The organism is Bacillus sp. FJAT-27225 (assembly GCF_001685025.1).
Taxonomy (GTDB): Bacteria; Bacillota; Bacilli; order Bacillales; family Cytobacillaceae; genus Bacillus_D.
The window spans coordinates 1-55,651 of sequence record NZ_MAYU01000026.1 but is presented as its reverse complement, the minus strand read 5'-3'; the positions used below and the strand labels follow the sequence as shown (position 1 = coordinate 55,651).

Here is a 55,651-nt window from a genome sequence, read left to right as displayed (position 1 = left end):
TTTGGATGGGAGCCGCCTGTATTCGGCCACATGACATTGATTGTCAATGAAAGCAGGAAGAAATTGAGCAAGCGGGACGAATCGATTATTCAATTTATTGAACAGTATGAGGAGCTGGGGTATTTGCCGGAAGCGCTCTTCAACTTTATCGGCTTGCTTGGCTGGTCTCCGGCGGGGGAAGAGGAGATTTTCTCAAAAGCAGAATTCATTGAGAAGTTCGATCCTTCCAGACTGTCAAAGTCACCGGCCCTTTTTGACAAACAGAAGCTGGCATGGATGAATAATCAGTATATTAAAAAAGCCGAACTTGAAAGAGTTGTTAATGTCACCCTCCCGCATCTTATAAAAGCAGGGCGTGTTAGTGAGAACCCAGAAGGCGCTGAAAGAGAATGGGCCATAAATCTAATAGCCCTTATGCAGGAAAAGATGAGCTATGGAGCAGAGATTGTCGAATTATCCGATATATTCTTCCGTGACGGGATCGAACCTGATGAGGAGGCAAAAGCAATTCTTTCCGAAGAACAGGTGCCGGAAGTACTCAAGGCTTTCCTTGATGAACTGGATCAATTGGGAGAGTTCAAAGCTGAGGGTATACAGGCTGCGATGAAGGCGGTACAAAAATCAACTGGGCATAAAGGTAAAAAGCTGTTCATGCCAATTAGAATTGCAGCAACCGGCCAAATGCACGGACCGGATCTTCCAAAGACACTTGAACTGCTCGGCAAGGAAAAAATTCAAAAAAGATTGCTTTCAATTATTAATTCTTATAGTTAACAATTTGAGGGAAATGGTATATAGTAAGAGTAATTAACAAAAGCGCAAGTGCCTGGTGACAGGCAAGTACGCCTGTCTCTGCGACGATCAAGCTGCCGTAGCTTTCTTTGCGGAGCTAGACGTAGACAGACTGGTGGAAAAGCTATTATAGTCTCGAAGTTTAAACTTTCTTATAATCAAATAGCATGAAATCTAAGACGGGGAAAAGTAGAAAATCGATGCTTTTTAGAGAGAACCATCACCGGCTGAAAGTGGTTTAAGCCTCTCGGTTTTTGAAATGCACCCCTGAGTCCTGTTTCGAACCGGCTAAGCTTAGTAGAAACAGGCGGCACCCTTGCCGTTATAAGGTTTAAGTTGGGGCAGCTCCAGTTGTTTTTGGAATGCCCAAACAGAGTGGAACCGCGCACAAAGCGTCTCTGTCTATATGGCAGGGGCGTTTTTTTATTTTTATTTTAGGTAAGACTTCTGGGGATTTATGATAAAAAGGTACACCGTTTGCCGCTATCCATTCCCATTAAATAAACGGGATGTTCAGAATCGTTGGGAGGGAGAACAGTTGTTTGAGACGCTAAAGGAAGATATTAAAGTTGTATTTGACCAGGATCCTGCTGCCAGAACCACATTTGAAGTGGTGTTGACATACTCCGGTTTGCATGCGATATGGGCCCATCGATTTGCACATGCTTTGTTTAAAAGGAAATTTTTCTTTTTGGCTAGAGTCATTTCGCAGGCAAGCCGATTTTTTACAGGGATAGAAATCCATCCAGGAGCGAAAATTGGCCGGCGTTTTTTTATTGATCACGGAATGGGTGTTGTGATTGGTGAAACCTGCGAAATCGGGAATAATGTTACAGTATACCAGGGCGTTACTCTTGGAGGAACTGGAAAGGAAAAAGGCAAGCGTCACCCAACAATTAAGGATGGGGCATTAATTGCCGCTGGGGCAAAAGTGCTTGGATCGATTACAATTGGCGAGCATGCCAAAATTGGGGCTGGATCAGTCGTCCTGAAGGATGTACCTGCCCATTCCACGGTTGTGGGAATACCGGGCAAGATTGTTATCCAAAACGGTGTGAAAGTCGGCAGAGAGCTAGATCACACTGATTTACCTGATCCGACCGCTGATCGATTTAGAGACCTAGAGAATGAAATTGCAAAGTTGAAGCAAGAATTGGAAGAAACGAAAGTGAAGGGAGCCCAATAATATGGCCATTCAGTTATACAATACACTTACCCGGAAGAAGGAAACCTTCATTCCGCTTGAAGAAGGAAAAGTAAAAATGTATGTTTGCGGTCCAACCGTATACAACTATATTCATATTGGCAACTCTCGGCCGGCCATTGTGTTTGATACAGTAAGAAGATATTTTGAATTTCGCGGTTATGACGTGAATTTTATTTCAAATTTTACCGATGTCGATGACAAGCTAATTCGGGCAGCTAAAGAGCTGGGCGAAGATGTGCCAACCGTAGCCGAACGATTCATCGATGCTTATTTTGAAGATGTAACAGCACTCGGCTGCAAAAAGGCAGATCATCACCCACGCGTGATGGAAAATATGGATATTATCATCGACTTTATTTCGGAATTGATAGCTAAGGGTTACGCTTATGAATCTGGAGGAGATGTATACTTCAGGACCAGAAAGTTTGATGGCTATGGCAAGCTATCACACCAGTCGATTGATGAATTGAAAGTCGGAGCTCGCATTGAGCGCGGGGAGAAAAAACAGGATGCATTGGACTTTGCTCTCTGGAAGGCAGCAAAGGAAGGTGAGATTTACTGGACGAGTCCATGGGGCAACGGCCGCCCGGGCTGGCATATTGAATGCTCGGCAATGGCAAAAAAATATCTTGGAGATACGATTGATATCCATGCCGGTGGACAGGACCTGGCTTTCCCCCATCATGAAAATGAAATTGCCCAATCGGAAGCACTCAATGAAAAAACATTTGCCCGCTATTGGATGCACAATGGCTATATTAATATCGATAATGAAAAAATGTCGAAATCACTAGGTAACTTTGTGCTGGTCCACGATATAATTAAGAGACATGATCCACAGGTGCTTCGGTTCTTTATGCTATCTGTTCATTACCGGAACCCAATTAACTATAGCGAAGAATTACTAGAAAATACAAAGGCTGCATTCGAAAGGTTGAAGACGTCGTATCAAAATTTGAAGCATAGGCGCGATATGAGCACGGATTCCACCACAAATAATACTGAATGGATTGCTGAGATTGATTCACTAAGGGACCAGTTTATCAGGGAAATGGATGATGACTTCAATACGGCCAATGCAGTATCAGTTCTGTTTGAACTGGCCAAGCAGGCAAATCAATATCTTCTTGAGAAGAACACATCTGTAGAAGTAATTGATCGATTTACTACTGAATTCGAACAGCTTTTTGATGTACTGGGCCTAATAATTGCATCTGAAGAACTGCTTGATGAAGAAATAGAGGCATTAATCGAGAAGCGAAACCAGGCAAGGAAGGACCGTAATTTCAAGCTTTCGGATGAAATACGGGATCAGCTAAAAGAAATGAATATCATTTTGGAAGATACGCCTCAGGGTACAAGATGGAAAAGAGGCTGACCCATGCTTGACTATGAAAACAAGATTGATGAAAAACAGCTTAATAGTCTGGCCCTTGCTTACATGGGGGATGCGGTGTTTGAAGTGTATGTCAGGCAACACCTCCTTCAGGCTGGGACCGCCAAGCCGCATCGCCTCCATGTGGAAGCGACCAAATATGTATCAGCTAAAGCGCAATCCCAAGTTTTGTTCTATTTTATTGAAAGAGGTTTTCTAACAGAGGAAGAACTGGCCGTTGTAAAAAGAGGCCGCAATGCGAAGTCGGGATCTATCCCCAAAAATACGGATGTTGTCACATACCGTCATAGCACTGCATTTGAGGCATTACTAGGCTATCTGTTTCTGGGGAGAAATATAAATCGTCTCGAGGAATTAATAAAAGCAGCATTTGGCTATGTAGAGGACATGAAAGGGAGGAAGTAGGATGAGTGAGGATACAATCATTGGCAAAAACCCCGTCCTTGAAGCATTGAGGTCACATCGCGATATCAACAAAATCCTCATAGCAGAAGGCTCCCAGCGCGGGCAGATGAACCAGATTACGCAGCTTGCTAAAGAAGCGAATGTTATTGTCCAATACGTTCCGAAGAAAAAGATTGACCAGCTGACAGAGGGAAACCACCAGGGAGTTCTTGCTTATGTGGCGGCATATCAATACGCTGAGGTGGATGACCTTTTTGAAGTTGCCAGAAAAAAGGGCGAAGAACCATTCTTTCTTATTCTTGATGAGATTGAGGATCCTCATAACTTAGGATCCATCATGCGTACGGCAGACGCAGTTGGGGCACATGGCATCATCATCCCGAAGCGCCGTGCGGTCGGCCTTACTTCTACAGTTGCCAAAGCTTCAACTGGGGCAATTGAGTATATTCCAGTAGCGAGGGTAACCAATTTAGCCAGAACGATCGAGGAGTTAAAGGAACGAGGCGTCTGGATAACGGGAACCGATGCGAAGGGAAGCAAGGATTATAGGGAGCAGGATTTTACTCTTCCTTTGGGTCTCGTTATCGGCAGTGAAGGGAAAGGGATGGGCAGGCTTATCAGGGAAAAATGTGATTTTCTTGTTCATTTGCCAATGGCGGGCAAGGTTACCTCCCTTAATGCTTCTGTAGCTGCTGCTTTGCTGATGTATGAGGTTTACCGTAATCGTCATCCACTTGGAGATTAAAAATGGATATCCTTCTTGTGGATGGCTATAACATTATCGGGGCATGGCCTGAATTAAGAAACTTGAAAAATAATGACCTTCCTGCGGCTAGGGACAAACTTGTTGAATTGATGGCAGAATATCAAGGCTACACTGGTTATCGGGTTATTGTCGTTTTTGATGCCCATTATGTCCAGGGGAACGAAAAAAAATATAAAAATCATAAGGTGGAAGTTATTTTCACCCGAGAAAATGAGACAGCTGATGAAAGAATTGAAAAAATGGCAATCGAGCTTAGTAATCGCAGAACGCAAGTACATGTTGCTACGTCTGATTTTACAGAGCAATGGGCCATTTTCGGACAAGGAGCCCTAAGAAAGTCAGCCCGTGAGCTTTTAATTGAGATGAGCGTTCTTTCCCAAAAGATTGAGAGGAAGGTTCAGAGGATTCAAGAAAAGAAGCCTCCTATCCGCATTCCAATCAATGATGAAATGGCAGAAATATTCGAAAAGTGGCGCAGAGGCCAAAAATGAACATTGACGCTTGAAAAAACAGTACTGTATAATATTTCTATCTATGCATGTGCATGCGGAGGGATTTCAGTGGATGTGGATGTAAGGGCGAGGGCAGGCAACAGTTTTCTGGCAATGGAAGACGAAGAGATTGTGTATTTAGTGCATAGTGGAGACAGTGATGCCCTGGATTACTTAATCCACAAGTACCGCAACTTTGTCAGGGCAAAGGCACGTTCGTATTTCTTGATTGGAGCAGACAAGGAGGATATCGTCCAGGAAGGGATGATTGGCCTCTATAAGGCAATCCGCGACTTCCGTGACGATAAGCTGACATCCTTCAAGGCATTTGCTGAATTGTGCATAACAAGGCAAATCATCACAGCAATCAAAACAGCGACAAGGCAAAAGCATATCCCACTGAATTCATATGTTTCTTTGGACAAGCCTATTTTTGATGATGAAAGTGACCGGACACTTATGGATGTCCTAAGCGGAGCCAAGGCGATGGATCCCGAACAACTCATTATTAACCAGGAAGAATTCGACCATATTGAAGTGAAAATGGGTGAGCTTCTAAGCGATCTTGAGCGCCAGGTACTGGCTTTGTATTTGGATGGCCAATCGTATCAGGAAATTTCAGAAGAGCTAAACCGCCATGTGAAGTCGATTGACAATGCCCTTCAGCGTGTTAAAAGAAAGCTGGAGCGCTATCTTGAAATCCGTGAATACTCACATTTAGAACGATAAATGAATTGTCGATTTAATATGAAACCAAATTGAAGCCATATTGACAGGCATGGGCCATCGTGTTACAGTTTTAATGACAAAAAAATGGCAGCAGGTGTCGATATGGCGAAAAAAGCAGTTCTTGCCTGTTCCGTTTGCGGATCCCGGAATTATTCTGTTTCCGCAAGCAGCAAGGTTAAAACTGAACGTCTTGAATTAAAAAAGTTTTGCAAAACCTGCAACGCTTCGACGGTTCACAAGGAAACCAGATAGCGGCGCTCAGGATTGCTATACAGGATAAATGGGGGTTACAAACTATGAATTTTTTCCGTGGAATTCCTAAGTTTTTCCGTGAAGTCGCCCGTGAAATGAGAAAGGTCAGCTGGCCGAAGCGCAGGGAGCTTACACGTTACACAATTACGGTCATCACGACTGTCACCGTTTTTGCTATTTTCTTTGCAGTTGTCGATTTAGGAATTTCAAAGGTTATTCGGTTAATTCTTGAATAAGCACAGTCTGTTCATGGTATAATGGAAAATAATGCAGGAAATTTCTACAAAGCCCGGTAAAAACGGGTTTTTTCATTTGTCCTGAAATTGGTTTTAATGGCTGGGGGGCGTCCGCATCCCTGCCTTAAAGATAATGATGGCAAAAATTAGTATAAGAAAACAAGCAGGGAGGGACGGACGTTAAGTCCTTAGCGATGGAAAAGAACTGGTATGTGGTCCATACTTACTCCGGCTATGAAAACAAGGTGAAGGCAAACCTGGAGAAACGAGTAGAATCAATGGGAATGCAGGATAAGATTTTTCGCGTTGTTGTGCCGGAAGAAGAAGAGACAGATATAAAAAACGGCAAGAAGAAGATCGTTAAAAGAAAAGTATTTCCAGGATATGTTCTTGTTGAGTTGGTCATGACAGACGACTCATGGTATGTTGTGCGAAACACTCCGGGAGTAACTGGATTTGTCGGTTCGGCTGGATCAGGTTCCAAACCAACGCCGCTCTTACCGGAAGAGGTAGTTGTCATCCTGAAACGTATGGGTGTTGAAGAAAAGCGGGTTGACCTTGACTTTGAAATTGGTGAAACAGTTAGAGTCAAGGAAGGTCCTTTTACAGACAAAACCGGTACTATTGAAGAAATGGACAAGACCAAGTCCAAGCTTCGCGTACTTGTCGATATGTTTGGCCGTGATACTCCAGTTGAACTGGATGTATCCCAGGTTGATAAATTATAGAATAACCACTTTTTGGCGTTTATTTTAACGCGTGTTAGGTTTCTATAAAAGAGGAACTAAAGAAACCTTAATTTGATTGATGCGGAAGGCGTGAAGACCCGTTCGAAAATGCAAGGAACGCATTTTCTCCTGTGATGATTATTCTAGGAAGCTTCCCCTTGTGGAGAGAAAATTAAAAGATTAAACTTAAAAATTCCTCTTATATAATAAAAAGTTCAATCCTTTTGCGATAAAAACAAATTGGATTTGTAAAAAAACTTGAAATCAGCAGTGAAAAGTGGTAACATTTCAAAGGTCAGTATGTCTTGGACAATAAACCGGACATTTGCCATGCCTTCCAGCTATGTATGGAGGCTTTTATATGAGTGGGAGGGGATTACCCCTATTACCACATCACGGACTTTTTAAGGAGGTGTGTCTCGTGGCTAAAAAAGTAATTAAAGTTGTTAAATTGCAAATTCCTGCTGGTAAAGCTAACCCAGCGCCACCAGTTGGTCCTGCATTGGGTCAAGCGGGTGTAAACATCATGGGATTCTGTAAGGAATTTAACGCTCGTACTGCAGACCAGGCAGGTCTGATCATTCCTGTTGAAATTACGGTTTTTGAAGACCGTTCCTTTACATTTATTACGAAAACCCCTCCAGCTGCAGTTCTTTTGAAAGTAGCAGCCGGAATTCAGTCTGGTTCAGGCCAGCCTAACCGTAATAAAGTAGCAACAGTTAAGCGCGACAAAGTGCGCGAGATTGCTGAACAGAAAATGCCTGACCTAAATGCGGCAAGCGTTGAATCAGCAATGCGCATGGTTGAAGGTACTGCGCGCAGCATGGGTATTACCATCGAAGATTAATCCCTGCTGGTTTCTGTTTTTGGATGTTGGGGGTTGCGTAGCTGATTGGCACACGCAACCTTTGTTCTGTCCGGAAGACGGTGTACCTGAAAAAGGAAATCCTTAGATTTCTCGTCGAACAAAGCTGTGTTCTAAAAAGGTGTATTGCACCTTTTGAAAGTGGGAGGTCCAATTCCGTTAAAACCACAAATCAAGGAGGAAATATAAAATGGCTAAAAAGAGCAGGAAGTATCAAGAAGCTGTTAAGCTTGTTGACCGTACTAAAGCTTATCCGGTTGCTGAAGCAATCGAGCTTGCTAAGAAAACTAATTTTGCAAAATTCGATGCAACGATTGAAGTTGCTTTCCGTCTTGGCGTAGATCCTAAGAAAGCTGACCAGCAAATCCGTGGAGCGGTTGTGCTTCCAAATGGAACTGGTAAAACACAGCGTGTCCTTGTTTTCGCTAAAGGCGAAAAAGTGAAGGAAGCTGAAGCTGCTGGTGCAGATTATGTAGGAGATTCTGAATATATCGCGAAAATCCAGCAAGGCTGGTTTGACTTCGATGTTATCGTAGCGACACCTGACATGATGGGTGAAGTTGGTAAGCTTGGCCGTGTCCTTGGACCTAAAGGCCTAATGCCAAACCCTAAAACAGGCACTGTTACTTTTGATGTAGCTCGTGCGATTAACGAAATCAAAGCTGGTAAAGTTGAATACCGCGTTGATAAAGCTGGAAATATCCATGTTCCAATTGGAAAAGCTTCTTTCGAAGACGAAAAGCTTGTTGAAAACTTCCAGACTGTTTTCGAAACAATGGTGAAAGTAAAGCCGGCTGCTGCAAAGGGGACATATATGAAGAACGTAACAGTTGCTTCTACAATGGGCCCTGGCGTAAAAGTTGATCCTGCTTCTGTTTAAAAATAAATTATTGACAATTAGTTTACAGTCTGATAAGATTGTTTCTGTTGTTTGAATTTCATACATTTGTACCGAAGACAGCAGGTGCCAGAAGGCTTAATATCCTGCCGAGGGAATACGATAGAATGAGCCGTTAATTGGCTATTGTATTATGCCTCCATGTCTTCCGGGATATGGGGGCTTTTAAATTGCCCGGTATAAATGCACAAAGTCTATAGGAGGTGTAATTATGAGCAGCGCAATTGAACAAAAGAAAGTAATCGTTGACGAGATCGCAGGTAAATTCAAAAACAGTGTAACCTCTGTTGTTGTTGACTACCGCGGCCTAAACGTTGCGGAAGTTACTGAACTTCGTAAGCAGCTTCGTGAAGCTGGCGTGGAATTCAAAGTTTACAAAAACTCGATGACTCGCCGTGCAGCTGAAGCTTCTGAGCTTGCAGGACTGAACGAAGCACTAACTGGCCCTAACGCCATTGCATTCAGTGCTGAGGATGTAGTCGCTCCTGCAAAAATCTTGAATGATTTTGCGAAGAAACACGAGGCTCTTGAAATTAAAGCAGGTGTTATCGAAGGAAACGTTGCAACTGCAGATGAAGTAAAGGCTCTTGCAGAACTTCCATCCCGCGAAGGTTTGCTTTCCATGCTACTCAGCGTGCTTCAAGCACCTATCCGCAACTTGGCTCTTGCTACAAAGGCTGTTGCAGAACAAAAGGAAGAACAAGGCGCGTAAGCTGATCGTTTTCGCTTTACCATAATCCAAACAAATTCGAGGAGGAAATACCACAATGACTAAAGAACAAATCATTGAAGCAGTTAAGTCCATGACTGTATTGGAACTTAACGACCTTGTAAAAGCTATCGAAGAAGAATTCGGCGTAACTGCAGCTGCTCCTGTAGCAGTAGCTGGTGGCGCTGCTGGCCCAGTTGCTGAAGAGCAAACTGAATTTGATGTTATTCTTGCAGGCGCTGGCGACCAAAAAATCAAAGTTATCAAAGTTGTTCGTGAAATCACAGGCCTTGGTCTTAAAGAAGCAAAAGACCTTGTTGACAACACTCCAAAAGCTCTTAAAGAAGGCGTTTCTAAAGAAGATGCTGAAGCAATCAAAGCTAAGCTTGATGAAGTTGGAGCTAACGTCGAAATTAAGTAATTTTCCTGAAAGAAAGCTCGCTGCATAAGCGGGCTTTTTTGTATAGAAAAGTGAAGGGCACCTTACCAAGGGGCGACAAGTACTGGAGGGCCTGAGAAGGAAGTCGCACTATGACTTCACCTGAAGGACCGAAGCGACCTCGAGCCCATATCTGCTCCTCGAAAAGGCTAACGCTTATTCTTCGTGCGGTGTTAAGCTTAGAAGCGCGGTTCTTGTGCAGCTAGACTAATAGAAAAGCGAAGGCGCCCGTGACAGACAACGGCGTCTGTCCTGTGTGTTAATTCCCAGGAGCTTTCCTAACCGGAAGGTTCCAACCGGCTATTTTGCTTTTTGTGTCTCGTGGGGCTATAATACGTTCCTGGAGAAGTGCAGTGCTATTCCTGGAGGTGGAAATTATGGCGGATCATTATTATTCCAAAAAGCCAAGTGTAGAAAGCGCTCCAAAGTATTGGGATTTTACCTTGAGAGGACAACGGTTCCGATTTAAGACGGACAGCGGGGTTTTTTCGAAGGGTGAAGTGGACTTCGGTTCAAGGCTTTTAATAGAAACTTTTGCTGTTCCCGATGTGAAAGGTCCTTTACTTGACGTTGGCTGCGGATACGGCCCTATTGGATTGGCGTTAGCCAAAACGTATACAGACCGGCTTGTACATATGATTGATGTAAATGAACGGGCACTTGGACTTGCTGAGGAAAATGCGAAAAACAATGCTGTTGAAAATATCAGGATCTATGAAAGTGACCGGTTGGAAGGTGTTAAAGAAACGGGATTTTCGGCAATCTTGACAAACCCGCCTATTCGGGCTGGCAAAAAGACTGTCCATGAAATTTTTTCTCAGAGTCGGGAGAGATTGGCTGACGGGGGAGAATTATGGGTGGTTATTCAAAAGAAGCAAGGAGCGCCATCCGCAATTGAGAAATTGAACCAACTTTTTGGCGAAGTTGAAGTCGTTGATAAAGAAAAAGGCTACTTCATTATTCGGGCAAAAAATATTTGACTCACAAATCCTACTATGTTAATATTATAAAATGCCATCATCATCTTTATTATACCGTTTTTAAAAGTCAAGCTTTTTTTGTAAAATAGGTTAGATTCCTGTTCAGCTAGACTTATTTTGTATAAAAATGGTATGAAAAGGAAAGGATGACAAAATAATAGGTAAAAATGTGAAAAATGTGGTTTTTTATAGTGAAAACCCTTTTTCTTTTTTGTCCACTGTCCGGGCTTTTCTTGGCAGCGGGCAAAGATAGATTTACAATAACGCTTGATTTGAGGGGTGAATCAGTTGACAGGTCAACTAGTTCAGTATGGACGACACCGCCAACGAAGAAGTTACGCGCGAATCAGTGAAGTTTTAGAATTACCAAATCTAATTGAAATCCAAACCTCTTCTTATCAATGGTTTCTTGATGAGGGACTGCGTGAGATGTTCCAGGACATTTCACCGATTGAAGACTTTACTGGTAACCTATCTCTAGAATTTATTGATTATAGCCTTGGCGATCCGAAATATTCCGTTGAGGAATCAAAAGAGCGGGATGTTACATTTGCAGCTCCGCTGCGTGTAAAAGTCCGTCTCGTCAACAAAGAAACAGGGGAAGTTAAAGACCAGGATGTTTTCATGGGCGATTTCCCGCTGATGACAGAAACTGGCACGTTCGTCATCAATGGTGCGGAGCGTGTTATCGTTTCCCAGCTTGTGCGTTCCCCGAGTGTTTACTACAGTGGGAAAGTTGATAAAAATGGGAAGAAAGGTTTCACTGCCACCGTTATTCCGAACCGCGGCGCCTGGCTTGAGTATGAAACAGATGCAAAGGACGTCGTATACGTCAGAATAGATCGTACACGGAAACTGCCAGTTACGGTTCTTTTGCGTGCACTTGGGTTCGGCTCTGATCAAGAAATCATCGACCTCATTGGCGACAATGAGTATCTCCGCAATACACTGGAAAAAGACAACACAGACAGCATTGAAAAGGCGCTGCTTGAAATCTACGAAAGACTTCGCCCTGGCGAACCGCCTACCGTAGACAATGCAAAAAGCCTTCTTGTTTCGCGCTTCTTTGACCCTAAACGCTATGATTTGGCCAGCGTAGGCCGATATAAAATCAACAAGAAGCTTCATATTAAAAATCGCCTGTTCGGCCAACGCCTTGCTGAAGCATTGGTTGATCCTGAAACTGGAGAAATTATTGCTGAAGCAGGGACTCTGCTTGACAGAAGGAATCTCGACCGGATTTTACCGGCTCTTGAAAAGAATATTAATATGTATAGCTACCAGCCTGGAGGAACTGTTATTGAAGGAGATGTTGTTCTTCAAAGCATAAAGATCTTTGCTCCGACAGATGACAATGAAAAAGTTATCAATATTCTAAGCAATGCTTATGTACCAGAGCAGATCAAGAATATTACTCCGGCAGACATTATTTCGTCAATCAGCTATTTCTTTAACTTACTCCACGGAGTAGGTGATACGGATGATATTGACCATCTAGGAAATCGCCGTCTGCGTTCTGTAGGGGAGTTGCTGCAAAACCAATTCCGTATTGGTTTATCAAGGATGGAAAGGGTTGTCCGCGAACGGATGTCCATTCAGGATACAGCAACAATTACGCCGCAGCAGTTGATTAATATCCGTCCGGTAATTGCTTCGATAAAAGAGTTTTTCGGAAGCTCGCAGCTTTCACAGTTCATGGACCAAACAAACCCGCTGGCTGAATTGACGCACAAACGGCGCCTTTCTGCACTTGGACCAGGCGGTTTGACTCGTGAACGGGCTGGCTTTGAAGTCCGCGACGTACACTATTCCCACTATGGGCGTATGTGTCCAATTGAAACGCCTGAAGGTCCAAACATCGGCTTGATTAACTCACTTTCTTCTTTTGCAAAAGTGAATCGGTTTGGTTTTATAGAAACACCATACCGCAGGGTTGATCCTGAAACAGGTAAAGTGACAGACAGGATCGATTATCTGACTGCAGATGAAGAAGACTTATATGTTGTAGCGCAGGCAAATGCACGCCTGGATGATGATGGCTCGTTCCTTGATGAGGACGTTATCGCGCGTTTCCGTGGTGAAAACACAGTTGTCGCCCGTGAACGCATCGATTATATGGATGTATCGCCTAAACAGGTCGTTTCCGCGGCAACTGCTTGTATCCCGTTCCTTGAAAATGATGACTCGAACCGTGCCCTGATGGGAGCGAATATGCAGCGCCAGGCTGTTCCGTTGATGCAGCCCGAAGCGCCGCGAGTTGGAACAGGTATGGAGCACGTGTCGGCCAAGGATTCAGGTGCTGCAGTAATCTGTAAGCATGAAGGAATCGTTGAACATGTCGAGGCTAGGGAAGTCTGGGTTCGCCGTGTGAAGGAAATCGACGGTAAAGAAGTCAAGGGTGACCTTGATAAATACCGGATGCTGAAGTTTGTCCGCTCCAACCAAGGTACTTGCTATAACCAGCGCCCGATTGTTACTGTGGGTGACCGTGTAACAAAAGGCGAAATTCTTGCTGATGGCCCTTCCATGGAAAAAGGCGAGCTGGCTCTTGGCCGGAACGTGCTTGTAGCCTTTGTTAACTGGGATGGCTACAACTATGAGGATGCTATCATCATGAGTGAGCGCCTTGTTAAAGATGATGTGTATACATCGATTCACATTGAAGAATATGAATCTGAGTCCCGTGATACAAAACTGGGACCTGAAGAAATTACTCGTGATATCCCGAACGTAGGGGAAGATGCGCTTCGCAATCTAGATGAGCGTGGAATTATCCGAATCGGTGCTGAGGTTAAGGATGGAGATTTGCTTGTTGGTAAAGTAACTCCTAAAGGGGTTACCGAACTAACAGCCGAAGAACGTCTTCTTCATGCAATCTTTGGCGAGAAGGCTAGAGAAGTACGGGATACATCTCTCCGTGTACCACACGGCGGTGGTGGTATCGTCCATGATGTGAAAGTCTTCAATCGTGAAGATGGCGATGAGCTTCCTCCAGGTGTAAACCAGTTGGTGCGTGTGTATATCGTTCAAAAACGTAAAATTCACGAAGGCGATAAGATGGCCGGCCGCCACGGTAATAAGGGGGTAATCTCCCGTCTCTTGCCTGAGGAGGATATGCCTTATTTGCCAGATGGCACGCCAGTCGATGTCATGCTGAACCCACTGGGCGTTCCATCTCGTATGAATATCGGACAGGTGCTTGAACTCCATCTTGGAATGGCCGCGAGAGCCCTCGGTATCCATGTAGCATCACCAGTATTTGACGGTGCTACCGAAGAAGATGTGTGGGCTACAATCGAGGAGGCCGGAATGGCGCGCGATGCCAAAACCGTCCTCTATGATGGCCGTACAGGTGAGCCTTTCGATAACCGTGTTTCTGTAGGTGTCATGTATATGATCAAATTGGCACACATGGTTGACGATAAGCTGCATGCTCGCTCCACTGGACCATACTCTCTCGTTACGCAGCAGCCTCTTGGCGGTAAAGCCCAATTTGGAGGCCAGCGTTTTGGCGAGATGGAAGTTTGGGCACTTGAAGCATATGGTGCTGCTTATACATTGCAGGAAATCCTCACAGTCAAGTCCGACGATGTCGTTGGCCGTGTGAAGACGTATGAGGCAATTGTAAAAGGTGAAAATGTACCTGAACCAGGTGTTCCAGAATCATTTAAAGTGTTGATTAAGGAACTTCAAAGCCTTGGTATGGATGTTAAAATTCTATCTGGCGATGAAGAGGAAATAGAAATGCGCGATCTTGAAGATGACGATGAAATGCAACAGGTAGAAACATTGACGATTGCGCCTGAGTCTCAAAATTTTGAGTCTGAAAAAGTTGGATCAAAAGAGTAATATAGAAAAGCGGAGGCGCTAGGCGTCGGTGCTAGACAATTCTCAACGAGAATATGCTTTTCTGGTATTAACCATAGCTGCCCGGGCTTATTGTTTTAACCGCCCGGGAAAGCAGCTATGTCTAGCTACAGGGTAAAACCTGGAGATTAAAAGGGAGGTAGGCCCCTTGCTGGATGTTAATAATTTTGAGTATATGAAAATCGGCCTTGCATCACCTGATAAAATCCGTTCGTGGTCATTTGGTGAAGTAAAAAAGCCGGAAACGATTAACTATCGTACATTAAAACCAGAAAAAGACGGTCTTTTCTGCGAAAGGATTTTCGGGCCAACAAAGGACTGGGAATGCCATTGCGGAAAATACAAACGCGTCCGTTATAAGGGTGTCGTCTGTGACCGATGTGGCGTTGAAGTTACACGGGCAAAAGTACGACGTGAACGAATGGGCCATATCGAACTTGCAGCACCTGTATCTCATATTTGGTATTTTAAAGGAATTCCTAGCCGTATGGGCCTTGTCCTTGACATGTCACCGCGGGCTTTGGAAGAAGTCATTTATTTTGCGTCCTATGTTGTGACTGAATCTGGTGAAACCAGCCTTGAAAAGAAACAACTTCTTTCTGAAAAGGAATACCGCGCATATCGCGAGAAGTACGGAAATAAATTTCAGGCATCCATGGGTGCTGAAGCAATTAAAAAACTTCTTCAGGATATCGACCTCAACAAAGAAGCTGATACGCTAAAGGAAGAATTGAAAACTGCCCAGGGGCAGAGGCGCACACGTGCAATTAAGCGTCTTGAAGTAATTGAAGCTTTCCGTGGATCAGGTAATGACCCTTCATGGATGATTCTTGATGTACTTCCTGTTATCCCGCCGGAACTTCGGCCGATGGTCCAACTGGATGGCGGACGCTTTGCGACATCCGACCTGAACGATCTGTACCGCCGCGTAATAAACCGGAACAACCGCCTGAAGCGCCTTCTCGACCTTGGTGCTCCAAGCATTATTGTTCAAAACGAAAAGCGGATGCTCCAGGAAGCTGTTGATGCTTTGATTGACAACGGCCGCCGCGGCCGACCTGTAACTGGACCAGGCAATCGTCCATTGAAATCTCTTTCTCATATGCTGAAAGGGAAACAAGGTCGTTTCCGCCAAAACTTGCTAGGTAAGCGTGTTGACTATTCAGGCCGTTCGGTTATCGTTGTTGGCCCGAACCTTAAGATGTATCAATGTGGACTTCCTAAGGAAATGGCGCTTGAATTGTTCAAACCTTTTGTCATGAAGGAATTAGTTGAGAAGGGCCTTGCCCATAACATCAAGTCGGCAAAACGCAAAATCGAACGCGTTCAACCCGAGGTTTGGGATGTACTTGAAGAAGTAATCCGTGAGCACCCCGTTCTCTTGAACCGTGCCCCGACTTTACACAGGCTTGGTATCCAGGCTTTTGAACCGACATTGGTTGAGGGCCGTGCCATCCGTCTCCATCCGTTAGTATGCACAGCGTATAACGCTGACTTTGATGGTGACCAAATGGCTGTACACGTTCCGCTATCTGCAGAAGCACAGGCAGAAGCACGCCTGCTAATGCTCGCAGCGCAGAACATTTTGAACCCCAAGGATGGAAAGCCGGTTGTTACACCTTCCCAAGACATGGTTCTAGGTAACTACTACCTGACTTTGGAACGTGAAGGAGCAATCGGGGAAGGCATGATTTTCAAGGATACGAATGAAGCCTTGATTGCCTACCAAAATGGGTACGTTCACCTGCATACACGAGTCGCTGTACATGCAGGCTCACTGAACAATGAAACATTTACCGAGGAACAAAACAGCCAATTGCTGTTAACAACTGTAGGGAAATTGATTTTCAATGAAATATTGCCAAAATCATTCCCTTACATTAATGAACCAACAAAAGATAACCTCGAAGTGAAAACTCCTGAAAAGTATTTCGTTGAAAAAGGGACTGACATTCCGGCGCGAATTAAGGAAATGCCATTGGTAGACCCATTCAAGAAAAAAATACTTGGAAACATCATTGCCGAGGTATTCAAGCGATTTAAGATTACTGAAACCTCAAAAATGCTTGACCGCATGAAGGATCTTGGCTTTAAATATTCGACAAAAGCCGGCATTACCGTCGGTGTTGCAGATATTGTCGTTTTGGGCGAGAAAGAAGAGATTCTGAATGATGCCCAGAAGAAAGTGGATAACGTACAGAAGCAGTTCAGACGCGGCCTGATTACCGAAGATGAGCGCTATGACCGTGTCATTTCTATCTGGAGCCAGGCAAAAGATACTATTCAGGGCAAGCTGATGGGCTCCCTAAGTAAAACAAATCCAATTTTCATGATGAGTGACTCCGGAGCGAGGGGTAATGCATCCAACTTTACTCAGCTTGCTGGTATGCGTGGACTGATGGCGAACCCGGCTGGTCGTATTATTGAATTGCCAATCAAGTCATCCTTCCGCGAAGGTTTGACAGTATTGGAATACTTTATCTCTACCCACGGTGCCCGTAAAGGTCTTGCCGACACGGCCCTTAAAACTGCTGACTCCGGATATCTAACACGCCGTCTTGTTGACGTTGCCCAGGATGTAATCGTCCGAGAAGATGATTGCGGAACCGACCGCGGCTTGCACATCAGTGCACTCAAGGATGGGACCGAGGTCATTGAAGGTCTTGACGAACGACTAATCGGCCGTTATGCAAGAAGGAATATTAAACACCCTGAGACAGGTGATATAATTGTTCCTGAAAACGGATTGATTACAGAGGATCTTGCAGTTGAAATCGTTAATTTGGGAATTGAAGAAGTTCAAATCCGTTCTGCATTTACATGTAACACTCGCCATGGTGTATGTAAGAAGTGTTATGGCCGCAACCTGGCAACAGGCCAGGAAGTAGAGGTAGGCGAAGCGGTCGGGATTATTGCCGCCCAATCTATCGGTGAGCCAGGAACTCAGCTTACAATGCGTACATTCCATACAGGCGGTGTTGCTGGAGACGATATCACACAAGGTTTGCCGCGTATCCAGGAATTGTTCGAAGCCCGTAACCCTAAAGGGCAGGCAGTTATCTCCGAGCTCGAAGGTGTCGTTGTTGGCATTAACGAGGGAAGGGATCGCCAGCATGAAATTGTGATTCAAGGTGAGGTTGAATCAAAAACATACTCCGCTCCATACACTGCAAGGCTAAAAGTGGCAGTGAATGACAGAGTTGCACGAGGCCAGGAACTGACTGAAGGTTCAATTGATCCTAAGGAATTGTTGAAAGTAACCGATGTTGGCTCTGTTCAGGAATACTTGCTGCGTGAGGTTCAGAAGGTTTACAGAATGCAGGGGGTTGAGATCGGTGACAAGCATATCGAAGTAATGGTCCGCCAAATGCTTCGTAAGGTTCGCGTCATTGATGCCGGTGAGACAGATGTTCTTCCTGGTATGCTCCTTGATATCCATCAGTTTACCGATGCAAACGAAAAGGCGCTGTTGAACGGGAAAATGCCGGCAACTGGCCGCCCGGTACTCCTGGGGATTACCAAGGCATCTCTGGAAACAGATTCATTCCTTTCTGCGGCTTCCTTCCAGGAAACAACGAGGGTACTTACCGATGCCGCAATCAAAGGTAAACGTGATGAATTGCTCGGCCTGAAAGAGAATGTCATTATTGGTAAGTTAATCCCAGCTGGAACAGGCATGCAGCGTTATCGTAAAGCAGAGCCAGTCCTTCAAGCTGGACAAACTGAAGAAGTGACAGTGGAATAGGGAAACAAAAGGAACGTTTTAAAAACCAGGCATCAGCTTGAAGAAAGCTGATGCCAGTTTTTGGAATGCATTTTCCTGTTAAAAAACTATAAGTTTTGTTGACAAATGAATTACTAGGGTGGTAATATAGCAAAGGTGCTCCTATTAACCAGTACTTTGGAGGATATGTTAAATGTCTTATGAAAAAGTATTGCAAGCGAGGAAACTCATAATAGGAACTAAGCAAGCAGCCAAAGCTCTCGAAAATGGAAGTGCAAAAGAGCTGGTGATCGCCACTGATGCTGAACCAAAACTTACAGCACCAGCGGTGGAAATCGCTGAGAAGCTTGGGATTCCCGTGTTGCAAGTCGATTCCATGAAGAAACTCGGAAAGGCAAGCGGCATAAAAGTTGGAACCTCGGCTGTCGCTATAATCCGTTAAAAACTGTTTTTGCAGATGCTGCTGCAAGAACTTTGTTTTTGCTAAAAAAAGAACCACCTGGATGTGTGGGACTACAAAAGATGTGAAGGGAGGAAAAATACAATGCCTACAATTAATCAATTAGTGCGCAAGCCTCGTCAATCTGTAGAGGAAACGTCAAAATCCCCTGCATTGAACAAAGGCTATAACAGTTTCAAAAAAGCTCAAACCAACGTATCTTCTCCACAAAAACGCGGTGTTTGCACCCGTGTTGGGACGATGACTCCAAAGAAACCAAACTCAGCGCTTCGTAAATATGCTCGTGTGCGCTTGACTAACGGTATCGAGGTAACAGCTTATATCCCAGGTATCGGCCATAACCTGCAAGAACACAGTGTTGTTCTTATCCGTGGCGGCCGTGTAAAAGACTTACCGGGTGTACGTTACCACATCGTGCGTGGCGCTCTTGATACAGCTGGTGTTAACAACCGTATGCAAAGCCGTTCCAAGTATGGAACGAAGCGTCCTAAACCTGCTAAAAAATAAACGTGAACACTAAATAGAAGATTTTCTGAAAGGAGGAAAAAACATGCCTCGTAAAGGTCCTGTTGCAAAAAGAGACGTATTGCCAGATCCGCTTTACAATTCAAAGCTAGTAACTCGTCTGATCAACAAAATGATGATCGACGGTAAAAGAGGTACATCCCAAGCAATTCTTTACAATGCATTCGATATCATTCGCGAACGCACTGGTAAAGAACCTATGGAAGTGTTCGATGCTGCACTAAAGAACATAATGCCTGTTCTTGAAGTAAGAGCACGCCGTGTTGGTGGTGCAAACTACCAAGTACCAGTAGAGGTGCGCCCTGATCGCCGCACAACTCTTGGTCTTCGCTGGCTAGTAAACTATTCCCGCCTTCGTGGTGAGAAAACGATGGAACAGCGTCTTGCTGCTGAAATCATGGATGCAGCCAACAATACTGGCTCATCTGTCAAGAAGCGCGAAGACACTCACAAAATGGCAGAAGCCAACAAAGCATTCGCCCACTACCGCTGGTAGGATGAAAGGCGAAAGCGCCTTGAACAGCCACGAAGAGCGTTGGATGGCCTTGAAGGGGAAGTCGAAGTTTGACTTCCGCAGAGGGGCCGAAACGACTCGAGGGGCTAGGCGCTGCAGCTGGACAATGAAAGGCGAAAGCAACCGTTTAGCGGCGTAAGGCCTTAAAAACGGTGTTCTTCTCAAGTAAGACAAGCTATTATAATGCCTGAGCCGGGTTCTCCCGGCTTTACGGGCAACCGTGGTACATAGCTGCCGACGGATCTTTTATATACTCTCAAACAAGGAAGGAGAAAGACCCAATGGCAAGAGAGTTCTCCTTAGAAAATACTCGTAATATCGGGATTATGGCCCATATCGATGCGGGTAAAACAACCACCACTGAACGCGTACTGTATTATACCGGGCGTATTCACAAACTTGGTGAAACTCACGAAGGTGCATCTCAGATGGACTGGATGGAGCAGGAGCAGGAGCGAGGTATTACAATTACTTCCGCTGCTACAACTGCACAATGGAAAGGCCATCGCGTAAACATTATTGACACACCGGGACACGTAGACTTTACAGTTGAAGTTGAGCGTTCCCTCCGTGTACTCGATGGTGCAGTTGCTGTGCTGGATGCTCAGTCAGGCGTTGAACCGCAAACTGAAACAGTATGGCGCCAGGCAACTACTTATGGAGTACCACGTATCGTATTCGTAAACAAAATGGATAAGATCGGTGCAGACTTCCTTTATTCAGTTGGCACATTACATGACCGCTTGCAGGCGAATGCCCATGCAATTCAGCTTCCGATTGGTTCTGAAGATCAATTCAGCGGCATTATCGATCTTGTTGAAATGAAGGCAAGATTCTATGGTAATGACCTTGGGACAGAAATCACTGATGGTGATATTCCTGAAGAATACATGGAACTAGCTGAGGAATACCGTGAAAAGTTAATTGAAGCGGTAGCTGAACTTGATGAAGAACTGATGGAAAAATACCTTGGCGGTGAGGAGCTGACGATTGAAGAAATCAAAGCTGCAATCCGTAAAGGTACCCTTAATGTAGAATTCTACCCAGTTGTCTGTGGATCTGCATTTAAAAATAAAGGTGTTCAATTAATGCTTGATGCTGTAATTGACTATCTTCCATCTCCGCTGGATGTTCCGGCAATCAAAGGTACTCTTCCTGATACTGATGAAGAAGTCGAACGCCATTCAGATGATGAAGAGCCGTTCTCAGCACTAGCGTTTAAGGTTATGACCGACCCTTACGTGGGTAAACTTACATTCTTCCGTGTTTACTCAGGAACACTCGAATCTGGATCCTATGTCCAGAATTCGACGAAAGGGAAGCGCGAACGTATCGGCCGTATCCTTCAAATGCACGCGAATCACCGCCAGGAAATTTCAAAGGTTTACTCCGGTGATATAGCAGCTGCTGTTGGGTTGAAAGATACAACTACAGGGGACACTCTGTGCGACGATAAGAGCCCTGTTATTCTTGAATCTATGCAGTTCCCTGAGCCAGTAATCCAGTTATCTGTTGAGCCTAAATCAAAAGCTGACCAAGATAAAATGGGCCAAGCGCTTCAAAAGCTTCAGGAAGAGGATCCAACCTTCCGTGCTTATACTGACCAGGAAACTGGCCAAACAATTATCGCCGGTATGGGTGAACTTCACCTGGATATCCTCGTTGACCGTATGCGCCGTGAATTTAAGGTAGAAGCAAATGTGGGTGCACCACAGGTTGCCTACCGCGAAACTTTCCGTCAATCTGCACAGGTTGAAGGTAAATTCGCCCGCCAATCTGGTGGTCGTGGTCAATACGGACATGTTTGGATTGAATTCTCTCCAAACGAGGAAGGAAAAGGCTTCGAATTTGAAAATGGCATCGTCGGTGGTGTTGTTCCTCGTGAATACATCCCTGCTGTTCAAGCTGGTCTTGTAGATGCTCTTGATCGTGGTGTTCTTGCAGGCTACCCGCTTGTAGACATTAAAGCACGTCTATTCGATGGTTCTTACCACGATGTTGACTCCTCGGAAATGGCGTTTAAAATCGCTGCTTCCATGGCTCTTAAGAACGCTGCGTCAAAGTGTGCGCCAGTCATTCTTGAGCCAGTCATGAGGGTTGAAGTTGTTATTCCTGAAGAATACATGGGTGATATCATGGGTATGCTTACAGCTCGTCGCGGACGGGTTGAAGGTATGGAAGCCCGCGGAAACGCTCAAGTAGTTAAAGCGATGGTTCCACTTTCGGAAATGTTTGGTTATGCAACTTCCCTTCGTTCTGCAACGCAAGGACGTGGAGTATTCTCGATGCACTTTGATCATTACGAAGAAGTTCCTAAATCTGTTTCCGAAGAAATCATCAAAAAAAATAAAGGTGAATAATTGATTTTCATCTTTCAATCAAGTATAACTACTATGTAAGCATAGGCTGGGAATCCTGTATTCCCAGCCGCTCAAAATACTTAAATCTTTTAAAATTAAAGGAGGAAATTCCTAATGGGTAAAGCTAAATTCGACCGTTCCAAGCCACACGTTAATATCGGTACAATAGGTCACGTTGACCATGGTAAAACTACTTTGACTGCTGCAATCACTACTGTGCTTTCTAAAGCTGGCGGTGGAGAAGCGCGCGGTTATGACCAAATTGACGCTGCTCCAGAAGAAAAAGAGCGTGGTATCACAATCTCAACTTCCCACGTTGAGTATGAAACTGCTAACCGACACTATGCACACGTTGACTGCCCAGGTCACGCTGACTACGTTAAAAACATGATCACTGGTGCAGCTCAAATGGACGGCGGTATCCTTGTAGTATCTGCTGCTGACGGTCCAATGCCACAAACTCGTGAGCACATCCTTCTTTCCCGTCAGGTAGGCGTTCCTTACCTTGTTGTATTCATGAACAAGTGTGACATGGTTGACGACGAAGAACTTCTTGAGCTAGTTGAAATGGAAATCCGTGACCTTCTTAGCGAATACGATTTCCCTGGCGATGACACTCCAGTTATCAAAGGTTCTGCTCTTAAAGCTCTTGAAGGCGATGCAGCTTGGGAAGAAAAAATCATTGAACTTATGGATGCGGTTGACGCTTATATCCCAACTCCAACTCGTGACACTGAAAAGCCATTCATGATGCCTGTTGAGGACGTATTCTCCATCACTGGCCGTGGTACTGTTGCAACTGGCCGTGTAGAACGCGGACAAGTTAAAGTCGGTGACGTTGTTGAAATCGTTGGTTTCACTGAAGAACCAAAATCTACTACTGTAACAGGTGTAGAAATGTTCCGTAAGCTACTTGACTATGCAGAAGCTGGTGACAACATCGGGGCACTTCTTCGTGGTGTAGCACGTGAAGAAATCGAGCGTGGACAAGTTTTGGCGAAGCCAAAATCCATCACTCCACATACAAAGTTCAAAGCGGAAGTTTACGTTTTGTCTAAAGAAGAAGGTGGACGCCATACTCCATTCTTCTCAAACTACCGTCCACAATTCTATTTCCGTACTTCTGACATTACAGGTATCTGTAACCTTCCAGAAGGCGTAGAAATGGTTATGCCTGGCGACAACATTGAAATGACAGTTGAGCTTATCGCTCCAGTTGCGATCGAAGAAGGAACTAAGTTCTCTATTCGTGAAGGTGGACGTACAGTAGGCGCTGGCGTTGTTGCTTCTATCCAAGAATAATTAAATTTGTTTTAAAAACAGGCGGGTGACGATCCGCCTGTTTTTTATTTGTCTAATAAACCAACTCGAAAGTCGAGTTTCTTCTATATAGTAGGCATTATTTTTATGGAATTCGAGATGGAAGAAAGAGGATATATGGATCTGGATCTCATTATGAATAAAACATTGCATTCTATCTGTTGTGCCGCTATAATAGTAAAAGTGTGCGAAACATAAAAAACCTTAAAATCATATTGATTTTGGGCGCTAATTTATGTATAATAGACAATGTTGGTCTTTGACTGCGATGATGTGAGAGGTTGCTGACACACCCGGCCGCTTTGCCATGGCGAGTGTGCTTAGGAGATTTTCACGGAGAATGTCTATTTTGAAAATAGGCGAAAAGGAGGGAAAAATAATGGCAAAACAAAAAATTCGTATCCGTTTAAAGGCGTATGATCACAGGATTCTGGATCAGTCAGCTGAAAAAATTGTTGAGACAGCCAAGCGTTCCGGAGCAGCAGTATCTGGTCCAATTCCGCTTCCAACTGAGAAGGCTGTCTACACGATCCTTCGTGCGGTGCATAAGTACAAGGATTCTCGTGAGCAATTCGAGATGCGTACACACAAGCGTCTTATCGACATTGTGAACCCAACTCCACAAACAGTTGATTCGCTGATGCGTTTAGACCTGCCATCCGGCGTTGACATTGAAATCAAACTTTAATACAAAAATACATTATTTATTTATCAGGAGGTGTGACGAATGACCAAAGGAATCTTAGGAAGAAAGATTGGTATGACTCAAGTATTTGCTGAAAACGGCAACCTAATCCCTGTAACTGTAATCCAGGCTGCTGGAAACGTTGTGCTTCAAAAGAAGACTGCAGAAAGCGATGGCTATGAAGCGGTCCAAATCGGTTTTGAAGACAAACGCGATAAAGTTTCCAATAAGCCTGAAAAGGGACATGCCGCAAAGGCTAATACTGCTCCTAAGCGCTTCGTTCGCGAGTTCCGCGGAGTAGACTTGGCAGCATTTGAAGTTGGTCAGGAAGTCAAAGTTGATATATTTGCAGAAGGCGACATCGTGGATGTAACCGGAGTATCTAAAGGTAAAGGATTCCAAGGCTCAATTAAACGCCATGGACAATCCCGCGGACCTATGACTCATGGTTCCCGTTACCACCGCCGCCCAGGCTCCATGGGACCTGTTGCCCCTAACCGCGTATTTAAAGGCAAGGCATTGCCAGGCCGTATGGGTGGGGAAGTTGTAACTGTCCAAAACCTTGAAATTGTAAAGGTTGATACAGACCGCAATCTGCTTCTTGTTAAAGGCAACGTGCCTGGACCAAGAAAATCACTAGTTAAAATCAAAACCGCGATTAAAGCATAGAGACTTCGTTAGAAAGGAGGAACAAACGAATGCCTAAAGTAGCATTATTTAACCAAAACGGTTCACAAGTTGGTGAAATCGAACTTAATGATACAGTGTTCGGCATTGAGCCTAACCAGCATGTTCTTTTTGAAGCAGTGCTGATGCAAAGGTCTTCACTTCGCCAAGGAACACACAAAACTAAAATCCGTTCTGAAGTGGCTGGCGGCGGACGCAAGCCGTGGAGACAAAAAGGAACAGGCCGTGCGCGCCAAGGATCAATCCGCTCACCACAATGGAGAGGCGGCGGCACAGTATTCGGTCCAGTACCTCGGAGCTACAGCTATAAGCTGCCTAGAAAAGTACGCCGTCTAGCAATTAAATCTGCGTTATCCTCAAAAGTTCTTGAAGAAAATGTATTGGTTCTTGAAAGCCTGGCTTTCGATGCTCCGAAAACAAAAGAATTCAAGAGTGTCCTTAAAGGACTTTCTGTTGAAAAGAAGGCACTTGTTGTAACAGCTGACCTCGATGAAAATGTAGCATTGTCTGCAAGGAATCTTCCTGGCGTTACAGTAGTAACTGCCAACGGCATAAATGTCTTAGATGTCCTTAATCACGACAAGCTGATTATCACCAAAGCTGCTGTTGAAAAAGTAGAGGAGGTGCTTGCATAATGGATGCACGCGATGTCATTAAGCGCCCCGTTATCACCGAACGTTCTACAGATTTAATGGCTGAAAAGAAGTATACGTTCGAAGTGGACGTTAGAGCCAACAAGACTCAAGTTAAAGATGCTATCGAGTCAATCTTTGGTGTTGATGTTGAAAAAGTAAACATCATGAACTATAAAGGCAAATTCAAGCGTATGGGCAAGTTCGGCGGTTACACAAACAAACGCCGTAAGGCCATCGTTAAATTGACTGCTGATAGTAAAGAAATCGAAATTTTTGAATCCTAGAATATAACTAGAAGAGGAGGGAAATCAAATGGCGATTAAAAAGTACAAACCTACCTCTAATGGTCGTCGCGGCATGACTGTTTCTGATTTTGCTGAAATCACAACGAGCACTCCGGAGAAGTCTTTGTTAGCTCCGGTTACAAGAAAAGGCGGCCGTAACAACCAGGGTAAGTTGACTGTTCGTCATCAAGGTGGCGGCCATAAGCGTCAATACCGTCTAATCGACTTTAAACGCGATAAAGATGGCATTCCAGGACGCGTTGCTACTATCGAATACGATCCAAACCGTTCAGCAAACATTGCTTTGATTAACTATGTGGATGGAGAAAAGCGTTACATTCTTGCTCCTAAAAATCTTAAGGTCGGCATGGAAATCATGTCTGGCACTGAAGCAGACATTAAAATAGGAAACGCACTTCCACTTGCCAACATCCCTGTTGGTACAGTTGTTCACAACATTGAACTAAAGCCTGGAAAAGGCGGGCAATTAGTCCGTTCGGCTGGAACTTCAGCACAAGTTCTTGGTAAAGAAGGCAAATACGTTCTTGTTCGTTTGAACTCTGGTGAAGTACGCATGATCCTTGCTACTTGCCGCGCGAGTGTTGGCCAGGTAGGCAATGAACAACATGAGCTTATTAACATTGGTAAAGCAGGACGTTCACGCTGGTTAGGCAAACGCCCAACTGTCCGTGGTTCTGTTATGAACCCGAATGATCACCCGCACGGTGGTGGTGAAGGACGTACTCCAATCGGACGTAAATCACCTATGTCACCATGGGGCAAGCCTACACTTGGCCGTAAAACTCGCAAGAAAAAGAATAAGTCTGACAAATTCATTGTACGACGCCGCAAAAAATAACGTGATTGAACTACGGTTCGAATACAGAACCGTAGAACGGTCTCGAAGGGAGGTACCCACATGGGTCGCAGTTTGAAAAAAGGGCCTTTTGTTGATGAGCATCTAATGAAAAAGGTGGAAAGCCTTGGTGCAGACAGCAAACAGGTAGTGAAGACATGGTCACGCCGTTCTACTATTTTCCCACAATTCATCGGCCATACAATCGCTGTATATGATGGACGCAAACATGTACCAGTTTACGTGACCGAGGATATGGTAGGCCACAAGCTTGGAGAATTCGCTCCAACTCGTGCTTATAAAGGTCATGCCGCTGACGATAAGAAAACCAGACGTTAATGAGAGGAGGGCATCCTAATGCAAGCAAAAGCTGTTGCTAGAACAGTTCGTATTGCTCCTCGTAAAGCTCGTTTAGTCGTAGATTTAATTCGAGGTAAGCAAGTTGGTGAAGCTGTAGCGATTCTGAATTTGACTCCGAAAGCTGCTTCCCCAATCGTAGAAAAAGTTTTGAAATCTGCTATGGCAAATGCAGAACACAATTATGAAATGGACGTTAATAACCTTGTTGTTGAACAGGCTTTCGTTGACGAAGGTCCAACTCTGAAGCGTTTCCGTCCACGTGCACAAGGCCGTGCAAGTGCGATTAATAAACGCACTAGCCACATCACAATCGTTCTATCAGAAAAGAAGGAGGGATAATTAGTGGGTCAAAAGGTAAATCCAGTCGGCATGCGTATTGGTATTATCCGTGATTGGGAATCAAAATGGTACGCAGGCAAAGACTTTGCTGATCTTCTTCATGAAGATATTAAAGTTCGTGAATATATCCAGAAGCGCCTAAAAGACGCATCTGTATCTAAAGTGGAAATCGAACGCGCTGCTAACCGTGTTAACGTTACTGTTCACACTGCTAAGCCAGGTATGGTAATCGGTAAAGGCGGTACAGAAGTTGAAGCGCTCCGAAAAGCGTTAAACCAACTTACAGGCAAAAGGGTCCACATCAATATCCTTGAAATTAAGAAAGCAGACATCGATGCTAAGCTTGTTGCTGAAAACATCGCTCGTCAACTTGAAAATCGGGTATCTTTCCGCCGTGCTCAGAAGCAAGTTATCCAACGCGCTATGCGTGCAGGTGCAAAAGGTATCAAAACCATGGTATCCGGCCGTCTTGGCGGTGCAGATATCGCTCGTTCTGAACATTACAGCGAAGGAACTGTTCCCCTTCATACACTTCGTGCAGATATTGACTATGCTACTGCCGAAGCAGATACAACTTACGGCAAACTTGGCGTAAAAGTTTGGATCTACAAGGGTGAAGTCCTTCCAACGAAGAAGAAATCCGAGGAAGGAGGCAAATAAACATGTTATTGCCTAAACGTGTAAAATACCGCCGTCAACACCGTGGAAAAATGCGCGGTCAAGCAAAAGGTGGAACTGAAGTAACTTTTGGTGAATACGGCCTCCAGGCTGTTGAAGCCTCTTGGATCACAAACCGTCAAATTGAATCTGCCCGTATTGCGATGACTCGTTATATGAAACGTGGCGGTAAAGTATGGATTAAGATTTTCCCACACAAGCCATACACTGCAAAGCCACTTGAAGTACGTATGGGTTCCGGTAAAGGTTCTCCTGAGGGCTGGGTCGCTGTTGTAAAGCCTGGCAAGATTATGTTTGAAGTTGCCGGTGTACCTGAAGAGATTGCTCGTGAGGCTCTCCGCCTTGCCGCCCACAAACTGCCAGTTAAATGCAAGTTTGTAAAACGAGAAGAAATTGGTGGTGAATCAAATGAAAGCTAATGAACTTCGTGACCTTACCACTGCCGAACTTGAGCAAAAAGTCAAATCATTAAAAGAAGAACTTTTCAACCTTCGCTTTCAATTGGCGACTGGACAGCTTGAAAACACTGCCCGTATCAGGGAAGTGCGCAAGTCCATCGCGCGCATGAAAACTGTTGTCCGCGAAAGGGAAATCGGCGTTAACAATCGATAATTGAGAGGAGGTCCGCCTAATGAGCGAACGCAACCAACGCAAAGTTTACACCGGACGCGTTGTGTCTGACAAAATGGATAAAACCGTTACTGTTCTTGTCGAAACACACAAAAAGCATCCTCTTTACGGTAAACGCGTTAAATACTCTAAGAAATTCAAGGCTCATGATGAGCAAAACCAAGCAAAAATCGGTGACGTAGTACGCATTATGGAAACTCGCCCGCTTTCAGCTACAAAACGCTTCCGCCTTGTAGAAGTCGTTGAAAAAGCAGTTATTATCTAATTGTTCGGATAAGCTTTCATCCGAAGGGAGGTTACACGAATGATCCAACAAGAATCACGTTTAAAAGTTGCTGACAACTCTGGTGCTCGTGAAGTACTGACAATTAAAGTCCTTGGAGGTTCCGGCCGCAAGACTGCAGGTATCGGCGATGTGATCGTCTGCACAGTCAAACAAGCAACACCAGGTGGCGTTGTTAAAAAAGGCGATATCGTTAAAGCGGTAATCGTACGGACTAAGAGTGGCGCACGCCGTCCAGACGGTACTTACATTAAGTTTGATGAAAACGCATGTGTAATTATCCGCGATGACAAGAGTCCACGAGGAACTCGTATATTTGGACCTGTTGCACGCGAACTGCGCGACAGCAACTTTATGAAAATCATTTCACTTGCTCCAGAAGTACTTTAATTAGTACTTGACATAACACAAACTCAAATGCCTTTAAGGAGGTGCGCACAGATGCACGTAAAAAAAGGTGACAAAGTAATGGTCATCTCTGGCAAGGATAAGGGCAAGACAGGAACAATCCTTGAAGCTTATCCGAAGCAAAACCGCGTTTTGGTTGAAGGTGTGAACATTGTTAAAAAACACTCAAAACCTTCCCAGGCCAATCCGCAAGGTGGCATCAATAGCCAGGAAGCACCTGTCCATGTATCGAACGTAATGCCTGTTGACAAATCCGGCAAACCAAGCCGTGTTGGACATAAAGTTGTTGACGGCAAAAAGGTACGCGTTACAAAATCCGGTGAAGTATTAGATAAGTAGTCCATTGAGAAAGGAGGTACTATAGATGAACCGCCTAAAGGAAAAGTATGTAAAAGAAATTACTCCTGCTCTCGTGAGCAAGTTTAACTATAAATCTGTTATGCAGGTTCCAAAAGTAGAAAAAATCGTTGTAAATATGGGTGTTGGCGATGCAGTAGCGAATGCAAAAGCCCTAGACAATGCTGTTGAAGAACTTACTACGATCACTGGCCAAAAGCCTGTTGTGACACGTGCGAAGAAGTCTATCGCCGGTTTCCGCCTTCGTGAAGGCATGCCTATCGGCGCAAAGGTAACTCTTCGCGGTGAACGTATGTATGAATTCCTAGACAAATTAATTTCAGTCTCTCTTCCGAGGGTTCGTGACTTCCGCGGGATTTCCAAGAAAGCATTCGACGGCCGCGGCAACTACACCCTTGGTGTGAAAGAACAATTGATCTTCCCTGAAATTGATTACGATAAAGTTAGCAAAGTCCGTGGTATGGATATCGTTATCGTAACGACAGCCAACACTGATGAAGAAGCACGTGAGCTATTAACTCAGTTTGGAATGCCATTCCAAAAGTAATCTAAAAATAAGGGAGGCGAAAACGTGGCTAAAAAGTCAATGATTGCGAAGCAAAAGCGCACGCCTAAATACAAGGTGCAAGAGTATACCCGCTGCGAACGCTGCGGCCGTCCACACTCTGTTTACCGCAAATTTAAGCTTTGCCGTATTTGTTTCCGTGAATTAGCATACAAAGGCCAGATTCCTGGTGTTAAAAAAGCAAGCTGGTAAACCCCAAGTCTGGGAAGGAGGTAAAATTAATGGTAATGACAGATCCAATTGCAGATATGCTTACCCGCATCCGTAACGCGAACATGGTTCGCCATGAGAAGCTGGAAGTACCTGCTTCCAATATCAAAAAAGAAATTGCTGAAATCCTTAAGCGTGAAGGTTTCGTCCGTGATGTTGAACTAATTGACGATAATAAGCAAGGCATCATCCGAATCTTCCTTAAATACGGTGCTAACAACGAACGTGTAATAACCGGCCTTAAGAGGATCTCTAAGCCTGGTCTTCGTGTTTATGCTAAGTCCAACGAAGTGCCGCGCGTATTGAACGGCCTTGGCATCGCACTTGTTTCTACATCTCAAGGTGTCATCACTGATAAAGAAGCTCGTGCTAAGCAAGTTGGCGGAGAAGTTCTAGCATACGTCTGGTAATAATGTTTTGAATGAATGGAGGTGCACTAAATGTCACGTATAGGTAAAAAACCAATCGAAATTCCTGCTGGAGTTACGGTTACTCTTGATAAGAACACAGTTACAGTAAAAGGGCCTAAGGGCGAATTGACCCGTACTTTCAATCCTGAGATCGGAATCGAGGTTGAGGGCAATACTGTAACAGTTACACGCCCTTCCGATGTGAAAGAGATTCGTGCTTTGCACGGTACAACTCGTGCGCTTATCTCTAACATGGTAGAAGGTGTATCAACTGGCTTCCAAAGGAATCTGGAACTAATTGGTGTTGGTTACCGTGCTTCCAAGCAAGGCAACAAGCTTGTGTTAAACGTCGGTTATTCCCACCCAGTTGAAATCGAACCTGAAGCTGGACTTGAAATCGAAGTTCCTGCAAATACAAAAATTAGTATTAAAGGCTATGATAAGGAACGTGTAGGCGCACTTGCAGCAAACATCCGTGGCGTCCGTCCTCCAGAGCCTTACAAAGGCAAAGGGATTCGCTATGAAGGCGAAGTTGTCCGCCGCAAAGAAGGCAAAAAAGGTAAGTAATGCCGCATAGTAATACGAAAGGAGTGACGTAAATGATTACGAAGCTTGATAAAAACGCGAGCCGTAAGAAGAGGCATGCACGTGTCCGTTCCAAGCTTACCGGAACTGCAGCCCGTCCACGTTTGAATGTGTTTCGTTCCAATAAGCACATGTATGCTCAGTTAATCGACGATGTGAACGGAGTTACTCTTGCAAGTGCTTCGACTATCGAAAAAGATTTCGGTCTTGAATCTACCAATAATATTGAAGCTGCGCAAAAGGTCGGCGAATTACTAGCTAAACGCGCAGTTGAAAAAGGTATCAGTTCCGTTGTTTTTGACCGCGGAGGATATCTATATCATGGCCGAATCCAGGCTCTCGCTGATGCGGCTCGTGAAAACGGCCTGCAATTTTAATAGACAAAGGAGGGACACATAAAAATGCGTCGCATTGACCCAAACAAACTAGAACTTGAAGAACGCGTAGTTACCATCAACCGTGTAGCAAAGGTTGTTAAAGGTGGACGCCGCTTCCGTTTTACTGCACTTGTTGTAGTTGGTGACAAGAATGGCCATGTAGGCTTTGGAACAGGAAAAGCACAGGAAGTTCCTGATGCCATTCGCAAGGCTGTAGAAGATGCCAAGAAAAACTTGATTTCAGTGCCAATGGTTGGAACGACTTTGCCTCATGAGGTAATCGGCCGTTTTGGAGCTGGTGAAGTACTTTTGAAACCAGCTTATGAAGGTACAGGTGTTATCGCTGGCGGACCTGTCCGTGCAGTACTTGAACTTGCAGGTGTCGGAGACATTCTATCCAAATCCCTTGGAACAAACACTCCAATCAACATGGTTCGCGCAACACTCGATGGCCTAAAGCAGCTTAAGAGTGCTGAACATGTAGCTAAATTGCGCGGAAAATCAGTAGAAGAACTGTTAGGTTAAGGGAGGGAAATAAAATGGCTAACAAATTGCAAATTACCCTCACTAAAAGCGTAATTGGTCGTCCGCAGGACCAGCGCGAAACAGTTAAGGCTCTCGGATTGCGAAAAGTGAACCAAACAGTTGAGCAGCAAGACAATGCCGCTATCCGTGGTATGATTAACAAGGTTGCTCACCTTGTAACGGTTAAAGAACAATAAATGATTTCTTTTCTTTCATAAGGAGGTGCCCAAATGAAACTTCATGAATTACAGCCTGCAGAAGGTTCCCGTAAAGAACGTAAGCGACTAGGCCGTGGTATCGGTTCTGGCCAAGGTAAAACTGCCGGTAAAGGTCATAAAGGCCAAAAAGCTCGTTCCGGTGGTGGGGTGCGTGTTGGTTTCGAAGGTGGTCAAACACCTTTATTCCGCCGTTTGCCTAAGCGCGGTTTTACTAACATTAATCGCAAGGAATACGCTATCGTGAACCTTGATGCCCTGAACAGCTTTGAAGATGGTACAGAAGTTACTCCAGAACTTCTTATTGAAGCTGGCCTTGTTAAAAGCGAAAAAGCAGGAATTAAAATTCTTGCAAAAGGGAACGTTGAGAAAAAATTGACTGTGAAAGCTCATAAATTTTCCTCTGCTGCCAAGGAAGCAATCGAAGCTGCTGGTGGAAACACTGAGGTGATCTAATGTTCCGGACAATCTCCAATTTTATGCGCGTGGCTGAAATAAGGAATAAAATCCTATTCACCCTATTAATGCTATTGATATTTCGTATCGGAACGTTCATTCCGGTACCGAATGTCAATGCCGATATCCTAGCAGCCCAGGATCAGTTTAGCGTATTTGGAGTTCTGAATACGTTTGGCGGGGGCGCGCTGCAAAACTTCTCCATTCTTGCTATGGGGATTATGCCTTACATTACTGCATCAATCATCATTCAACTATTACAGATGGATGTTGTCCCGAAGTTTACTGAATGGGCAAAACAGGGGGATGTTGGCAGGCGCAAGCTAGCACAGTTCACCCGTTATTTCACTATCGTGCTTGGATTTATCCAGGCATTAGGTATGTCGTACGGTTTTAACAATATGACTCAAAGCCAGTTGATTGTTGATCCGGATATCCCAACCTACTTGTTGATTGCAACTGTATTGACAGCAGGAACAGCTTTCTTGATGTGGCTTGGCGAACAGATTACTGCAAAAGGAGTCGGAAATGGTATTTCAATTATCATCTTTGCTGGTATTGCAGCGGGAATTCCGACAACTGTTAACCAGATTTACATTCAGCAGTTCCAAAATGCAGGCGATAAATTGTTCATTAACATCCTGATTGTCATCCTGTTGCTTTTGGCTGTAGTCGCTATTGTCGTTGGAGTTATCTTTGTCCAGCAAGCAACAAGGAAAATTCCGATCCAATATGCAAAGCGAATGACAGCTGGCCGTACTCCTGTAGGCGGACAGTCAACACATATGCCGCTAAAAGTAAATGCTGCAGGGGTTATTCCGGTCATCTTTGCAGTTTCCTTTATTATCACACCAAGGACCATTGCATCGTTTTTTCCTACAAATGATGTAACGCTGTGGATCCAGCGGGTATTTGATTATACACATCCTGTTGGAATGATTATGTATGCAGCATTGATTATCGCGTTTACGTATTTCTATGCGTTTATTCAGGTAAATCCAGAACAGGCAGCTGAAAACCTGCAGAAGCAGAGCGGCTATATACCTGGGATACGCCCTGGTAAACCAACACAGGAATACTTCACTCGCGTTTTGTATCGACTCACATTTGTTGGTGCAATATTCCTTGCTGTCATAGCGATACTTCCAATCATCTTTATTCAAGTTGCCAACTTGCCTCAGTCTGCGCAAATTGGTGGAACCAGTTTGTTAATCGTAGTTGGTGTTGCACTTGAAACAATGAAGCAATTGGAAGCTCAATTAGTAAAACGCCATTATAAAGGCTTTATCAAGTAAACTTGGTTTTGGGGACGTCTGTTCCCTGAAACCACTTAATCCCTAAGGGGGTAATTACGTGAACTTAGTATTAATGGGCCTTCCTGGTGCGGGCAAAGGCACTCAGGCGGAAAAAATAGTAGAGCGCTACAACATTCCTCATATCTCAACTGGAGATATGTTCCGTGCAGCGATGAAAGAAGGCACGGAGCTTGGTTTGAAAGCGAAGGCTTATATGGATGAAGGGGCGTTAGTCCCAGACGAAGTAACGATTGGCATTGTACGTGAACGCTTAAGCAAAGATGATTGCAACAACGGTTTCCTGCTTGATGGTTTTCCAAGGACTGTACCTCAGGCAGAAGCACTTGAGGGCATTCTTTCAGAATTAAGCAAAAAAATTGATTATGTCCTTAACATAGTAGTGGACAAATCGATTTTGATGGAAAGGCTGACTGGACGCCGTATTTGCAAATCCTGCGGGGCAACGTATCATCTTGTTTTCAATCCCCCTAAAAAAGAGGGAGTCTGTGACCGCTGTGGAGGCGAGCTTTATCAAAGGGCTGATGATAATGCTGAAACAGTTCAAAACAGGCTTAACGTAAATTTAGCTCAATCGAAGCCGCTGCTTGATTTTTATTCCGAAAAAGGTTACCTGCGCAATATCGATGGCCAGCGTGAAATCTCAGAAGTTTTTGCTGACATTGAATCATTGCTTGGGGGCAATCGCTAATGATCATCTGCAAGACACCGCGTGAAATTGATATAATGCGGAGGGCGGGCAGAATTGTGGCACTAGCCCATGAGGAGCTTAAGAAACATATTGCACCTGGGATAACCACAAAAGAACTGGACCGCATTGCAGAAGAAGTGATCTGTAAGCATGACGCAACTCCTTCCTTTAAAGGCTACAATGGTTTCACCGGAAGTATTTGTGCTTCAGTGAATGAAGAGCTTGTACATGGTATACCGGGCGGCCGTGTTTTAAAAGAAGGGGATATTATCAGCATTGACATTGGAGCCAAGTACAATGGCTATCATGGTGACTCAGCCTGGACGTATCCTGTCGGTGAAATAGACGAGGAAACCAGTCGTCTATTGCATGTTACAGAACAGTCGCTATATAAAGGACTGGAAGAGGCAAAGCCAGGCGAGCGTCTTTCAACTATCTCGCATGCGATTCAGGTGTATGTGGAGGAAAACGGTTTTTCCATTGTACGCGAGTATGTTGGGCATGGAGTAGGGCAAGACTTACATGAGGACCCTCAAGTCCCACATTATGGTCCTCCCAACAAAGGTCCACGGCTCAGGCCTGGAATGGTGCTGGCAATTGAACCGATGGTGAATGCGGGCAGCCGGTATGTGAAAACACTGGCTGATGAATGGACGGTTGTAACAGTAGATGGCAAAAACTGCGCCCATTTTGAACACACAGTTGCAATTACAGAGGAAGGCTTTGAAATCCTCACAATCCTGTGATGATTTTAAATAACTCCTGGTTAATTGTACTATTAAGAAGGACGCGGCGGGAGCCATTATGGTATAATCAAAAAGTTGGTTGATGAGCAATTAGTTCTGGTGGCTGATGGTAAGACGCGATAGAATGATTGCCCGAATAATCTTTTCTCAGGCATCTCCAACTACTGGACCGCATAGCTCCAGACGTTTATACAGTATCAGGGAAGAGGCAGCGGCACAATTGGAGAGCTGCGCTTCGCCATAATGAAGTTTTCAAACGAACGCCTGTCCGATCTAGAGAAGGGAGACGAATTCGATGGCTAAAGATGATGTAATTGAAATTGAAGGCAAAGTAACTGAAACTTTGCCGAACGCCATGTTTAAGGTAGAATTAGAAAATGGCCATACTGTGCTTGCTCATGTTTCAGGCAAAATCCGTATGCATTTCATCCGAATTCTGCCTGGCGATAAAGTGACAGTGGAGCTGTCTCCATACGACTTAACACGCGGCAGGATTACCTACCGCTTTAAATAAGCCGATTGCACTCCGAACTGCTAAGGAGGTTAGGATAATGAAAGTAAGACCATCTGTAAAACCGATCTGCGAAAAGTGCAAAGTTATCCGCAGACGCGGAAGAGTAATGGTTATTTGTGAAAACCCTAAACACAAACAAAAACAAGGTTAATAAAGAAGGAGGTGCTCTAAATTTATGGCACGTATTGCTGGTGTAGATATTCCTCGTGAAAAACGTGTAGTTATCTCATTAACTTACATTTATGGTATTGGTAAAAATACAGCTCAAAAAGTTCTTGCTGAAGCAGGTGTTTCTGAGAACACTCGTGTTCGTGATCTGACTGAAGATGAACTGAACAAAATCCGTGACATCATTGACAGGCTAAAAGTAGAAGGTGATCTTCGCCGTGAAGTATCGCTTAACATCAAGCGCCTGATGGAAATCGGAAGCTACCGTGGTATTCGCCACCGTCGTGGCCTGCCTGTTCGCGGCCAAAACACCAAGAACAATGCACGTACACGCAAAGGTCCACGTAAGACTGTAGCGAACAAGAAGAAATAATCAGTAAAGGAGGTACTTACAAATGGCACGTAAAACTAATACTCGCAAACGCCGTGTGAGAAAGAATATTGAAGCAGGTATTGCACATATTCGTTCAACTTTTAACAATACAATCGTAACCATCACTGACGTTCATGGTAATGCAATTTCTTGGTCTAGTGCAGGTGCGCTTGGATTCAAGGGCTCCCGTAAATCCACTCCATATGCTGCACAGATGGCTGCTGAAACTGCTGCTAAAACATCAATGGAACATGGATTGAAAACTCTTGAAGTAACTGTAAAAGGCCCTGGTGCAGGACGTGAAGCTGCGATTCGTGCTCTTCAGGCTGCTGGTCTTGAAGTTACTGCAATTAAAGACGTTACTCCGGTTCCTCACAATGGTTGCCGTCCGCCAAAACGCCGCCGTGTTTAATTTTTCTGTATAGAAATTGTATCCATGTCTATAATGGGATATGATACTATCTTTTCGTTCTAGCAGAATCAATATTCCAGTTGTTGTGCACAAACAGGGAACGAATACATGGGGGAATTTCGGCCGAAAGAATAGGCCGGGTTTTCGACGTTTTGAAGGAGGGTATATTTGATGATCGAAATAGAAAAACCAAAAATCGAAACGGTTGAGATCAGCGATGATGCCAAATACGGGAAGTTCGTCGTAGAACCACTTGAGCGTGGATATGGTACAACTCTGGGTAACTCCTTACGTCGTATCCTACTATCTTCACTCCCAGGTGCAGCAGTCACATCGATCCAGGTCGATGGGGTACTACATGAGTTTTCAACAATTGAAGGCGTCGTTGAGGATGTTACATCCATTATCTTAAACATTAAGAAAATCGCATTAAAAATATACTCCGATGAAGAAAAGACGCTTGAAATCGATGTACAGGGCGAAGGTACGGTCAAAGCCGGCGACATTACTCATGACAGTGATGTTGAAATCCTGAATCCTGATTTGCATATTGCTACATTGGGTTCAAACGGAAATCTTCGTATGCGCCTGACTGCTAAGCGCGGACGTGGCTATACGCCTGCGGACCAAAACAAGAGAGAAGACCAGCCGATTGGTGTTATTCCAATTGACTCGATTTTTACTCCTGTTTCCCGTGTATCCTATCAAGTTGAGAATACTCGTGTTGGGCAAATGACCAATTATGATAAACTTACTTTGGATGTTTGGACTGACGGCAGCACCGGGCCTCAAGAAGCTATCGCCTTCGGAGCCAAAATCTTGACAGAGCATTTGAATATCTTTGTCGGCCTTACCGATGAAGCACAAAATGCTGAAATCATGATTGAAAAAGAAGAAGATCAAAAAGAAAAAGTCCTTGAGATGACAATTGAAGAACTTGACCTTTCCGTCCGTTCTTACAACTGCCTGAAGCGCGCGGGAATCAATACTGTCCAGGAACTTGCCAACAAGACCGAGGAAGATATGATGAAAGTGCGAAATCTTGGCCGTAAGTCACTTGAGGAAGTGAAAGCAAAATTAGAAGAGCTTGGACTGGGACTTCGCAAGGACGACTAATCGTTCCGTGCCCCAAATAAGCCTTCATGACTTCAACAAAGGAGGGAACCCTTCATGGCATACAGAAAATTAGGCCGCACAAGCGCACAGCGTAAAGCAATGCTTCGTGACCTTACAACTGACCTAATCATTAATGAACGTATCCAAACTACTGAAACACGTGCGAAGGAATTGCGTTCTGTTGTAGAGAAAATGATTACTCTTGGAAAGCGCGGAGACTTGCATGCACGCCGCCAGGCAGCAGCTTACGTCCGTAATGAAGTAGCAGATGCGGAAAACAACACTGACGCAGTTCAGAAGTTGTTCGGTGATATCGCACCACGCTATGCAGAGCGTCAAGGTGGTTATACACGCATTATGAAAATTGGTCCGCGCCGCGGTGATGGTGCACCAATGGTCATTATCGAACTCGTTTAATAGATTCAAATATGAGGGCAGGAAAATTTTCTTGCCCTCTTTCATAAGAGAGTCCTTTTTGGACTGCTCTTTCCTATAGTGGAAGCGCCTTCGGTGGCTTTTACAATCGAATAAGATTTACCGCACAAGCCAAAAAGAGCGTTACGATGGGCAGGAATATCGCCTAAGATAACCGGTCAGTTTGGATAATTGCCATAAAATCCGGAAGAAGTGCAGAATTACCTTGCCTTCTTATCCTGTCCCGTCTAGCTCATGCATCCCTCCCATTTTCTTTTAAGAAAACCCTGTTTCACAGCGCTTAAGACAAGTCTGTAGGGGGGCGGGATGCAGGCTTTTTTTGTATTATTAGAGAGTTAGCAGAGAGAAGATGAGATGAGAGGAGATTGACCAGCATGGCTGAACCCATCATAAGTCTTGAGCATGTTACGTTTCAATATCCCACAGCGAACGATTATGCAGTTAAAGATATTTGCATTGATGTACTTAAAGGCGAATGGCTGGCAATTGTAGGCCACAATGGGTCAGGTAAATCAACGCTAGCCAGGCTGTTAAACGGCCTTCACTATCCGCAGGCAGGGACTGTAAAAGTGGATGGCTTCGTCTTGAATGACGAAACCGTATGGGACATCCGAAAAAAAATTGGAATGGTCTTTCAAAATCCTGATAATCAGTTTGTTGGCACAACAGTTAAGGATGATGTGGCTTTTGGTCTGGAAAACAACGGAATTCCTCAAGAAGAGATGGCAGTCAGGGTGCCGGAAGCATTAGAAAAAGTGAAAATGGGAGAATTTCTCGATCAAGAGCCGCACCATCTATCAGGAGGCCAAAAACAGCGGGTTGCTATAGCTGGTGTACTAGCTTTAAGGCCATCGATCATTATCCTTGACGAAGCGACCTCCATGCTAGACCCAAAAGGCAGGGAAGAAGTACTCGAGACAGTGAGACTGTTGAAAGAGGAGAAGACAATGACTGTTGTTTCAATTACCCATGACCTGGATGAAGCCGCTAAGGCAGATAGGATCATTGTGATGAATAAAGGCAAGGTTTACCGGGAGGGAAATCCTGAGGAGATTTTCGCCTTGGATGAAGAATTACTATCATTGGGACTTGATATTCCATTTTCAGTAAAAATGGGCAAAGCATTGAAAGAACGAGGAATTGAACTGAGCAAGAACTATTTGGCTGAAGAAGAGTTGGTGAGGGAACTATGGATATATCACTCAAAAAGATAGAGTTTAGATACCAGGCTGGTACGCCTTTTGAACGATTGGCGATCCATGACGTCTCACTCGACATTCCTCAAGGCACATACTTGGCTATCATTGGCCACACCGGTTCTGGGAAATCAACAGTTCTTCAGCATCTCAATGCGCTTCTTCAGCCAACATCAGGTACAGTTAAAATTGGTGAACGTGAAATTGTAGCTGGAAAAAAGGAGAAGAACCTCAAGGATGTCCGTCAGAAAGTCGGAATCGTGTTTCAATTTCCCGAACATCAACTGTTTGAAGAAACAGTGGAAAAAGATATTTGCTTTGGTCCGATGAACTTTGGAGTTTCTGAGGCTGAAGCAAGAAGGATGGCAAGAGCGGCCCTCAGTCAGGTGGGTCTCCATGAGGAAGTGTTGCAAAAGTCGCCTTTTGAGCTTTCTGGCGGGCAAATGCGCCGTGTAGCGATTGCAGGCGTACTTGCGATGGAGCCTAATGTACTAGTCCTTGACGAGCCGACTGCTGGACTTGACCCTCGAGGCCGGAAAGAAATTATGGATATGTTTTATAAGCTCCATAAGACACGAGGCCTTTCTACTGTACTCGTAACTCACAGTATGGAAGACGCTGCCCGCTATGCCGACCAAATCGCCATCATGCACCAGGGAAGGGCAGTGAAGTCCGGGACACCCAAGGAAATCTTTTCGAATCCCGACGAACTAGTTGAATTAGGGCTGGATGTTCCAGAATCAGTACGTTTTCAGTTGAAGTGGGAACGCCAGATGGGGATTAAACTTGGAGAAACTTATTTAACGATTGAAAAACTGGCTGAAGCGATCGCCCGTTCTGAAGGGGGCAATCGCATATGATGGATAAAATCATTTTCGGACGGTATGTTCCTGCAGATTCAATTATTCACAAAATGGATCCGCGGTCCAAGCTAATACTCGTTTTTTCTTTTGTTGTCATTGTCTTTCTCGCAAATAACGCCATAACCTATGGGCTATTGGGTGTTTATACTTTTTACCTGCTTGGGATGTCAAAGATACCTCCTAAATTTCTTTATGAGGGATTAAAGCCAATCCTCTGGCTTGTTGTATTTACTCTCCTGCTTCATTTGTTCCTGAACCGGGAAGGCGACTTAGTCGTAGATGCTGGCTGGATAAAAATCTATGAAGAAGGGATTCGGCAGGGGATTTTTATTTCCTTAAGGTTCTTTTTCCTGATACTTGTAACATCCTTGCTTACGTTAACAACCACACCTATCGAAATAACAGATGGGCTTGAAATCTTGCTGAATCCATTAAAGAAAATCAAATTCCCTGTCCATGAGCTTGCTTTGATGATGTCTATTTCCCTTAGGTTTATACCGACTCTTATGGAAGAGACGGATAAAATTATGAAGGCCCAGATTGCACGTGGAGTAGAATTTGGCAGCGGTCCAATCAAAGATCGTATTAAAGCAATTATTCCTTTATTAATTCCTTTATTTGTTAGCTCATTCAAACGGGCTGAGGATTTGGCCACTGCAATGGAAGCGAGAGGGTATCGAGGCGGAGAGGGAAGGACAAGGTTCAGAAAGCTTGAATGGAAGCAAGCGGATACTATCCAAATTCTTTTATTGATTGTCTTGGCTGTTGTCCTGGCACTATTGCGTTCTTAATGGAGGGGAAAGTATGCAGCGCTATAAATGCATTATTTCTTATGATGGGACAGGCTTTGCCGGGTACCAGGTTCAACCGGGAAAACGTACCGTTCAGGGAGAGCTGGAGGCTGCCCTCTCTAAGCTTCATAAAGGTGAACATGTGAAGGTAACCGCATCGGGTAGGACGGACGCGGGGGTCCATGCAAAAGGGCAGGTTATTCACTTTGACTCACCACTCTCTATTCCTGAGGACCGCTGGGCAGTTGCGCTTAACTCGTTACTTGGAGGGGAAATCGCTGTGCTCTCAGTAAAAAAGGCCGCCCACGGGTTTCATGCAAGGTTTGACACGATAGGGAAGGAATATCGTTACGTTCTCCACCTTGGCAGACAAAGAGATCCTTTTAGCCGAAATTATGCTTATCATTTTTCCTATCCCCTGGATATTGAGGTGATGAAGGCAGGAGCGCGGCAATTATGCGGAACACACGATTTTTCAAGTTTTTGTGCTTCGAATACAGATGTTAAAGATAAAGTAAGGACAGTAACGGATATTGGTTTTTCGGAAGAAGAGGAAAAGCTTGTGATTTCTTTCAAGGGGAACGGTTTTCTATACAACATGGTAAGAATCATGACGGGGACACTTCTGGAGGTAGGGACTGGTGCGAGGAAACCAGAAGAAATGAAGAGCCTGATTATGGACAGGGATCGAACCCAAGCTGGTAAAACCGCACCTGCCCATGGCTTGTATTTGTGGGAAGTCTACTACTGATATTTTTCTCTGACAACTAAACCTGGTGTATAATATTTTCTTGACATCTGCCCTATAAGCGTTTATCATATCATATGTGTGTATTTTAATCCCACGATAAAGCCCCGGAAAGCCTCATCGTGATTAAGAATATATGAACTTGACACTTGATGCGCAAAACCACTCCGGCGCCGCTCCCGGAACAGAGCAGGAAGCCTGGCAGCTGACATAAAGCGCGATACTATCTTTTTGATTTAATTAGGAGGGAAACTCATGCGTACAACATTTATGGCGAATGCCAACAATATCGAGCGTAAATGGTACGTGATTGATGCAGAAGGCAAGACTCTTGGACGCCTTGCTTCCGAAGTTGCAGCAATCCTACGTGGCAAAAACAAACCAACTTTCACACCGCATGTCGACACTGGCGATCATGTTATCATTCTTAATGCTTCTAAAGTAACTCTTACAGGCAACAAATTGAATGACAAGATTTACTATCGCCACACCCAGCACCCAGGCGGTCTGAAGCAAAGAACTGCGCTTGAAATGCGCACAAACTACGCTGAGAAAATGATCGAGCTTGCTGTTAAAGGCATGCTTCCAAAGAATTCTCTTGGCCGTCAAATGTATAAGAAGCTGCATGTATATGCTGGCAGCGAGCATCCGCACCAAGCACAAAAACCAGAAGTTTACGAACTTCGCGGATAATAAAGGGAGGGTATTAACTTGGCACAAGTTCAATATATCGGCACAGGCCGTCGTAAAAGCTCTGTTGCCCGCGTACGCCTAGTACCAGGCAATGGCCAAATCACAATTAACGATCGTGAAATTACTAGCTATATTCCATTCGAAGCACTGCGTGAAGTAGTTAAGCAGCCGCTTGTAGCGACTGAAACTCTTGGCAGCTACGATATCCTTGTAAACGTAAAAGGCGGCGGCTACACTGGCCAAGCTGGCGCAATCCGCCATGGCATTGCACGTGCATTGCTGCAAGCTGATCCAGAATTCCGCCCAACTCTGAAGCGTGCAGGTCTTCTGACTCGTGACGCGCGTATGAAAGAGCGTAAGAAATACGGTCTTAAAGGCGCTCGTCGTGCACCTCAGTTCTCAAAGCGTTAATTTTTGCTTATCAAAGACTCTCAACCATTTGTGTTGGGGGTCTTTTTGCGTTTTCCAGACTCTTCGGGAGGTGCCTATTATTCACCGTTTTTTTTGATTACATTTATATTTTAGTGATTGTTGGCTAATGTGAAAAGTCCCAAACACCTAAACTTAGTTGGTTTACTACCAATGTAGATTTTTGTAATCATTTTTGTTTCTTTGTCGCCTTCCATGCTGGGAGTAGAGTAAGTAAACGGGGAATAGTATAATGGGTAAAAGTATTCTAACAATTCGGAAAGTTGGTGCCGAATGATTATCCAAAATTGCAGAGCTATAGCAACGGGCGGCGCTTCGGGGCTTGGAGAAGCGACTGTCCGTGCAATTATTGAGAAAGGAGGAAAGGCTGCGATACTTGATTTAGATGAACAACGAGGTAGTGCTTTGAGCGAAGAGCTAGGGCCGAACGCAATATTCATCAAAACGGATGTGACGGAAGAAGAGAGCTTTTTACAAGCAGCAGCTTTGGCAGCTGAGGAATTTGGTTCTATTAATACAGCAGTAAATTGTGCCGGTATCGCGCCCGCAGCAAAAGTAATTGGAAAAAAAGGGCTGCATGATCTTGAGCTCTTTAAGAGAGTTATTACTATTAACCTGATTGGCACCTTTAATTCCATCCGGATTACAGCGGAGTTTATGGCAAAAAATGATCCAAACGAAAAAGGCGAACGGGGAGTCATCATCAATACGGCTTCGATAGCTGCATTTGAAGGACAAATTGGGCAGGCAGCCTACAGTGCATCAAAAGGTGGTGTAGTAGGAATGACCTTGCCAGTCGCTCGCGAATTGGCATCTTTAGGAATACGAGTGATGACCATCGCCCCCGGTCTATTTCATACACCTATGTTTGAAGCATTGCCACAAGAAGCGAGGGAGACGCTGGGCAGTAGTGTACCTTTCCCCTCCAGGCTTGGACTTCCGGAGGAATATGCGCTGCTGGCAGTCAGCATCCTCGAAAATCCGATGCTAAACGGGGAGACAATCCGGCTGGATGGGGCAGTCCGAATGCAGCCGCGCTAACTAAATTGACAGCGTTTACAATCGGAGGGAAGAGATGAAACATCCATATCTGCAGGAAGACCACTATATTTTCAAAAGGTCGCTCCGCAAGTTCCTTGAAAAAGAGGCCTATCCCAATTATGGGAAGTGGGAAAAAGACAGGATAATACCGAGGGCATTTTGGACAAAAATGGGGGAGCAGGGGTATCTTTGTCCGGACCTTGATGAAAAGTATGGGGGAAGCGGAGTGGACTGGGGCTTTTCTGTTATCATCAATGAAGAGCTTGAACGTGTAGGCTCCAGCATGGTCGGGATTGGCCTTCATAATGATATTGTTGTTCCTTACATATCTGCGTATGGTTCAGAGGAACAAAAGCAGCGCTGGCTGCCACGCTGTACAACGGGAGACATCATCACGGCCATTGCAATGACTGAGCCGGCAGCGGGTTCCGACCTCGCCAATATCCAGACTACTGCTGTATTTGACGGTGATCAGTATATCCTAAATGGCCAAAAGACGTTCATTACGAATGGCATTCAATCCGATCTTATCCTTGTGGCATGCAAAACAGATACGAAAGCCTTTCCTACGTATAAAGGAATTAGCCTATTGCTGGTTGAAAGTGAAACACCAGGGTTTTCCCGAGGAAGGAAGCTGAATAAGGTAGGCCTTCACAGTCAGGACACAGCAGAGCTGATTTTTGAAGATTGCCGGGTCCCTAAAGAGAACTTGCTAGGTGAAGAAGGACAGGGCTTCCTGTATATGATGGAAAAACTTCAGCAAGAGCGTCTGATTGTCGCCATTGCAGCGCAGACAGCATCGGAAGTGATGCTAAGCTTGACGATGGACTATGTGAAGGGCAGGGAGGCATTCGGGAAGTCAGTTGGGAAGTTTCAGAACACTCAGTTCAAGCTGGCAGAGATGGCGACAGATATTGAAATGGGGCGAGCCTTCCTTGATGCATTAATTGCGGCGCATATGGAAGGGAAAAACATTGTCACAAAGGTATCAATGGCGAAATGGAAACTTACAGATATAGCTAAAAAGATTGCTGCGGAAAGTATGCAGCTCCATGGCGGCTATGGCTATATGGAGGAATATGAGATTGCGAGGAGATTTCGGGATATCCAGGTTTCAAGCATCTATGCCGGTACAAATGAAATCATGAAGACAATCATAGCAAAAAATTTGGGACTCTAACGACTTGCGGGAATCCTGCCTTGAAGGGAGATAAGTATGTGAGAGAGGTCGTAATTGTTGAAGGAGTGAGAACACCGGTTGGCCGGAGAAACGGGGTACTGAAGGATATTCGGCCCGATGATCTGGCTGCGGGGGTACTAAAGGAACTTGTCAGGCGTACGGGTATTGAGGCAACGCTAATAGATGATGTCATTCTTGGCTGTGTAACTCAAACAGGTGAACAGGCAGGTGATATTGCCCGGGTATCTGCACTCACAGCCGGGTTCCCTATTGAAGTACCCGGGACAACAATTGATCGTCAGTGCGGGTCAAGCCAACAGGCCATCCATTTTGCAGCACAGGCTATCTTGTCGGGCGATATGGATATCGTTATTGCAGGTGGCGTGGAAAGCATGACGCGTGTCCCTATGGGTTCTAATTATGGAAATGCCCATCCGTTTAGTCTGAAGCTAAAAGAGAAATATGAGCTAATTCATCAGGGGCTCTCAGCGGAACGCATTGCGGATGTCTATGGTTTTAAGCGGAGGGATTTGGATGAGTATTCAGCTGAAAGTCATCGTAGAGCCTTGAAGGCACAGGCTGAGGGTTTTTTCACAAAAGAAATCATGCCGATTGAGGTAATCTTGGAAAATGGGGAAACCCAGCTTATTATGAATGATTCTGGACCAAGGGAAGGGTCAACAAGTGATGTGCTCGGCAGCTTGAAGCCTGCTTTCAAGAAAGATGGGCTCATCACTGCAGGAAATTCAAGCCAAATCAGTGACGGAGCGGGCGCCCTTCTGCTGATGTCCGGGGAAAAGGCTGCAGAACTTAAGCTAAATCCTCGCTTTCGTGTTAACACAAGGGTGGTTGTTGGTTCGGATCCAACCTTGATGCTGACAGGGCCAATTCCAGCAACCGAAAAGGCCCTAAAAAAAGCGGGGCTTTCCATTCATGACATTGATGTCTTTGAGGTTAATGAAGCGTTTGCTCCCGTCCCGCTTGCCTGGCTAAAGGAAACCGGTGCCGACCCTAAAAAACTCAACCCGAATGGCGGGGCAATTGCCATTGGGCATCCGCTTGGTGCAAGTGGAGTACGAATAATGCTGTCGATGATGAGTGAACTTGAACGGGGCGGAGGCCGTTATGGATTACAGACAATGTGCGAGGGCCATGGCATGGCCAATGCAACCATTATTGAACGTCTATCCTGATTTTTGCAAGAGCAAACACTTTGAAATGAAGCCAGCGGTTTAGGCAATGGGTGGAACCGGGCAAAACAGAACCCTTTATCCCAATACATCCTGGTAAACTGTTCCTGCTCATGAATAATACTGCTCCGCCCTATTTACCAATGAGGGGGAAAGAAAATGAGCATTACACTTGGCAAAATCTTTGATCTTACGGTAAAGAAATTACCCAACAAAGAAGCGCTTTATGATGTACGGAAAAATCTCCGTTTCACGTACAGTGAGTGGAGCAGGGAGGTAAACAGGCTGGCCAATGCTCTCCTTCAAGAAGGAGTCAAAAAAGGCGATAGGGTCTCCACCTTCTTGTTCAATACCGAGGAGCTGGCAACGGCATTTTTCGCGTGTGCAAAAATCGGGGCAGTGTTCAACCCAATCAATTTCAGGCTCTCTGGAGAGGAAGTTGCTTATATACTTGGTGATGCGCAGCCAAAGGTTGTTCTATTTGAAAAGGCTCTGGAGCCGATCATATCGGGAATTGAAGCTCGATTCCCACATATAGGATTCTGGTTCATTGATGATGAAGTTCCAGCGTATGCAGCAAGGTACCACGAAAAGGTAGGGGCTGCCACGGACCAAGATATCAAAAATGAAGTTAACTGTGATGACCTATACGCGATTATGTATACGAGCGGAACGACAGGCCGTCCGAAGGGGGTCATGCACTTGCATAGGGACATGGCAGAACAGAGCCTGATTGTGATTAGCGCAACAAGGCTTGTACACGAAGATGCCGGTCTTGTTACCGCCCCGATGTTTCATTGTGCCGAACTTCACTGTGCCTTTTTGCCGCGCGTGCATATAGGCGCAAAAAATGTAATCCTGCACCAGTTTGAACCCAAAAAAGTTCTCAACCTAATTGAATCGGAAAAGGTCACCAAGTTCTTTGCTGCCCCAACCATGTGGAATATACTTCTTCAAGAGGATCTGTCAAACTACAATCTGAACAGCCTGAAACTGGGACTTTACGGGGCGGCACCAATGGCGCCGACTTTGGTTCATGCCTGCCATGACAGGCTTGGTATTTCCCTTGTCCAAGCCTACGGGATGACGGAAATGGGGCCCGCGATTACGTTCCTGTCCGAAGCGGACCAGCTAACAAAAGCGGGATCGGCCGGGCAGGCATGCCTTAACCATGAAATCAGGGTTGTTCGTCCGCGGGAAGATGGACCGTCTGACCCCGACGATATTGTTCCGCCAGGAGAAAATGGTGAAATCATTGTTAAGGGGCCATGCATGATGACCGGTTACTTCAACCGGGAGGAAGCAACAAAAAAGGCGATGCACAAAGGCTGGTATCATTCCGGCGATATTGGCTACCTTGATGAGGAAGGCTATTTATGGGTGAAGGACAGGGTGGATGATATGATCATTTCTGGAGGGGAAAACATCTATCCTCGTGAGGTCGAAGATGTTCTTTATGAGCATAAGGGAGTTGTTGATGTTGCAGTCCTTGGACAGCCTGACGACCGTTGGGGAGAAAGTGTGACCGCATTTGTTGTTTTAAAAGATCCTTCAGTGACGGAAGAGCAGTTGGATGAGCTTTGTAAAAAAAGCAATAGCCTTGCTAATTACAAGCGCCCTCGGAACTATATTTTCGTCGATGCCCTCCCAAGAAATGCGAGCGGAAAAATCCAAAAGTTCCTGCTGCGTAAAAATCTGGAGGAACTGTTAGCACAGAGAGCTGCCAACCCCCATGCCTAATGGTAAATCAAAATTCATACTTTTTCTTTGTAAGGGTCTCCAGACGATTTGCTGGAGACCTATTTTACTAACACAAAAATACCAAACCCAAATTGGGTTAATTATATTACACACTGACCTGTGCCTTTTCTTTTGGCAATAGAGCACTTAACACTCCTGCTCCAATCAGAAGGAAAACAGCGAATAAGAACGAAAGACTGTAGTTGCCAGCATAGTCAAACAATAGACCGGGAATAAACGAACCGAGTGCGGAGCCAAACTGGTGGCTCATGAAAAGCCAGCCTGTCAAAAGACCGAGTGATTGTCCTTTAAAGTACTCTGACATCAGTTTAACAGTCGGCGGAACTGTCGCGAAATCGACAAGCCCGAATGAAACGGAAAAGGCCAGAAGCAATACCGGATTTTCTATAAAGATAGCCACCAAGCTTGCCTGGCTTGAGAAGACAAGCAGAAACAAGATGGTCAATGCTCTTCCGAAATAAAGGAAGGCAAGTATCTTTCTATTATCAATTTTATCAGCAAGGACGCCGGCTGCTAATGTCCCAAGAATATTGAATCCAGCGAGCAAACTAACCGCGGTGCTCGTAACAGCAGGCGAAAATCCACAGTATTGGGCAAACGGAATTAAATGGGTATCCATCAGTCCGGTCGTTGTGACGCCACACACAAAAAAGGGGATAAGCAAATACCAAAATTTTCTTCCTGGACGAGATTTGCCACCCTCAATGCTCGATGGCTCAGCAACTTCTTCTAATGGTGCTGCACCGCCTAACGGCTCATAACCTGCATCCCCTGGCTCAGATTTTAGCAGCAAGCCGAGAATTGGGCAGACAACAAGCAGCAAGAACAGCCCGAGGATGATGACGGTGCTTTGCCAGCCGTAAAGTTCAATTAGGAAGATGGAACTTGTCACAATCACCATCTGGCCTGCGCCAAAACCGGCCTCCACCAGGCCAAGGGCCAGTCCGCGTTTTGCTGTGAACCACTTCGTTACAGCTACGGTTGCTGTGACTCCGGAAGCGCCCCCAAAACCGGCTGAGGAAATAACACCGTACAGGAGGAAAAGCTGCCAGATTGATGTTGCAAAGTAGGTCAGAAGGGTGCCGATGCCCACAATCGCAGTACTAACGACAAACACGATTCTTACCCCGTATTGATCAATCATTTTTCCGGCTAGCGGCTGGGCAACAGCAAATACAATAAAGCTTAAAAACGACACGGCCGAAATGGTACCCCGTGTTGCCAGGAAAAATTCTTCCCATGATTCCATAAAGGCCCCGAAGGAAAACCGGACGCCCTGGCTCGCAAGTACGCCAAAAAATGAAACCCCTAATATCACCCAAGCGTAGTGAACACTTCTTTTCATAACCACACTTCTTTTCTGTCTAATTTTCAGGAAACTCAGGAGTAATCCACTAATATTCTTTATATTCAGTTAGTATATCAAATGAAATTGCTAATTGGTTGTAAAAATGGAAACCGATTCACTACTGCGAGCTGTATTCTCTTTTTGGCACGGATAAAGACTAGCTGTAAGAGGTGAAAGCATTGAATGTGATTACAACTTTATCTCAAAAACGGCGCGAGAAGCAGATTAAGTATGAACGTTCTGTCTTAAGAGAAATAAATATAGAGGATTTGAAAAAAAGAACTAAAGATTTCTTTGGATCAACAAGGCTTACAGGCGGTCTTTTTAAGAATCAGGGCATTCTTGAAGCCTGTTATGATGTTGCACTTGAGTCTTATCTTCTTGGGGCCAGTTTCTCAAAATTTGCCCATACCGGTGAACAAGTTGAGTTGACACTGGAACGGTGTGAATCTGAAGAAACTCATTTAATTGATACCCTTTATAATTTTCTGCTCTATTGGGGGGCAGGAGAGGAAGGGTTTTACTCCGAAGCACTTTACTTTCAATGTGAACAATATGTAAGGGCCTGGTGGATTGAAGGATATGAGAAGGGCTGCAGGCGATATAAGCTTCGTTTGCACTAACGGCGTGATTCCTGTTCTAAATACTTTTCCCCTGCCATATAGTGATATGGAAAAGGACAGGCAGGGGGATGGACGGAGTGTGGAAACGAAGGCTAAAACGGACTGCCTTTGCAGTAGGTCTGGTTGTACTGTTTTTTATTATTCAATACGACTTAAATGAAAATGAGACATGGACAACCTGGAGCTTGCCGCTGTCGGGAAAAGTCATTCTACTTGATCCGGGGCATGGCGGCGTTGATGGCGGTGCAGGAGACCGCCCGATGCAGGAAAAGGATATTGCCCTTAGCATTTCACTTAAATTGCGTGATTTTCTGCAGCAGCAGGGTGCCATAGTTATCATGACTCGTGAGACGGATAAAGATCTGGCACCGGTCGATATGAAAGGCTATAGCCGCCGAAAGGCAGCCGACTTAAAGGAACGGATCAAAATTATCAATGAATCCAATGCAGACCTCTTTATCAGCATACATCTTAATGCCATTCCTTCCCCCCAATGGAGTGGGGCACAAACCTTTTATAACTCAAAGAGGAAGGAAAACGCAAAGGCTGCAAAGCTTATTCAGCAGGAGCTTAGGATAAATCTTGAGAATACAACAAGAAAAGCAAAGCCGTTAAATAATTTATATATCCTAAAACATGCTGACAGTCAAGGTGTGCTGGTAGAAGCGGGGTTTCTTTCCAACCCAACTGAAAAGGCGAATTTGGAGCGGGACTCCTATCAGGAGATGGTTGCTGCGTCAATCTATAAGGGGATTATCCGATACTATACAAAAAAATGACTAAATAAACGAGAGAGACACCGAGTCTCCCTCGTTTATTTGATTAAAAAGGATTGGGGGTGTGTCCTAGTTAACAGCAAGGTCTATTAATTATGCTATAATTATGAAAAGTGAAAGCATTTTATTTAAACTTTAAAAAGGCAGGTGCTTTTTCAATGATAACAGAGGCAAACGTTAGAGAATTACTAAGCGTAATGGAAGAGCCATTTTTACATAAATCGCTCGGTGAACTAAATGCTATTGAAGAAATAAAGGTAAAAGAAGAAAAGAGCCACGTCAGTGTCAAGGTTTCAATAGCCAAGACTGGGACCGCGGAACAGCTACAGCTTCAGACGCAAATTGTTAACGCTTTAAAAGGTGCGGGGGCAGCTTCTGTCGGAATCAGATTTAGCCAACTTCCTGATGAGGTGCTTACCGCTCATCGTCCGGAGTCTGCAGACGGAGTCCAAAATTTGCTGGCCCCGGGCAGCAAGACAACATTTATTGCAATTGCCAGTGGAAAGGGTGGGGTAGGGAAATCGACTGTTTCGGTTAATCTTGCTGTATCCCTTGCTCGCGTGGGAAAGAAGGTTGGATTGATCGACGCTGATATTTATGGATTCAGCGTTCCAGATATGATGGGAATTTCCGAGCGTCCAGCAGTTAAAAACGAAAAAATTCTGCCTGTTGAACGGTTTGGGGTTAAAGTCATTTCAATGGGTTTTTTCGTGGAGGACAATTCGCCAATCATTTGGCGCGGCCCGATGCTGGGAAAAATGCTGAACAGTTTCTTTGAGGAGGTAAATTGGGGGGAACTGGATTATCTGTTGCTTGACTTGCCGCCTGGTACAGGGGATGTTGCGCTTGATGTCCATTCCATGCTGCCTTCCTGCAAGGAAATAATCGTAACGACACCGCACCCTACAGCGGCGTTCGTTGCTGCGCGTGCCGGTGCAATGGCTTTAAAGACAGAGCATGAAATTCTTGGTGTTATTGAAAATATGGCGTATTTTGAGAGTAAATTAACTGGAGATAAGGAATATATCTTTGGCCGTGGCGGTGGAGAAAGGCTTGCTGAAGCTCTCAACACTCAGGTCATTGGACAACTTCCGCTTGGACAGCCTGACTGGAATGAAGAGGACTTTGCGCCTTCCGTCTATCAAGAAGACCATCCAATTGGTGAAGCTTATTTGAAAATTGCTGACAAGGTAATCAATCTCCTTGAAAAGGAATAAAACGAAGCCTCTTCCGATAGTGGAAGAGGCTTTCAATTATGAATCCCCCTGGCCCTTTTCCGGCTTTGTTGCTTCTTCTGCCGCTTGTAAAAGCAGCTTTTGCATTTCTGCTTTAAAGATCGGGCTTTGCATGGATTCAGCGATTACACTCTGAAGATGAAGCCTGAAGTCCTTGCTTTTAAGCGCATCGGTCATTTCCTTTTGTATTTCGGGATCTTTGAGGATTTCAATCATCATTGCCCTGTATTCAGGATCTTTCATTAAATCCTTTAAGAGCTGTTCATTTCCCGTTTTCATACCTTTGGCCAAGCTGGCGGCTATCTTGGGGTTTTCAAGTGACTTTTTGTAAAAATCGGTGCCTTCCTTGGAGGTTAACGTCTTTTGGATCGTTTCGCTAACAACAGCTTGATCCATAATCATTTCTTGTTTTATCTTATCGTCTGTAACGATTTCCTGAATGGCCTTCTTCCCTTCTTCTGTTTGAAGAATATCCACTAACATTTTCTTGGTTTCCTCGTAATCCAACTTGCTTTGTGCCTGATTGCCTCCCCCTGTACAGGCAGATAGAATCAGGATTGTAATTGAGACAAGCAGTACCAGATATTTCTTCATACCTAAAACTCCCCTTCACAAATCCAGTTATGTTTAGAATGAAGAAAAAACCTATTAATTATTCGTTTATGGAAAGCATGGATTTTTAGTTCGCCTATGGTACAATTGAACTGCATTATACATACTGGGGGAAAGACTGTGACTAGCCGTAATTGGGTGAAATTATTTTTAAACACATTGATGCTTGGGGCTGGTGTAACCATAATTGTTGGGTTTATTGTCCAATGGGGCAAATTCCAGCCTTTGTTTGCTAACTTTGAAATACTGGAGATTCTGTCTGTCACAATTTGGTTAGTGGGGGTAGGGATGATTTTCAGTCTGTTAAGTCAAGCTGGTTTTTTTGCCTATTTGACGATTCATCGATTCGGACTGGGAATTTTTAAGTCAGCTAAACTTTGGAATTCTGTACAAATGGTTCTGATTGCCTTTGTGGCTTTTGATTTGGTTTACCTTCGATATGAAGCATTTGCAAAACCGGATGAAGGTATTTTTCCTTATCTGATTCCTGCAATTGTAATCCTTGTGATAGGGGTACTGGTTGCATGGCTCAAAATGAAGCAGACTAACAAAGAAGCCTTTATTCCAGCATTATTCTTTATAGTCGTTGCTACAATCCTGGAATGGGTTCCTGTTCTCCGTGCCAATGATGAAGGTTGGTTTTATTTGATGCTGTTTCCCTTACTTGTCTGTAACTCTTATCAGCTATTAGTCCTTCATAAGCTTAATCAAAAATCTCAGGAGGAACGGAAGAAATTGCTGGAGAGAAAAGCTGTTAAAGTGGGTCCTGCTCAAAACAAAAAGAAAAAAGCTAAATAAAAGATGAAACTGATAGAGGCCGATCCAGTATTTTCTGGACGGCCTTTTATTTTTTCAATCACCGGACCTCTTCTGACTTTGCATCCCCATTTGCGATCATCTCTGATACAGAAACAAATGTAAGTTCTTTATCCTTTAAGCCCTGAATAATAGCAGGAAGGGCCTTTGCAGTTTGCTTTGCTGAGTCTGATGCATGTAACAGAATGATATCACCCGGTCCCGCTTTATTAACATTGGCAATTATTTTTTTTGCTCCGGGGTTGGTCCAATCTTTTGAATCGACACTCCAATGAACAACTGTGTAGCCAAATCGTTCTGCTACTTTCAAGGTCCGTTGATCAAAATGCCCGGTTGGAGCGCGGATAAGTTCAATTCCTTTAATGTTTAGCTTTCCGAAGGCGGTTTGAGCCTTTGCGAGGTCTTTTTTGATTTGTGCATCCTCAAGCGTCCTGTAATCCTCATAAGAGTAGCCCAGTATTCCGATTTCATACCCTTTTTTTGCAATCCGGTTTACTAAATCAGGATGCCGCTCAGCCCAAGAACCGGAAAGAAAAAAAGTGGCGGCTCTTATATTTTCCTTTTCTAGCACATCCAGAATAGGGGCGGCTTTTTCATCTCCCCAACCAATATTAAACGTAAGGGCAATATCTTTTTCCCCCTTATATACTGCCTTAGGCCCATCCTTTGTCGAAAAGACCGGTACTTGCACTAAATTCTCCATAAAAAGGATCCAAGCAGCAAATAGTGCTGAAACAATAATAAGAATAATTTGCTTTGCCCGCTTGCCATTCAGTACGACAAATACATTCATACGCTTACCTCCTCATCCAAGCACTCCCTGTCCCTATATTTATGCTTTGCCAGGGACATGTATGAATTCTATTAACAAATACATACAATAGAATAATCTGGTAATCATAATTTCAACATTAAATGCAGAGGGGTTTAGTGAATGCTTGGAATACTGATTAATTCGAAAGAAGTGAAGGAAATTGAGTACTTGATAAAGAGAGAAATGGAGGAGATTTTGTTTGATCTAGAAGATGAACGCATTGATTCTATTGCTAAGCGAGCAATGGAAGAGCGATATAAAATTCTCTTTTCTCTATTCAGAAGAATCGCTCCACCAATTGACTGCTTGAAGTATATGAGAAAAAGAAAATTAAAGCGGGGTTAGCAGTAAGTAAATTCCAGTCAAAAAAATAAAAAACAATATTGATTTTGTATAAAGACCTTGTTATACTGAAAAACGTTGCAGCGAGTTAAGCAACTTTCACCAAAAAAACTTTTGACAAACTAGTTGATGGTGTGTTATATTAATAAGGTCGCTGTTGAGCGGTAAATTGTTCTTTGAAAACTAAACAAACAAGCGTCAACAAACAATAATATGA

70 protein-coding genes and 2 other annotated features (1 of these 72 cut by a window edge) are annotated in these 55,651 nt (G+C 44.5%); of the genes, 67 read left to right on the top strand and 3 right to left on the bottom strand.

Going from position 1 to position 55,651, the window contains the following annotated elements; translation table 11 throughout:
- The 62 genes from gltX to A8F94_RS24130 all read left to right on the top strand — a co-directional run.
- A protein-coding gene (gene gltX / locus A8F94_RS24435; protein WP_066207195.1) for a glutamate--tRNA ligase crosses the window boundary here: on the top strand, positions 1-774 show its 3' portion. 693 nt of this gene lie to the left of the window's left edge; only the last 774 of its 1,467 coding nucleotides appear in the window; the start codon falls outside the window, past its left edge; the stop codon is at positions 772-774.
- A 185-nt stretch (positions 775-959) separates the two neighbouring features.
- Positions 960-1,195: a binding site (T-box leader), on the top strand.
- A 135-nt stretch (positions 1,196-1,330) separates the two neighbouring features.
- Positions 1,331-1,978, top strand: coding sequence for a serine O-acetyltransferase (gene cysE, locus A8F94_RS24430; RefSeq protein ID WP_066207193.1), 648 nt, complete (start codon positions 1,331-1,333; stop codon positions 1,976-1,978).
- A 1-nt stretch (position 1,979) separates the two neighbouring features.
- Positions 1,980-3,377, top strand: a complete 1,398-nt coding sequence (gene cysS, locus A8F94_RS24425; protein ID WP_066207188.1) for a cysteine--tRNA ligase — start codon at positions 1,980-1,982, stop codon at positions 3,375-3,377.
- A 3-nt stretch (positions 3,378-3,380) separates the two neighbouring features.
- Positions 3,381-3,800 carry a Mini-ribonuclease 3 gene (locus tag A8F94_RS24420; RefSeq protein WP_066207185.1) on the top strand — a complete coding sequence of 140 codons (420 nt, stop codon included), beginning with the start codon at positions 3,381-3,383 and terminating at the stop codon, positions 3,798-3,800.
- 1 nt (position 3,801) lies between these two features.
- Positions 3,802-4,545, top strand: coding sequence for a 23S rRNA (guanosine(2251)-2'-O)-methyltransferase RlmB (gene rlmB / locus A8F94_RS24415; RefSeq protein ID WP_066207183.1), 744 nt, complete (start codon positions 3,802-3,804; stop codon positions 4,543-4,545).
- 2 nt (positions 4,546-4,547) lie between these two features.
- A complete protein-coding gene (locus A8F94_RS24410; protein ID WP_066207180.1) occupies positions 4,548-5,057 on the top strand; it encodes an NYN domain-containing protein in 510 nt (169 codons plus the stop codon).
- Between the two features lie 63 nt (positions 5,058-5,120).
- The gene (gene sigH, locus A8F94_RS24405) at positions 5,121-5,786 is read left to right on the top strand and encodes an RNA polymerase sporulation sigma factor SigH (RefSeq protein WP_302621332.1); all 666 of its coding nucleotides are present in this window, start codon (positions 5,121-5,123) and stop codon (positions 5,784-5,786) included.
- A gap of 102 nt (positions 5,787-5,888) precedes the next feature.
- Positions 5,889-6,038 carry a 50S ribosomal protein L33 gene (rpmG, locus tag A8F94_RS24400; RefSeq protein WP_066207174.1) on the top strand — a complete coding sequence of 50 codons (150 nt, stop codon included), beginning with the start codon at positions 5,889-5,891 and terminating at the stop codon, positions 6,036-6,038.
- A 44-nt stretch (positions 6,039-6,082) separates the two neighbouring features.
- Positions 6,083-6,274 (top strand): preprotein translocase subunit SecE, encoded by a 192-nt coding sequence (gene secE, locus A8F94_RS24395; RefSeq protein WP_066207171.1) that lies wholly within the window; start codon positions 6,083-6,085, stop codon positions 6,272-6,274.
- Positions 6,275-6,468: 194 nt separating this feature from the next.
- Positions 6,469-7,002: a transcription termination/antitermination protein NusG gene (nusG, locus tag A8F94_RS24390; RefSeq protein WP_066207168.1), complete on the top strand. Its 534-nt coding sequence runs from the start codon at positions 6,469-6,471 to the stop codon at positions 7,000-7,002.
- Positions 7,003-7,423: 421 nt separating this feature from the next.
- Positions 7,424-7,849, top strand: a complete 426-nt coding sequence (gene rplK / locus A8F94_RS24385) for a 50S ribosomal protein L11 (protein WP_066207162.1) — start codon at positions 7,424-7,426, stop codon at positions 7,847-7,849.
- Positions 7,850-8,057: 208 nt separating this feature from the next.
- The gene (rplA, locus tag A8F94_RS24380; RefSeq protein ID WP_066207159.1) at positions 8,058-8,747 is read left to right on the top strand and encodes a 50S ribosomal protein L1; all 690 of its coding nucleotides are present in this window, start codon (positions 8,058-8,060) and stop codon (positions 8,745-8,747) included.
- A 53-nt stretch (positions 8,748-8,800) separates the two neighbouring features.
- Positions 8,801-8,943 (top strand) — a sequence feature (ribosomal protein L10 leader region).
- A 33-nt stretch (positions 8,944-8,976) separates the two neighbouring features.
- Positions 8,977-9,477 carry a 50S ribosomal protein L10 gene (gene rplJ / locus A8F94_RS24375; RefSeq protein ID WP_066207157.1) on the top strand — a complete coding sequence of 167 codons (501 nt, stop codon included), beginning with the start codon at positions 8,977-8,979 and terminating at the stop codon, positions 9,475-9,477.
- 55 nt (positions 9,478-9,532) lie between these two features.
- A complete protein-coding gene (gene rplL, locus A8F94_RS24370; protein ID WP_066207154.1) occupies positions 9,533-9,895 on the top strand; it encodes a 50S ribosomal protein L7/L12 in 363 nt (120 codons plus the stop codon).
- A 395-nt stretch (positions 9,896-10,290) separates the two neighbouring features.
- Complete coding sequence (locus A8F94_RS24365; RefSeq protein WP_066207152.1) at positions 10,291-10,893, top strand: class I SAM-dependent methyltransferase; 603 nt, start codon at positions 10,291-10,293, stop codon at positions 10,891-10,893.
- 288 nt (positions 10,894-11,181) lie between these two features.
- Positions 11,182-14,742: a DNA-directed RNA polymerase subunit beta gene (gene rpoB / locus A8F94_RS24360; protein ID WP_066207150.1), complete on the top strand. Its 3,561-nt coding sequence runs from the start codon at positions 11,182-11,184 to the stop codon at positions 14,740-14,742.
- Positions 14,743-14,908: 166 nt separating this feature from the next.
- A complete protein-coding gene (rpoC, locus tag A8F94_RS24355; RefSeq protein WP_066207147.1) occupies positions 14,909-18,505 on the top strand; it encodes a DNA-directed RNA polymerase subunit beta' in 3,597 nt (1,198 codons plus the stop codon).
- Between the two features lie 172 nt (positions 18,506-18,677).
- Complete coding sequence (locus A8F94_RS24350) at positions 18,678-18,926, top strand: 50S ribosomal protein L7ae-like protein (RefSeq protein WP_066207144.1); 249 nt, start codon at positions 18,678-18,680, stop codon at positions 18,924-18,926.
- A gap of 102 nt (positions 18,927-19,028) precedes the next feature.
- Complete coding sequence (gene rpsL, locus A8F94_RS24345) at positions 19,029-19,451, top strand: 30S ribosomal protein S12 (RefSeq protein ID WP_066207141.1); 423 nt, start codon at positions 19,029-19,031, stop codon at positions 19,449-19,451.
- 43 nt (positions 19,452-19,494) lie between these two features.
- A complete protein-coding gene (rpsG, locus tag A8F94_RS24340; RefSeq protein ID WP_066207138.1) occupies positions 19,495-19,965 on the top strand; it encodes a 30S ribosomal protein S7 in 471 nt (156 codons plus the stop codon).
- A 299-nt stretch (positions 19,966-20,264) separates the two neighbouring features.
- On the top strand, positions 20,265-22,343 hold the full coding sequence (fusA, locus tag A8F94_RS24335; RefSeq protein WP_066207137.1) for an elongation factor G: 2,079 nt from the start codon (positions 20,265-20,267) through the stop codon (positions 22,341-22,343).
- Positions 22,344-22,457: 114 nt separating this feature from the next.
- Entirely contained in the window at positions 22,458-23,645 is a 1,188-nt protein-coding gene (tuf, locus tag A8F94_RS24330) for an elongation factor Tu (RefSeq protein ID WP_066207136.1), read from the top strand.
- A gap of 397 nt (positions 23,646-24,042) precedes the next feature.
- Positions 24,043-24,351, top strand: coding sequence for a 30S ribosomal protein S10 (rpsJ, locus tag A8F94_RS24325; RefSeq protein WP_048823008.1), 309 nt, complete (start codon positions 24,043-24,045; stop codon positions 24,349-24,351).
- 39 nt (positions 24,352-24,390) lie between these two features.
- Positions 24,391-25,017: a 50S ribosomal protein L3 gene (rplC, locus tag A8F94_RS24320; RefSeq protein WP_066207133.1), complete on the top strand. Its 627-nt coding sequence runs from the start codon at positions 24,391-24,393 to the stop codon at positions 25,015-25,017.
- Positions 25,018-25,046: 29 nt separating this feature from the next.
- Positions 25,047-25,670: a 50S ribosomal protein L4 gene (rplD, locus tag A8F94_RS24315; RefSeq protein ID WP_066207127.1), complete on the top strand. Its 624-nt coding sequence runs from the start codon at positions 25,047-25,049 to the stop codon at positions 25,668-25,670.
- A complete protein-coding gene (gene rplW, locus A8F94_RS24310; RefSeq protein WP_175384516.1) occupies positions 25,667-25,954 on the top strand; it encodes a 50S ribosomal protein L23 in 288 nt (95 codons plus the stop codon). The genes rplD and rplW overlap by 4 nt, the downstream gene beginning before the upstream one ends.
- 28 nt (positions 25,955-25,982) lie before the next feature.
- Positions 25,983-26,813 carry a 50S ribosomal protein L2 gene (rplB, locus tag A8F94_RS24305; protein WP_066207122.1) on the top strand — a complete coding sequence of 277 codons (831 nt, stop codon included), beginning with the start codon at positions 25,983-25,985 and terminating at the stop codon, positions 26,811-26,813.
- Positions 26,814-26,873: 60 nt separating this feature from the next.
- Positions 26,874-27,149 carry a 30S ribosomal protein S19 gene (gene rpsS / locus A8F94_RS24300; protein WP_066207117.1) on the top strand — a complete coding sequence of 92 codons (276 nt, stop codon included), beginning with the start codon at positions 26,874-26,876 and terminating at the stop codon, positions 27,147-27,149.
- Positions 27,150-27,167: 18 nt separating this feature from the next.
- Complete coding sequence (gene rplV / locus A8F94_RS24295; protein ID WP_066207115.1) at positions 27,168-27,509, top strand: 50S ribosomal protein L22; 342 nt, start codon at positions 27,168-27,170, stop codon at positions 27,507-27,509.
- Between the two features lie 3 nt (positions 27,510-27,512).
- On the top strand, positions 27,513-28,169 hold the full coding sequence (gene rpsC, locus A8F94_RS24290) for a 30S ribosomal protein S3 (RefSeq protein ID WP_066207113.1): 657 nt from the start codon (positions 27,513-27,515) through the stop codon (positions 28,167-28,169).
- Between the two features lie 2 nt (positions 28,170-28,171).
- Positions 28,172-28,606 carry a 50S ribosomal protein L16 gene (rplP, locus tag A8F94_RS24285; RefSeq protein WP_066207110.1) on the top strand — a complete coding sequence of 145 codons (435 nt, stop codon included), beginning with the start codon at positions 28,172-28,174 and terminating at the stop codon, positions 28,604-28,606.
- Positions 28,596-28,799, top strand: a complete 204-nt coding sequence (gene rpmC, locus A8F94_RS24280; RefSeq protein ID WP_043931561.1) for a 50S ribosomal protein L29 — start codon at positions 28,596-28,598, stop codon at positions 28,797-28,799. Before rplP ends, rpmC begins: the two co-directional genes overlap by 11 nt.
- A 19-nt stretch (positions 28,800-28,818) precedes the next feature.
- Entirely contained in the window at positions 28,819-29,082 is a 264-nt protein-coding gene (gene rpsQ / locus A8F94_RS24275) for a 30S ribosomal protein S17 (RefSeq protein ID WP_066207109.1), read from the top strand.
- 39 nt (positions 29,083-29,121) lie between these two features.
- On the top strand, positions 29,122-29,490 hold the full coding sequence (gene rplN, locus A8F94_RS24270) for a 50S ribosomal protein L14 (RefSeq protein ID WP_066207108.1): 369 nt from the start codon (positions 29,122-29,124) through the stop codon (positions 29,488-29,490).
- 51 nt (positions 29,491-29,541) lie between these two features.
- Positions 29,542-29,847 carry a 50S ribosomal protein L24 gene (gene rplX / locus A8F94_RS24265; protein ID WP_066207107.1) on the top strand — a complete coding sequence of 102 codons (306 nt, stop codon included), beginning with the start codon at positions 29,542-29,544 and terminating at the stop codon, positions 29,845-29,847.
- 25 nt (positions 29,848-29,872) lie between these two features.
- Entirely contained in the window at positions 29,873-30,412 is a 540-nt protein-coding gene (gene rplE, locus A8F94_RS24260) for a 50S ribosomal protein L5 (protein WP_066207105.1), read from the top strand.
- A gap of 24 nt (positions 30,413-30,436) precedes the next feature.
- Positions 30,437-30,622, top strand: coding sequence for a 30S ribosomal protein S14 (rpsN, locus tag A8F94_RS24255; RefSeq protein ID WP_009499044.1), 186 nt, complete (start codon positions 30,437-30,439; stop codon positions 30,620-30,622).
- A gap of 29 nt (positions 30,623-30,651) precedes the next feature.
- Positions 30,652-31,050, top strand: a complete 399-nt coding sequence (gene rpsH / locus A8F94_RS24250) for a 30S ribosomal protein S8 (protein ID WP_066207104.1) — start codon at positions 30,652-30,654, stop codon at positions 31,048-31,050.
- A gap of 30 nt (positions 31,051-31,080) precedes the next feature.
- Complete coding sequence (gene rplF, locus A8F94_RS24245; protein ID WP_066207103.1) at positions 31,081-31,617, top strand: 50S ribosomal protein L6; 537 nt, start codon at positions 31,081-31,083, stop codon at positions 31,615-31,617.
- A 32-nt stretch (positions 31,618-31,649) separates the two neighbouring features.
- Entirely contained in the window at positions 31,650-32,012 is a 363-nt protein-coding gene (rplR, locus tag A8F94_RS24240) for a 50S ribosomal protein L18 (RefSeq protein ID WP_066207099.1), read from the top strand.
- 24 nt (positions 32,013-32,036) lie between these two features.
- Positions 32,037-32,537: a 30S ribosomal protein S5 gene (rpsE, locus tag A8F94_RS24235; protein WP_066207096.1), complete on the top strand. Its 501-nt coding sequence runs from the start codon at positions 32,037-32,039 to the stop codon at positions 32,535-32,537.
- A gap of 14 nt (positions 32,538-32,551) precedes the next feature.
- Positions 32,552-32,734 (top strand): 50S ribosomal protein L30, encoded by a 183-nt coding sequence (gene rpmD / locus A8F94_RS24230; protein WP_043931550.1) that lies wholly within the window; start codon positions 32,552-32,554, stop codon positions 32,732-32,734.
- A gap of 33 nt (positions 32,735-32,767) precedes the next feature.
- A complete protein-coding gene (gene rplO / locus A8F94_RS24225) occupies positions 32,768-33,208 on the top strand; it encodes a 50S ribosomal protein L15 (RefSeq protein ID WP_066207093.1) in 441 nt (146 codons plus the stop codon).
- Positions 33,208-34,503: a preprotein translocase subunit SecY gene (secY, locus tag A8F94_RS24220; protein ID WP_066207090.1), complete on the top strand. Its 1,296-nt coding sequence runs from the start codon at positions 33,208-33,210 to the stop codon at positions 34,501-34,503. Before rplO ends, secY begins: the two co-directional genes overlap by 1 nt.
- Positions 34,504-34,561: 58 nt before the next feature.
- Entirely contained in the window at positions 34,562-35,212 is a 651-nt protein-coding gene (locus A8F94_RS24215; protein ID WP_066207087.1) for an adenylate kinase, read from the top strand.
- A complete protein-coding gene (gene map, locus A8F94_RS24210; protein WP_066207084.1) occupies positions 35,212-35,958 on the top strand; it encodes a type I methionyl aminopeptidase in 747 nt (248 codons plus the stop codon). The genes A8F94_RS24215 and map overlap by 1 nt, the downstream gene beginning before the upstream one ends.
- A gap of 295 nt (positions 35,959-36,253) precedes the next feature.
- Positions 36,254-36,472: a translation initiation factor IF-1 gene (gene infA, locus A8F94_RS24205; RefSeq protein ID WP_026693344.1), complete on the top strand. Its 219-nt coding sequence runs from the start codon at positions 36,254-36,256 to the stop codon at positions 36,470-36,472.
- Positions 36,473-36,509: 37 nt separating this feature from the next.
- Positions 36,510-36,623: a 50S ribosomal protein L36 gene (rpmJ, locus tag A8F94_RS24200; protein WP_066207081.1), complete on the top strand. Its 114-nt coding sequence runs from the start codon at positions 36,510-36,512 to the stop codon at positions 36,621-36,623.
- A 24-nt stretch (positions 36,624-36,647) separates the two neighbouring features.
- Positions 36,648-37,013, top strand: coding sequence for a 30S ribosomal protein S13 (gene rpsM, locus A8F94_RS24195; protein ID WP_066207078.1), 366 nt, complete (start codon positions 36,648-36,650; stop codon positions 37,011-37,013).
- 22 nt (positions 37,014-37,035) lie between these two features.
- Complete coding sequence (rpsK, locus tag A8F94_RS24190; protein WP_043931544.1) at positions 37,036-37,425, top strand: 30S ribosomal protein S11; 390 nt, start codon at positions 37,036-37,038, stop codon at positions 37,423-37,425.
- Between the two features lie 171 nt (positions 37,426-37,596).
- Positions 37,597-38,541, top strand: coding sequence for a DNA-directed RNA polymerase subunit alpha (locus A8F94_RS24185; protein WP_066207075.1), 945 nt, complete (start codon positions 37,597-37,599; stop codon positions 38,539-38,541).
- Between the two features lie 54 nt (positions 38,542-38,595).
- On the top strand, positions 38,596-38,958 hold the full coding sequence (gene rplQ, locus A8F94_RS24180) for a 50S ribosomal protein L17 (protein WP_066207072.1): 363 nt from the start codon (positions 38,596-38,598) through the stop codon (positions 38,956-38,958).
- A gap of 392 nt (positions 38,959-39,350) precedes the next feature.
- Positions 39,351-40,190, top strand: a complete 840-nt coding sequence (locus A8F94_RS24175; RefSeq protein WP_066207066.1) for an energy-coupling factor ABC transporter ATP-binding protein — start codon at positions 39,351-39,353, stop codon at positions 40,188-40,190.
- The gene (locus A8F94_RS24170; protein ID WP_066207063.1) at positions 40,166-41,032 is read left to right on the top strand and encodes an energy-coupling factor ABC transporter ATP-binding protein; all 867 of its coding nucleotides are present in this window, start codon (positions 40,166-40,168) and stop codon (positions 41,030-41,032) included. Before A8F94_RS24175 ends, A8F94_RS24170 begins: the two co-directional genes overlap by 25 nt.
- Positions 41,029-41,826 carry an energy-coupling factor transporter transmembrane component T family protein gene (locus tag A8F94_RS24165; RefSeq protein ID WP_066207060.1) on the top strand — a complete coding sequence of 266 codons (798 nt, stop codon included), beginning with the start codon at positions 41,029-41,031 and terminating at the stop codon, positions 41,824-41,826. The genes A8F94_RS24170 and A8F94_RS24165 overlap by 4 nt, the downstream gene beginning before the upstream one ends.
- Before the next feature lie 13 nt (positions 41,827-41,839).
- Positions 41,840-42,577, top strand: a complete 738-nt coding sequence (truA, locus tag A8F94_RS24160; protein WP_066207057.1) for a tRNA pseudouridine(38-40) synthase TruA — start codon at positions 41,840-41,842, stop codon at positions 42,575-42,577.
- Positions 42,578-42,829: 252 nt separating this feature from the next.
- The gene (rplM, locus tag A8F94_RS24155; RefSeq protein WP_066207055.1) at positions 42,830-43,267 is read left to right on the top strand and encodes a 50S ribosomal protein L13; all 438 of its coding nucleotides are present in this window, start codon (positions 42,830-42,832) and stop codon (positions 43,265-43,267) included.
- 18 nt (positions 43,268-43,285) lie between these two features.
- Positions 43,286-43,678 (top strand): 30S ribosomal protein S9, encoded by a 393-nt coding sequence (rpsI, locus tag A8F94_RS24150; protein WP_066207052.1) that lies wholly within the window; start codon positions 43,286-43,288, stop codon positions 43,676-43,678.
- A gap of 291 nt (positions 43,679-43,969) precedes the next feature.
- Positions 43,970-44,737 (top strand): 3-hydroxyacyl-CoA dehydrogenase, encoded by a 768-nt coding sequence (locus A8F94_RS24145; RefSeq protein WP_066207049.1) that lies wholly within the window; start codon positions 43,970-43,972, stop codon positions 44,735-44,737.
- A gap of 34 nt (positions 44,738-44,771) precedes the next feature.
- A complete protein-coding gene (locus A8F94_RS24140; RefSeq protein ID WP_066207046.1) occupies positions 44,772-45,917 on the top strand; it encodes an acyl-CoA dehydrogenase family protein in 1,146 nt (381 codons plus the stop codon).
- 38 nt (positions 45,918-45,955) lie between these two features.
- The gene (locus A8F94_RS24135; RefSeq protein WP_066207044.1) at positions 45,956-47,110 is read left to right on the top strand and encodes a thiolase family protein; all 1,155 of its coding nucleotides are present in this window, start codon (positions 45,956-45,958) and stop codon (positions 47,108-47,110) included.
- A gap of 156 nt (positions 47,111-47,266) precedes the next feature.
- Entirely contained in the window at positions 47,267-48,847 is a 1,581-nt protein-coding gene (locus A8F94_RS24130) for a fatty acid--CoA ligase (protein ID WP_066207041.1), read from the top strand.
- Positions 48,848-48,953: 106 nt separating this feature from the next.
- On the opposite strand, the gene A8F94_RS24125 is transcribed toward A8F94_RS24130, so the two are convergent.
- Complete coding sequence (locus A8F94_RS24125) at positions 48,954-50,213, bottom strand: MFS transporter (RefSeq protein WP_066207038.1); 1,260 nt, start codon at positions 50,211-50,213, stop codon at positions 48,954-48,956.
- Between the two features lie 182 nt (positions 50,214-50,395).
- Between A8F94_RS24125 and A8F94_RS24120 the strand changes: the two genes are divergently transcribed.
- The 3 genes from A8F94_RS24120 to A8F94_RS24110 all read left to right on the top strand — a co-directional run bounded on the left by A8F94_RS24120 (position 50,396) and on the right by A8F94_RS24110 (position 52,832).
- The gene (locus A8F94_RS24120; RefSeq protein ID WP_066207035.1) at positions 50,396-50,839 is read left to right on the top strand and encodes a DUF2521 family protein; all 444 of its coding nucleotides are present in this window, start codon (positions 50,396-50,398) and stop codon (positions 50,837-50,839) included.
- A 77-nt stretch (positions 50,840-50,916) separates the two neighbouring features.
- On the top strand, positions 50,917-51,618 hold the full coding sequence (gene cwlD / locus A8F94_RS24115; protein ID WP_254660941.1) for an N-acetylmuramoyl-L-alanine amidase CwlD: 702 nt from the start codon (positions 50,917-50,919) through the stop codon (positions 51,616-51,618).
- 155 nt (positions 51,619-51,773) lie between these two features.
- Positions 51,774-52,832: an Mrp/NBP35 family ATP-binding protein gene (locus A8F94_RS24110; RefSeq protein ID WP_066207029.1), complete on the top strand. Its 1,059-nt coding sequence runs from the start codon at positions 51,774-51,776 to the stop codon at positions 52,830-52,832.
- 36 nt (positions 52,833-52,868) lie between these two features.
- On the opposite strand, the gene gerD is transcribed toward A8F94_RS24110, so the two are convergent.
- Positions 52,869-53,444, bottom strand: a complete 576-nt coding sequence (gene gerD, locus A8F94_RS24105; protein WP_066207027.1) for a spore germination lipoprotein GerD — start codon at positions 53,442-53,444, stop codon at positions 52,869-52,871.
- A 138-nt stretch (positions 53,445-53,582) separates the two neighbouring features.
- Here gerD and A8F94_RS24100 point away from each other — a divergent pair, with 138 nt between their 5' ends.
- Positions 53,583-54,260 carry a KinB-signaling pathway activation protein gene (locus A8F94_RS24100; RefSeq protein WP_066207024.1) on the top strand — a complete coding sequence of 226 codons (678 nt, stop codon included), beginning with the start codon at positions 53,583-53,585 and terminating at the stop codon, positions 54,258-54,260.
- Between the two features lie 58 nt (positions 54,261-54,318).
- Here A8F94_RS24100 and pdaB read toward each other — a convergent pair whose 3' ends face one another.
- Positions 54,319-55,071, bottom strand: coding sequence for a polysaccharide deacetylase family sporulation protein PdaB (gene pdaB, locus A8F94_RS24095; protein WP_066207021.1), 753 nt, complete (start codon positions 55,069-55,071; stop codon positions 54,319-54,321).
- Between the two features lie 141 nt (positions 55,072-55,212).
- Here pdaB and A8F94_RS24090 point away from each other — a divergent pair, with 141 nt between their 5' ends.
- The gene (locus tag A8F94_RS24090; protein WP_066207019.1) at positions 55,213-55,437 is read left to right on the top strand and encodes a hypothetical protein; all 225 of its coding nucleotides are present in this window, start codon (positions 55,213-55,215) and stop codon (positions 55,435-55,437) included.
- Positions 55,438-55,651 lie beyond the last annotated feature (214 nt).

What these genes read in the sequence shown, in the direction of transcription:
- cysS (WP_066207188.1), top strand. Translation starts at nt 1,980, where the DNA reads ATGGCCATTCAGTTATACAATACACTTACCCGGAAGAAGGAAACCTTC.
- A8F94_RS24420 (WP_066207185.1), top strand. Translation starts at nt 3,381, where the DNA reads ATGCTTGACTATGAAAACAAGATTGATGAAAAACAGCTTAATAGTCTG.
- rlmB (WP_066207183.1), top strand. Translation starts at nt 3,802, where the DNA reads ATGAGTGAGGATACAATCATTGGCAAAAACCCCGTCCTTGAAGCATTG.
- A8F94_RS24410 (WP_066207180.1), top strand. Translation starts at nt 4,548, where the DNA reads ATGGATATCCTTCTTGTGGATGGCTATAACATTATCGGGGCATGGCCT.
- rpmG (WP_066207174.1), top strand. Translation starts at nt 5,889, where the DNA reads ATGGCGAAAAAAGCAGTTCTTGCCTGTTCCGTTTGCGGATCCCGGAAT.
- secE (WP_066207171.1), top strand. Translation starts at nt 6,083, where the DNA reads ATGAATTTTTTCCGTGGAATTCCTAAGTTTTTCCGTGAAGTCGCCCGT.
- nusG (WP_066207168.1), top strand. Translation starts at nt 6,469, where the DNA reads ATGGAAAAGAACTGGTATGTGGTCCATACTTACTCCGGCTATGAAAAC.
- rplA (WP_066207159.1), top strand. Translation starts at nt 8,058, where the DNA reads ATGGCTAAAAAGAGCAGGAAGTATCAAGAAGCTGTTAAGCTTGTTGAC.
- rplJ (WP_066207157.1), top strand. Translation starts at nt 8,977, where the DNA reads ATGAGCAGCGCAATTGAACAAAAGAAAGTAATCGTTGACGAGATCGCA.
- rplL (WP_066207154.1), top strand. Translation starts at nt 9,533, where the DNA reads ATGACTAAAGAACAAATCATTGAAGCAGTTAAGTCCATGACTGTATTG.
- A8F94_RS24365 (WP_066207152.1), top strand. Translation starts at nt 10,291, where the DNA reads ATGGCGGATCATTATTATTCCAAAAAGCCAAGTGTAGAAAGCGCTCCA.
- A8F94_RS24350 (WP_066207144.1), top strand. Translation starts at nt 18,678, where the DNA reads ATGTCTTATGAAAAAGTATTGCAAGCGAGGAAACTCATAATAGGAACT.
- rpsL (WP_066207141.1), top strand. Translation starts at nt 19,029, where the DNA reads ATGCCTACAATTAATCAATTAGTGCGCAAGCCTCGTCAATCTGTAGAG.
- rpsG (WP_066207138.1), top strand. Translation starts at nt 19,495, where the DNA reads ATGCCTCGTAAAGGTCCTGTTGCAAAAAGAGACGTATTGCCAGATCCG.
- fusA (WP_066207137.1), top strand. Translation starts at nt 20,265, where the DNA reads ATGGCAAGAGAGTTCTCCTTAGAAAATACTCGTAATATCGGGATTATG.
- tuf (WP_066207136.1), top strand. Translation starts at nt 22,458, where the DNA reads ATGGGTAAAGCTAAATTCGACCGTTCCAAGCCACACGTTAATATCGGT.
- rpsJ (WP_048823008.1), top strand. Translation starts at nt 24,043, where the DNA reads ATGGCAAAACAAAAAATTCGTATCCGTTTAAAGGCGTATGATCACAGG.
- rplC (WP_066207133.1), top strand. Translation starts at nt 24,391, where the DNA reads ATGACCAAAGGAATCTTAGGAAGAAAGATTGGTATGACTCAAGTATTT.
- rplD (WP_066207127.1), top strand. Translation starts at nt 25,047, where the DNA reads ATGCCTAAAGTAGCATTATTTAACCAAAACGGTTCACAAGTTGGTGAA.
- rplB (WP_066207122.1), top strand. Translation starts at nt 25,983, where the DNA reads ATGGCGATTAAAAAGTACAAACCTACCTCTAATGGTCGTCGCGGCATG.
- rpsS (WP_066207117.1), top strand. Translation starts at nt 26,874, where the DNA reads ATGGGTCGCAGTTTGAAAAAAGGGCCTTTTGTTGATGAGCATCTAATG.
- rplV (WP_066207115.1), top strand. Translation starts at nt 27,168, where the DNA reads ATGCAAGCAAAAGCTGTTGCTAGAACAGTTCGTATTGCTCCTCGTAAA.
- rplP (WP_066207110.1), top strand. Translation starts at nt 28,172, where the DNA reads ATGTTATTGCCTAAACGTGTAAAATACCGCCGTCAACACCGTGGAAAA.
- rpmC (WP_043931561.1), top strand. Translation starts at nt 28,596, where the DNA reads ATGAAAGCTAATGAACTTCGTGACCTTACCACTGCCGAACTTGAGCAA.
- rpsQ (WP_066207109.1), top strand. Translation starts at nt 28,819, where the DNA reads ATGAGCGAACGCAACCAACGCAAAGTTTACACCGGACGCGTTGTGTCT.
- rplN (WP_066207108.1), top strand. Translation starts at nt 29,122, where the DNA reads ATGATCCAACAAGAATCACGTTTAAAAGTTGCTGACAACTCTGGTGCT.
- rplX (WP_066207107.1), top strand. Translation starts at nt 29,542, where the DNA reads ATGCACGTAAAAAAAGGTGACAAAGTAATGGTCATCTCTGGCAAGGAT.
- rplE (WP_066207105.1), top strand. Translation starts at nt 29,873, where the DNA reads ATGAACCGCCTAAAGGAAAAGTATGTAAAAGAAATTACTCCTGCTCTC.
- rpsH (WP_066207104.1), top strand. Translation starts at nt 30,652, where the DNA reads ATGGTAATGACAGATCCAATTGCAGATATGCTTACCCGCATCCGTAAC.
- rplF (WP_066207103.1), top strand. Translation starts at nt 31,081, where the DNA reads ATGTCACGTATAGGTAAAAAACCAATCGAAATTCCTGCTGGAGTTACG.
- rplR (WP_066207099.1), top strand. Translation starts at nt 31,650, where the DNA reads ATGATTACGAAGCTTGATAAAAACGCGAGCCGTAAGAAGAGGCATGCA.
- rpsE (WP_066207096.1), top strand. Translation starts at nt 32,037, where the DNA reads ATGCGTCGCATTGACCCAAACAAACTAGAACTTGAAGAACGCGTAGTT.
- rpmD (WP_043931550.1), top strand. Translation starts at nt 32,552, where the DNA reads ATGGCTAACAAATTGCAAATTACCCTCACTAAAAGCGTAATTGGTCGT.
- rplO (WP_066207093.1), top strand. Translation starts at nt 32,768, where the DNA reads ATGAAACTTCATGAATTACAGCCTGCAGAAGGTTCCCGTAAAGAACGT.
- secY (WP_066207090.1), top strand. Translation starts at nt 33,208, where the DNA reads ATGTTCCGGACAATCTCCAATTTTATGCGCGTGGCTGAAATAAGGAAT.
- map (WP_066207084.1), top strand. Translation starts at nt 35,212, where the DNA reads ATGATCATCTGCAAGACACCGCGTGAAATTGATATAATGCGGAGGGCG.
- infA (WP_026693344.1), top strand. Translation starts at nt 36,254, where the DNA reads ATGGCTAAAGATGATGTAATTGAAATTGAAGGCAAAGTAACTGAAACT.
- rpmJ (WP_066207081.1), top strand. Translation starts at nt 36,510, where the DNA reads ATGAAAGTAAGACCATCTGTAAAACCGATCTGCGAAAAGTGCAAAGTT.
- rpsM (WP_066207078.1), top strand. Translation starts at nt 36,648, where the DNA reads ATGGCACGTATTGCTGGTGTAGATATTCCTCGTGAAAAACGTGTAGTT.
- rpsK (WP_043931544.1), top strand. Translation starts at nt 37,036, where the DNA reads ATGGCACGTAAAACTAATACTCGCAAACGCCGTGTGAGAAAGAATATT.
- A8F94_RS24185 (WP_066207075.1), top strand. Translation starts at nt 37,597, where the DNA reads ATGATCGAAATAGAAAAACCAAAAATCGAAACGGTTGAGATCAGCGAT.
- rplQ (WP_066207072.1), top strand. Translation starts at nt 38,596, where the DNA reads ATGGCATACAGAAAATTAGGCCGCACAAGCGCACAGCGTAAAGCAATG.
- A8F94_RS24175 (WP_066207066.1), top strand. Translation starts at nt 39,351, where the DNA reads ATGGCTGAACCCATCATAAGTCTTGAGCATGTTACGTTTCAATATCCC.
- A8F94_RS24170 (WP_066207063.1), top strand. Translation starts at nt 40,166, where the DNA reads ATGGATATATCACTCAAAAAGATAGAGTTTAGATACCAGGCTGGTACG.
- A8F94_RS24165 (WP_066207060.1), top strand. Translation starts at nt 41,029, where the DNA reads ATGATGGATAAAATCATTTTCGGACGGTATGTTCCTGCAGATTCAATT.
- truA (WP_066207057.1), top strand. Translation starts at nt 41,840, where the DNA reads ATGCAGCGCTATAAATGCATTATTTCTTATGATGGGACAGGCTTTGCC.
- rplM (WP_066207055.1), top strand. Translation starts at nt 42,830, where the DNA reads ATGCGTACAACATTTATGGCGAATGCCAACAATATCGAGCGTAAATGG.
- A8F94_RS24145 (WP_066207049.1), top strand. Translation starts at nt 43,970, where the DNA reads ATGATTATCCAAAATTGCAGAGCTATAGCAACGGGCGGCGCTTCGGGG.
- A8F94_RS24140 (WP_066207046.1), top strand. Translation starts at nt 44,772, where the DNA reads ATGAAACATCCATATCTGCAGGAAGACCACTATATTTTCAAAAGGTCG.
- A8F94_RS24130 (WP_066207041.1), top strand. Translation starts at nt 47,267, where the DNA reads ATGAGCATTACACTTGGCAAAATCTTTGATCTTACGGTAAAGAAATTA.
- A8F94_RS24125 (WP_066207038.1), bottom strand. Translation starts at nt 50,213, where the DNA reads ATGAAAAGAAGTGTTCACTACGCTTGGGTGATATTAGGGGTTTCATTT.
- A8F94_RS24110 (WP_066207029.1), top strand. Translation starts at nt 51,774, where the DNA reads ATGATAACAGAGGCAAACGTTAGAGAATTACTAAGCGTAATGGAAGAG.
- gerD (WP_066207027.1), bottom strand. Translation starts at nt 53,444, where the DNA reads ATGAAGAAATATCTGGTACTGCTTGTCTCAATTACAATCCTGATTCTA.
- pdaB (WP_066207021.1), bottom strand. Translation starts at nt 55,071, where the DNA reads ATGAATGTATTTGTCGTACTGAATGGCAAGCGGGCAAAGCAAATTATT.
- A8F94_RS24090 (WP_066207019.1), top strand. Translation starts at nt 55,213, where the DNA reads ATGCTTGGAATACTGATTAATTCGAAAGAAGTGAAGGAAATTGAGTAC.